This window comes from Acinetobacter sp. LipI_23 (assembly GCF_058243045.1).
Genome location: NZ_JBZAYJ010000001.1, coordinates 3,111,266 through 3,168,936, shown reverse-complemented (window position 1 = coordinate 3,168,936; position 57,671 = coordinate 3,111,266). Strand labels below are relative to the sequence as shown.

Below are 57,671 nucleotides of genomic sequence, written 5' to 3'. Positions count from 1 at the left end.
TCATTGGTTTGATTTTGATGGTTTTTATGCAGAAGTGCGGCGGACTTTACGACCTGATGGCATTTTGGCGGTCATTGGCTATGGTTTAATTCAGCTGCAGCAACCTGAGTTACAGGGCTGTATTGAACGACTTTATTTTAAGACTTTGAAAGGCTATTGGGATGCCGAACGTCGTTATATCGACGAGGCCTATCAAACCATTCCTTTTCCCTTTGAGGAAATAGCGACGTCTGAATTGTCGATGTCATTTCAATGGTCTGCTGCTCAATTGTTGGATTATTTAAATACATGGTCTGCACTGAAACATTATCGAGCGAAAAATTCAGATGACCCCTTATTTGAGTTCAAAGCATTCTTTGCGTTGGATGATCACGCGAACCAACTCTTTGAGCTTAAATTTCCAATTTTTTTAAGATTGGGTCGTCTACCTGTATCGGCGCATTGAGTGTCTGAGCTTAATCGGCAATCAGACGTTTACCAAAGCACACGACTTCGATTTCCTCATAGCCTAGCTGCTCATAGAAGCTTTGCACATCGATATTTTCTTTACTTACAAGCAGTTGTAGTTTGGGGCAACCTAAGGCAATCAGGCGCTTCTCGAGCTGCTGTATGAGTGCAGTTGCGACTCCATTGCGTTGAAAGTGTGGATGTACCGCCAAATAATTAATCCAGCCGCGATGGCCATCATAACCACCCATCAACGTGGCGATGAGTTGTTCATCTTTAACGGCCAATAAAAATAAACCATCTTTTTGTGCGGTTTTTCTAAAAATATCAATTTCAGGGTTGTTCCAAGGGCGAGTGAGGTCGCATACCTCCCAAAGTGCAATGACGTCTTCTAAATCTGTTTCGAGATAGGGGCGAATAATGAACATGAGCTTGGCATTTTTATTTTTTGGATGCCTTTAGATTAATTGAGTTTTTTTATTTTGATAAGTGTTTTCTTACACTTTTCATCAGCCATAAAAAAACGCCCAAGAGGGCGCTTTTTTTAAAACTTTAAATTAAGCAGATTTTGCTTCTGCTTGAACAGGAAGCATGTGGCCTGTTTCTTCAAAGTTAGAATGCCAAGACAACGCTTCACGTAGAAGGTGAGGTGTATGACCACCTTTTGCACATGAACGATCAAAGTAATCATTTAATGCATCACGGTACAGTGGGTGTGCACAGTTGTCGATAATCGCACGAGCACGCTCGCGTGGTGCTAAACCACGCAGGTCAGCCAAACCTTGTTCTGTTACCAGGATGTCAACATCATGTTCAGCATGGTCGATGTGCGACGCAAACGGTACGATAGAAGAGATGTCGCCACCTTTTGCAATTGATTTGGTTACGAAGATTGCCAAGTGCGCATTACGTGCGAAGTCACCTGAACCACCAATACCGTTCATCATTTTCGTACCGCAAACGTGAGTTGAGTTCACGTTACCGTAAATGTCAAATTCAAGTGCAGTGTTGATGCCGATAATACCTAAACGACGAACCAGTTCAGGGTGGTTCGAAATTTCTTGCGGACGTAAAACCAATTTATCTTTGTACGCTTCAAGGTTATTAAATACTTTTTCGCCGTATTTAGCTGAAAGGGTAATTGATGAACCTGAAGCAAACTTCATTTTACCTGCATCAATCAATTCAAAAGTACAGTCTTGCAACACTTCTGAGTACATGACGAGGTCTTCGAAGTTCGAATCTTTAAGGCCTGTAAGTACAGCATTGGCAATTGAGCCAATCCCTGCTTGTAATGGGCCTAAGTTTTTCGGTAGACGCTCTTCAGCCACTTCTTTTTCAAAGAATGCGATTAAGTGATCTGCAATGCCTTGAGTTTCATCATCTGGCGCAGTGACCGTTGATGGAGAGTCGTGCAAGTCGTTGTTGATGACGATACCGACGATTTTTGCAGGATCGATATTGATCGCGTGCGTACCAATACGCTCATCCACTTGAGTCAATGGAATCGGTTGACGTGTCGGACGGTAAGTTGGGATGTAAATATCGTGTAAGCCTTCAAATGCAGGGCTTAAGTTGGTGTTGATTTCAACAATCACTTTTTCTGCGAAAATTGCGAAGCTTGCTGAGTTGCCTACAGATGTTGTTGGAATGATGCCGCCATCTTCAGTAATCGCAACTGCTTCAATAATTGCTACATCGGGTTTTTTCAACTGAAGGTTACGCATTTGCTCAACAGTTTCAGACAAGTGTTGGTCAATGAACATCACTTCGCCATTGTTGATGGCTTTACGTAAAGTGTTGTCCACTTGGAACGGTAAACGACGTGCCAATACACCCGCTTCAGTCAATTGCTTGTCTAGGTCATTACCTAAAGAAGCACCAGTAATTAATGTGATTTTTAAAGGATTTGTGTGCGCACGTTTAACCAATGCCAAAGGTACAGCTTTCGCTTCGCCAGCACGAGTGAAGCCACTCATACCTACAGTCATGCCATCTTCAATAAAAGCAGACGCTTCTTCTGCACTGATGACTTTATCGTGAAGTGAAGCTAAACGGATACGATCTAAAGACATGGTTTACTCTCGTTAATATTCTGGATCTGGCACCGATTGTACCGATCAAGAACGACATTGTGCATACCTGTTAGGCTAAGGTCTAATTTTTTGAAAAAATGTGGGTATAAGGGATTCTGATGATTTGTAAGTGTTTGAAATATATTTGGTAAAATTAAATTGTTGAATAGTTGAACAAAATCGTTTGATCAACTATTGTACAAAGTTTAAAAATGCTCAACCAAGGTTTGCTTTAATTTTTCGAGTGGGTTGCTGCTGGAAATTTCAGCATCTTGATTGTGATGAAGAGGCAGCGAAATAATTGCTTCAAGACCGCCTTGTTCTCGATTATGAATAGTCAGTTGACCTTGGTGAATGTCGACAATGCGCTTCACAATAGCGAGACCTAAACCACTGCCTTGGACTGTTCTGGCTTCATTCCCACGCACAAAAGGTTGCATGAGTTCTTCAATTTGATCGTCAGGAATGCCTTCACCATGGTCTGCTACGCTAATTAAAATATGTTCATTTTCCACTGTTGCGGAAAGTTCAATCGGCTCAGCACCGTAGCGTTTTGAATTATTAATCAAGTTACCAATCAGGCGTTTAAGAGACAGACTACGTGCCTGAATAATCGGTAATTCAGCGGGTTCAAAACGAATATCCAGCGGTTTGAATTGCACCACCAATTCTTGTAACAGCATATTTAAATCGGTGTCTTGGATTTCCTCATCCGAACCATCACGCATATAGGAAATGAACTGATTTAAGATCGCATCCATATCTTCAACGTCATAAATCAGTCCTTCTTTTAAAAAATCATCATCGGGCATCATTTCTGCACTGAGTCGAATACGAGTCAGTGGGGTGCGTAAGTCATGTGAAATCCCTGCCAACATAATCCGGCGGTCACGTTCAGTCTGATCTAGGGTGTAAATCATGTGATTAAACGCTTGGTTGACCTCACGAATTTCTTGGGGGCCGTGATTGGTCTCTAAATACGGCGCTGTGCCTGTTTTACTATAACTGTTGGCAGCATTTTGCAGACGACGCAGCGGGCGATTGAGCTGACGAACCAAGGTTAAAATAATGGCTGCTGCAATAAGGGGTACGCCAAGCAGCCAACCGAAAATTAACTCAGGGCTGTAGTTGGCATAGGTTTTTAGTGGTTCCCGTACCCAGTTGCCGTTCATTTCAGGCGTTTGAATCCAAATGCGCGGGCTAGGTTTAAATTGGAAATATACTGTGGCATGTTCGACTTTTAATTCTTTGGCCAGCTTAGCTTCAATTTGGTTGGTAAAGAACTCGGCGATGACCTTATCTTTAACATTGGGATATTCTTTGGGATCGGTGACGTATTCAATCCCGACGCGGCTTCTTAGCCAGTCATCGACATCGACTTCAGTATTTTGATGATAAATCCGTAAATCGGGGTTGTTGAGAATTTCTATTTCAACAGCAAGATAGCGAGCATGTTGCTGGATTTCTGGAAGATATAGAGTTCGCCAAAAGAACCACAAAGACATAAATAAACTGAAAAATACAATGAAGAGTACCAGTACGGTGGTGCGCATGGCAGCAGAACGCGGCTTGATTTTATCTAAAAAGCGTTCCCAACGCGTGCGTTTCCGTTCTGAATACGCTTCGTAATCTGTAAATTTTTGAGGGTCGATGGGTTCGAGTTTCACGCCAGCTTCCTGTGGAATATTTTTTATCAATATTACTGAAATATACACGGCGGAGTCTTACCGCTTTTATCAGTAATAGAAGGAGCTCATTCTGTTACTTTTTAAAAAGTAACCAAAACTTTTGCCATTCGCTGAACTCGCAATAAAGTTGACGAGCCTTGAAAGTAAAATTGGCTCAAACAGCAGCGAATGGCTTTTAGGGACAATAAGTTCGGTGAACGTTTACATTATTAGAGCTTATTATTCCGCGCCGTCTGGAACGAACACATAACCTACACCCCAAACCGTTTGAATATAACGTGCACGAGCAGGGTTTTCTTCCACAAGGCGACGTAGGCGCGATACTTGAACATCAATCGAACGCTCCATTGCTCCCCATTCACGGCCACGCGCAAGGTTCATCAATTTGTCGCGAGTCAAAGGCTCACGTGGATGTTGTACCAAGGCTTTCAGGACCGCAAACTCACCTGTAGTTAGGGTTACGACTTGACCTTCACGCGTTAAGGTACGTGTTGATAAATCAAGTGACCATGGCCCAAAGCTGACCACTTCCATTTGTTGGCTTGGTGCGCCTGGAACTTCACGCACTTGGCGGCGCAGTACGGCGCGAATACGTGCTAACAACTCATTTGGATTAAATGGTTTTGGTAAGTAGTCATCTGCACCCGCTTCTAGACCTGCAATACGGTCTGAGTCACTGCCACGTGCGGTAAGCATAATAATAGGCGTATCAATATTGGATTGGCGTAGACGACGGCAGATACTTAAGCCATCTTCAACAGGGAGCATGAAGTCGAGCACAATCAGTGAAAACAGTTCGCGCTGTAAGAGACGATCCATTTGTGTTGCGTCATGCGCTGTTTTCACCACAAAGCCTTTGTCTTCTAAAAAGCGTTGGAGTAGCGTACGTAAACGCACATCGTCATCTACCACTAAAATGCGTTCAACGCGATCTGCGTCGCTATGTACGGCATCTGTTTTTTCAGCAGGTACAACTAAACTCATTGAAGTGCTCCTTTATTCTTTATTGTCATCGTAAACAAAAGTCGGGATAGTCTTGAGTATACGACTCATTTGTATGTCTTTACTATGCTCTAAAGCAACAAATATTGCAGGTAAAATCAAGACATAGATACCAAATGTATACATCTTAGCCCATAGAAAAAAATGGCAAAGAATACCTAAAAATAAGATTTAACACTGAAAATGAGATGGATTTATGAAATTTGCCTGAAATATGTCACATTTAAGCCATTAAATTAATAAAAACAGTTGTGGATTTTATAGTCTTGGTCTTTATAATCATGGCTTTTAGTACATATCCTTGTGGGATCACATACGATGACTGACTTAGTTCAGCAGTTGGCAAAAGAAATTGCCGTACGTCCAAATCAAATCGAGGCTGCCATCAAGTTGATTGATGAAGGTGCTAGCGTTCCATTTATTGCGCGTTACCGTAAAGAAGTCACGCAAGGCTTAGATGATGCGCAGTTACGTCAGCTCGATACACGTTTGGCTTATTTACGTGACTTATTTGAACGTCGCGACAAGGTAATCGAATCATTAAAAGAACAAGACAAATTGTCTGATGATTTATTGGCACGTGTAAATGCTGCTGAAACTAAAAATGCCTTAGAAGAAATTTACGCACCGTACCGTCCAAAACGGACCAGTAAATCATTTAAAGCCAAAGAAGCAGGCTTAGGCTCGATTGCAGAGAAAATCTTTGCAGAAGCGGTTGATCCAGCTGAAGCATTGGCAGGCTTTAGCCATGAAGATTACCCAGATCTAGAAAGTCAGTTGGATGCGATTCAACATATTCTAATTGATGACTGGGCGCAGAACATTGCACTGACCACTGAACTCAAGGCCATGTTTGCAAAAACAGCCACTTTAAAAAGTTTAGTGGCAAGTGATGAGAAAAAAGAAGTTGGCAAAAAATTCCGCGATTACTTCGACTTTTCTGAAAATTTAAATAAAGTCCCGTCACACCGCTTATTGGCTATGTTACGTGGTCGTCAAGAAAACGTTTTAGGTTTAAAAGTTGATGGCGAAGATGATGCACCATTGGCGCGTATTGAAACAGAATACAGCCTTGAAACTGCACAGCCGCAAGCACGTCAAGACTATTTAAAACAAACGGCTAAATTGTTCTGGTTAGGCAAGGTTCGTCCAAGTATCGAACATTCGTTGCTCACAGAAAAACGTCTTGCAGCTGAATCTGAAGCAATGGATGTTTTTGCTGAAAACTTACGTCATTTGCTGTTGTCTGCACCCGCGGGCGCACGTACAACGTTGGGTGTAGATCCTGGCATCCGTACAGGAGTGAAATTGGCTGTGGTGAATGCATCAGGTGATGTACTTGCACATAGCACGATTTATCCATTTGCACCCAAAGATGATAAAGCGGGTTCAATAGCAGAACTTGCCCGTTTATGCCGCGAGTTCAATGTTGACCTGATTGCCATTGGCAATGGTACAGCAAGCCGTGAAACAGAAAGTATTGTGGCTGAAATGATGGCTGCAAATAGCGATCTTAAATTGACGCGTGTTTCTGTATCAGAAGCCGGTGCATCGGTTTATTCAGCATCTGAATTGGCTTCTGCGGAGTTACCAGAGCTAGATGTGTCGATTCGTGGTGCAGTGTCGATTGCACGTCGTTTACAAGACCCATTGGCTGAACTGGTGAAAATCGATCCAAAATCGATAGGTGTAGGTCAGTACCAACATGATGTGAACCAAACTGGTTTAGCTAAAACCCTTGAAGCAGTCGTTGAAGACTGTGTGAACTCGGTAGGTGTGGATGTTAATACTGCATCATCTGCTATCTTGGGTTATATCGCAGGTTTGAATAAGTCGATTGCGCAGCAAATTGTCGATTTTCGTAAAGAAAATGGCCGTTTCGACAACCGCCAAGATTTGAAAAAAGTACCGCGGTTAGGCGAGCGTACTTTTGAACAAGCGGCAGGTTTCTTACGTATTCAAGATGGTTCAGAGCCACTGGATGCTTCTGCTGTTCACCCAGAGTCTTATGCGCTGGTCGGTAAAATTGTTGAAGCGAAAGCGACGACGGTGAAAGATATCATTGGTAACTCTGAAATCATTCGCCAAGTGAATGCTGAAGAATTTGCAGATGAGAAATTTGGTTTACCAACTATTCAAGATGTACTGTCTGAACTGGAAAAACCAGGTCGTGATCCGCGTCCAGAGTTCCGTACAGCAAAATTCCGTGAAGACATTACGGAAGTTGCGCAACTGACTGAAGGCATGCAGCTTGAAGGTGTCGTGACCAATGTGACGAACTTCGGTGCTTTTGTGGATGTGGGTGTACACCAAGATGGTTTAGTTCATATTTCAGAGTTGGCCAATGAATTCGTTGCAGATCCGCATAAAGTGGTGAAGCCGGGGCAAATTGTGCAAGTACGTGTACTCACTGTAGATGCTGAGCGTAATCGTGTGAATTTGTCGATGCGTCCGGAAGGTGCTGAAGCGGCTAAAGCTCCGCGTCAACCACGTCGTGAAAATACAGAGCGTAGTGAACGTAAACCACAAGGTAAACGTCCACAACAAACACGTCCTCAAGGCGAGCGTGCTCAAACAAATAAGAAGCCGCAAACGGCTAAACCTCAAGAAAATAAAATTGGTGGTTTAGGTGCATTGTTACTTCAAGCAGGGATTAAAGGTTCGAAATAATCTTTAAGATTTGAATAAAAAAACCTCCCAAGTGGGAGGTTTTTTTTATGGTTACTTTTATCCGTTGATGATGGGCACGATCCAACTGGTGATAATCAGCATAATGCCAAAGTGCCCAAGCTTTCGGCAAACTTTGACAAAAGTTGGAGCGGGTTGTTCCAGTCGAGTGGCATAATCTTTGAGGCTTATGGCTTGGGTGCTGCGGCTATGCCACAGGAAAACAGCAAGGTCGATACAGATTAGAATCGTCCCGACATTGGCCACGATATCCATCAATACATAATCTTGTAAATACAGGCTACTGCCTACTCGGTAGCAGAGATAAATCGCAAAAGCGATACACACATATTGCAGTACGAAAGTAAAAGCGCGCATAAATTCACAAAATAAAAAAAGACGGCTGTTTATAACACAAAAAGTAGAAGGGTCACGTCGTCTTTATTTTTTGTCCACAAAAAAAGGTATGAGTCTTAACTGATTAGGCTTTGTGCAATCAGGCTGGAAAAAATGGAGACTAAACCTATTTTTGAAAAAATATTGCAATACATGCTTGAGGGTTGTGAGGTTGGCTTGTTTTTTGTTTCTAGAGAGTATATTTCGCTCGTCAGTGGGGTAGGCTGTTGCGGTGCGCGTTGGCTCTTAAAGCCAAATTCGAGCAAGATCATCAGCAAACCGCCATGAATCAGCACTTGCCAGATTGAAATATGAGAGAGGGTAAGTTCTGTATATAGATTAAAAGCAGTGGTTGCAGCAAAGATGAAGCAAAAAAGCTTGAATAAATAAAATGTCTGCATTTCTTTTCCCCTTTTATAATTGCTTTTATGATGAGCTTTTTTTCTTAAGCGAATATTAAGAACTATAAAAGAGTTTCGAAAAATTTAGCTACCCAACCTTTGATCAAAGGTTGGGTAAATTGTAAGAAAACTTACCAGTGTTCACCTGGGAATAAGCGTGCATACGCTTTTTGTACCCAGTTGAGTTTTTGCTGTTCGCCTACAGACGCGGTAGAACTTGGGAATAAGTTATAACCAATCGACATGAGCTTATTGTTGATGTCTGGTGCAATTGAATAAGTAATCGATGCCAAACGACCTAAGTTAGTTGCGACCTTCTTCGGACGCTTCACAATCGCATAAGCAACCAAATCTGCTGCTTGTTCAGGCGAAAGAGTCGGGACGTATTTATAAATTTTTGTTGGCGCAATCATCGGGGTGCGTACCAAAGGCATATAAACCGAAGTAATCGCAATTTTATGTGAATGCACTTCGGCAGAAAGACAACGACTGAATGCATCTAGTGCGGCTTTAGACGCCACATAAGCCGAGAAACGAGTGGCATTTGCCAATACGCCAATCGAGCTAATGTTAATAATATGCCCATCACGACGAATCATCATTTGTGGCAGGATGTTCATGACTAAACGTACAGCACCAAAGTAGTTGAGCTGCATGGTACGTTCAAAGTCGTGGAAGCGTTCCGCTGACTCATGTACAGCACGGCGGATCGAACGACCTGCGTTATTAATTAAAATATCAATATGATCGACTGAAGCTAAAATCTGCTTAGAGACTTCATCAATCGAGTCTAAATCATTTAGGTCACATGGAAAAACAGAGGCTGAACCACCTTTGGCTTCGATTTCTGCTTTAACTTCTTCTAGTGTTTCTTTGGTGCGCGAAACTAAAAGGACGTGTGCTCCTGCGTCAGCCAGTTTGTGTGCAACGGTTAAACCAATACCACTTGAAGCGCCTGTAATTAAGACGGTTTTTCCATTTACACGTTCTTTAAAAAGTCTATCCATTCTTGAATTCACGTTATCATTCCTGATCTAAGTCAAATATTTGAGGGTTATGGCTGTTTTTATATTCGATTATTAAGGCTGCATTTTCGGAGAAATGTAGCTGCTTTCCTTCACGGTATAATACCTAAACTGCTTAAAATATCACTGCATAAGTTATTGAAATAATAAATAAATTTAGAGCAAAAGCTCTATTTTATTGGTTCTAATTACTTGTTTTTAACATGAATTCAAGCAAAGTGAAAGGGCTATAAATATAAAAGACAAGCGTATAAAAAACCTCAATCATGTGATTGAGGTTTTAAGTTTAGTGGTCTGTATTTTAGACTTGAGCCAAGGCCTGCTCTAAATCTGCAATCAAATCATCAATATGTTCAATGCCTACAGATAAACGCACCATATCAAGACTTACTCCAGCAGACTTTAATTCCGCTTCATTCAGTTGGCGATGTGTGGTGGTGGCAGGGTGGCAGGCCAAACTTTTGGCATCGCCAATATTGACCAGGCGAGTGAAGAGTTGCAGAGCATCAATAAAGCGAGTGCCACCTTCACGGCCATCTTGTACACCAAAGGATAAAATTGCCGAAGGTTTTCCTTTGACATATTTTTGTGCCAAGCCATGCTGAGGGTGATCTTTCAGGCTGGCATAGTTGACCCATTTCACTTTGGGGTGGGCTTGTAAATATTCTGCGACTTTCTGCGCATTTTCAGTATGACGTTCCATACGTAGGTTTAGCGTTTCTAAGCCTTGTAGAATCAAGAACACGCTTAAAGGGCTAATCGCAGCGCCGGTATTACGTAGTGGTACCACGCGGGCACGCGCGATATAAGCTGCTTCGCCTAGAGCTTCGACATAGTTCACGCCGTGATAGCTTGGGTCTGGCGTATTCAGCACTTTAAAACGTTCAGGATATTTGCCCCAAGGGAATTTACCGCTATCGACAATGGCACCGCCAATTGAGTTACCATGCCCGCCAATATATTTGGTCAGGGAATGCACCACAATATCCGCCCCATATTCAAAGGGTTTCAGCAGTACAGGAGTTGCAACGGTATTATCGACCACCACAGGCACACCATATTCATGTGCGATTTTGGCGATCGCTTCTAGGTCGATAATATTGCCAAGTGGATTGCCAATCGATTCAACAAAAACCAACTTGGTTTTTTCATCAATTAAACCACGGAGAGCTTCTGGATCTTGATAATCAAAGAAACGGACTTCAATGCCTTGTTTCGGTAGAGTATGGGCAAACAGGTTATAGGTGCCACCGTACAAGGTCGAAACAGAAGCAATGTTGTCGCCTGCTTCGGTAATGGTTTGAATGGCATAAGTAATGGCTGCCATGCCAGAGGCTAAGGCTAACGCACCAATGCCTCCTTCGAGTGCAGCCAAACGTTGTTCTAGCACCGCAGTGGTCGGGTTCATAATTCGGGTATAAATATTGCCTTGGACTTTAAGGTCAAATAAATCCGCACCATGTTGCGTATTATCAAAGGCATAAGACGTGGTTTGATAAATCGGTACGGCCACTGCTTTGGTGGTGGCTTCGGGGCTATAACCAGCATGGATAGCCAAAGTTTCATCTTTATAGGTCATGGGACTTCATCTGCGTGAGTTAAATATTGCACAGTCTACCATCAATGAATATGAGTGAAAGTGTGAAAATAATGAATATTTATCTAAAAAATTCATAAAGATGAGCTGCGATCAGCTACTTGGCTGCGGAAAAGTGAGATAAAGAGGGTGTTTAAAAAACAACCGCACTGAAAGTTGTAACATTGCATTGAAGATCGGTTTCATGCCTTATTTTTTCAACGTATTCATCGTATAATGCCCGCAAATATTTTTTCGCTTCTTGCGATTTTTTGGTTTTTCTATTGAGGAGTCCTACGTGGCCCAATATATTTATACGATGAACCGAGTGTCTAAGATGGTTCCGCCTAAGCGCGAAATCTTAAAAGACATCTCTTTGTCATTTTTCCCGGGTGCAAAAATTGGTGTACTTGGTTTAAACGGTGCAGGTAAATCGACCTTGCTTCGTATTATGGCGGGCGTAGACAAAGATTTCTCTGGTGAAGCACGTGCGCAACCGGGTATCAAAATCGGTTACTTAGAACAAGAGCCGCCACTTGATCCAAATAAAGATGTCCGTGGAAACGTAGAAGATGGTTTACGTGAACCATTGGATGCTTTGGCGCGTTTGGACGAAGTATTTGCTGAATATGCAGCAGAAGATGCAGACTTTGATGCATTGGCAAAAGAGCAAGAAAAACTTGAAGCAATTATCCATTCATGGGATGCGCATAATCTGAGCAACCAAATGGATCAAGCTGCTGCTGCCTTGAACCTACCTGCTTGGGATGCGGATGTCACACTACTTTCCGGTGGTGAGCGTCGTCGTGTTGCATTGTGTCGTTTGCTTTTATCTAAGCCAGACATGTTACTTCTAGACGAACCGACGAACCACTTAGATGCAGAATCTGTGTCTTGGTTAGAGCGTTTCTTGAAAGACTTTGCCGGCACCATCGTGGCGATTACGCACGACCGTTATTTCTTGGATAACGTAGCGGAATGGATTCTTGAGCTTGACCGCGGTATGGGTATTCCATATCAAGGCAACTATTCTTCTTGGTTAGAGCAAAAGAATGCGCGTCTAGAGCAAGAGAACAAGCAAGAAGAATCTTTTGCTAAAGCATTGAAGAAAGAACTTGAATGGGTTCGTTCAAATGCCAAAGGTCAGCAAAAGAAAAACAAGGCGCGTATGGAGCGTTTTGAAGAGCTTAACTCACGCGAATTCCAACAGCGTAACGAAACTTCTGAAATCTATATTCCACCTGGTCCACGCCTAGGCAATAAAGTCGTAGAAGTCGAAGGCATCAGCAAATCATTTGATGGTCGCGTACTGTACGAAAACCTAAGCTTTACCGTACCGCCTACAGCAATTGTGGGTATCGTGGGTCCAAACGGTGCGGGTAAAACCACACTGTTCCGTATGATGACTGGTGAACAACAGCCAGATACAGGTACGGTGACTTTGGGTGAGTCGGTTAAAGTAGCGTATGTGGGTCAGATTCGTGACACCTTAGATAACAACAAAACCGTTTGGGAAGAAGTTTCTGGCGGTTTGGATATCTTAAGAATTGGCGAATACGAAATTGCATCGCGTGCTTATATCGGTCGCTTTAACTTCAAAGGTCAAGACCAGCAGAAGCGTGTAGGTGAGTTGTCAGGTGGTGAGCGTAACCGTTTACAACTGGCGAAAATCCTGCAAATGGGCGCAAACGTCATCTTACTGGATGAGCCATCGAACGACTTGGATATCGAAACCTTACGTGCACTTGAGGATGCAATTCTTGTATTCCCAGGTACGGTAATGGTGGTGTCGCACGACCGTTGGTTCCTTGACCGTATTGCAACGCACATCTTGTCATTTGAGAACGAACAACCTGAATTCTACGAAGGTAACTATGCTGAGTATGAAGCCTATCGTTTAGCGCGTTTAGGTGATGCTGCGGTTCAGAAGCGTACCAAATACAAGAAAATTGGCGGATAATTTCCCCCGCATAAAAAAACCAGCCTAAGGGCTGGTTTTTTTATGCTTAGCAATAGCCTTTTAAGGCGTTTTAGGGGCATTCACTTGTAAGCTGATAATGGTGTAATACTGATTTTTAGGTTTTGCTTTGGCATCGACTTTTTCGCTCACTTCAATCAGGTATTGCCCAGCTTGTGCAAAAGTGAGTGTGGCATGGCCTTGTGCATCGACAGGCGTGTTTTTTGCTTGTTGCTCAAGCTCACCTTGAGCGCGAACCATGAGTTCTGCGTGTGCAAGCGCTTTGCCTGCTTGAGTAATTTGCAGTTGTACAGGCTGTTGCACCGTGATTTCATTTGGATGGGTTTTGAAGTTGACTTGAATTGGGGCTGGCGTTACAGCGACAGGTGTGGTGCTGTCTTTGCTCACATAGCTTTGAATGCTCCATTCGCGAACCGTAGAGACCTTACTTGGCACTTTGCCTTTAAAGTCACTTGGAATGACATAGTCACGCTCGCTTAGGGCAGGGACTTTATCTGCTGCGACATCAGCAAAGATTTTCCATTGACGATTATGTTTTACATATTCAATTGGATATGAGGTCTTGGCAAAAATGGTATAGGTGCCTTTTTCCGGTAGCTTAAGATCAAATGCAGTTGCAGATTCTAAGTGCTTCTGTGCTTGAATCGTCGTCTGTGTTTGGTTGGGTTGGAAAACGCTGAACGAAATATCTTTTAGGGCATATTCAGGATGAAAGGCTTGTTCCGCATAGGCGCTCAATACAGGGATTTGGGTATTTTCAGTGTGATACGCCAGTGGAGCGACATAGGGTTCATGCGCTTGAGCCACTGAACAGAACAAGAGTGTGCAGAGTAGAGCGTTTTTCATAGAGACTAGGCCTAAAAATATTTCGTAAGATGAGGTTTTTGATTGTATCGAGAAAAACTAACAGGTGATAATAATTATTATTTATTCTTTGAGCAGATAAAAGGGAGTGCATAGACTCCCTTTTTGGATGCAGGTTCTAAGTTAAAACTTAGATTTCCCACTCATGGTCGCATTCACGGCATTTCCATTTTTTCTGAGACTGCATGAAGCCTTGCATTGAAATCTTAAAATCAGGAAGGTCGCGGTAAAATAGGAAGCCTGCAATCACACACACGATGAAAACCACAACCGTTGCAATTTGTAATGTTGAGCCAGCGCCATCCCCAAATAGCCACATTGCGATGCTAATGAGCACCAAAAGTAATAATACAAAAATGGCTGGAACCAAAAAAACCAGACTTTTAGGCACGACAGGGCGTGTTGCTGGAGCTCCTGCTTGAGCAACAGGCATAATTTTTGGGCTTTGACATTGAGGACAACGATATTGCATTACAACTCCAAAATTCGAATCTATGCTGTATTCTAATCGGATTAGAGCAGAAAGCCAAAAAAGCGTGGTAATGAAGTGCTGATAAATTTGAGGCAATAAAAAACCCAAGTCATAATGCTTGGGTTTTTTACCAGATGTTGCCATCTTAAATATGGCGTCCCTACGGGGATTCGAACCCCGGTTACCGCCGTGAAAGGGCGATGTCCTAGGCCTCTAGACGATAGGGACTTATTGAGGCATCACGTTGAGTGGTTAACACCGTCTCTCTGTGTGAGCGCTATATTAGGGATATAACGCCCATGCGTCAACTAAAAAATCAATTAAGCTTCATCAACTGCGTCATTTTTCGGCAATTTTAGACTTTCATTGAGTTTTTCCCAAACTTTTGCTTCTTTTTTGCTTGGACCACCTACAATTTCAAGGGCATGACGTAAGCGCGCGAAGGTTAAGTCCGGGCCAATGGTGACCATGGTCTGCATCACTGGAGTCGAAGCGGTTGAACCGGCAATCGCAATAAAGAACGCTGGCATAAAGTCACGGAGCTTAATTTCCATTTGGCTGGCTAAGTCCATCAAGGTTTGACTTACGGTGTCATTGTTCCATGTGAACATGCTTTCCAAACGCCAAATCGCAAATTGAAGACTTTGACGAACTTGTTCTTCGCTCAGTTTCTTGCTTTCAAACTGTTCTTTGGTCAAGCTTGGGAACTGGTTAAAGTAATGCGCAGACCAGTTCACCGCTTCTGAAAGTAAGTTGATACGAGGTTGAATTGCTGCGGCGATGTCTTCGAGCATCTTACGATCTGCTTTCCATGCCAATAAGGTATCTAACAGTTCAGCAGGGCTTAAGCCTTTGATCCATTGACCATTGAGCCAATTCAGTTTTTCCACATCAAAAATTGGACCACCGAGGGATACACGTTGAATGTCAAAGTGTTCAATCATCTCGGCCAATGTGAATTTTTCGCGTTCATCTGGCATCGACCAGCCCATACGGCCTAAGTAATTCAACAAGGCTTCAGGCAAGACACCAATATTTTTGTAGTAGTTAATAGAGGTTGGGTTCTTACGTTTCGACAGTTTTGATTTGTCTGGGTTACGTAGTAATGGCATATGACCCAGTACAGGCATTTCCCAACCAAAGTATTGATACAGCAACTGATGTTTAGGTGCAGAAGGCAACCATTCTTCGCCACGGAAAACGTGGGTGATTTGCATCAAATGGTCATCGACCACATTGGCAAGGTGATATGTCGGTAAACCATCGGTTTTAAGCAAGACTTGCATGTCCACTTGTGCCCAAGGGATTTCTACTTCCCCGCGCAGTAAGTCATTGACTGTACAAATGCCTTCTTCGGGCACTTTCATACGAATCACGTGTGGCTCACCTGCAGCAAGGCGACTTTGAACTTCTTCAGCAGATAATTTTAAACCACGACCATCGTACTTTGGTGTTTCACCACGGGCCTGTTGTTCTGCACGCATTTGATCCAACTCTTCGCTCGTAGCAAAGCAGTAGAACGCATGACCTTTTTCAACCAAATCCAGTGCATATTGTTTATAAATATGCATGCGTTCAGACTGGCGATACGGTGCATATGGCCCGCCAATGTCCGGACCTTCAGACCAATTCAATCCTAACCAACGCAATGAATCTAAAATCATTTTTTCCGATTCAGGAGTCGAACGAAGTTGGTCGGTATCTTCGATACGCAGAATAAATTCACCACCATGTTGCTTGGCATAGCATAAGTTAAATAACGCAATATACGCTGTGCCCACATGCGGGAAGCCAGTTGGAGAGGGTGCAATACGAGTACGAACAGTCATAGCCAATTATGATTCAGAATGTAAATTGAGGTCTATTATAACGAAAAAGCCCGACCACTTAATGCTTAATTCAACATTCAGTGATCAGGCTTTAGTACGCAAATGTCATAACTTGAGAGTGGTTACGACACTGTGGCTTATTTTTAGTTTAGAGGAACAATGATTGCACAAAACGGCTAAAGCGCTGGTTTTGTGTAGCAAAGAAATTTTGTGTCGGTGCAACTTTGATTGAGGTCATGATTTTTAAATCATTATCCGTCATCGTGGTTCGGTCACTGCCTTTTTGTTGACTGATCGCTTTTTCAATCAACGATGTTTTCTCAGTGGGCATCGTCGCTTTATCATTGCTTTGAATGGCTGCACTATGTCCCAGTTGGCTAAAACAAGCCAAGCCGATACTCAACGTAACGGTATGTAAAAATGTTGCTTTCATGTCCTTTTCCCCCCTCTCAACATGGTATTGGAACAGATTTTTATTAAAGTCATTGGTAATCTAGTTTCAATTTAACCGATTTCACAAATAAAAAAGTAGAACTGTGTCACATAATTTACAAAATTATAAACAAATTTGGGCTAAATTGACATTTAAACATCAAATATAAATCATTTGGCTTTTTGTACCAAATAACTGTGGAGATAGCATGGAGATTTTGAGCTTGATCTGTGGAGGGTGGATATGGGTTATCCTTAAAAGTGCACAAAATAGTCCTTTTAGAGATATCTTTTTATCAGTATAGCCGTAAAACCTCGCCTTCAGGGTATAGGTATCTATGATCCTAGCCAAAATAATGGACAGCACGTCCCTCTAAAGATAACGTAACTTTAATCTTTGGAGATTCAAGAAATGGCTAAACGTTTTAGTCCTGAATTTAAACAGCAAGCGATTGATTATGCACTTTCAAACCCCCACGAACCTATAGCTGCAATCGCCCAGAAATTAGGTGTTGGTTATTCAACATTGGATAAATGGATTCGTGAAGCCAATCCAGTGGGTTCAAGCAAACGCCAACTTTCATCAGAACAACAGCGGATTTTAGAATTAGAGAAAGAAGTCAAACAGCTCAGGGACGCCAATGACATCTTAAAAAAAGCGCATGTGTACTTTCTGACAGATCATGCCAAGAAAAGTACACGGTAATTCAAGATCTGGATGTGAATGAAGTCACTGTATCTTCTGCCTGTAAATGCCTGGGTGTCAGCACTTCAGGCTATTATGCCTGGCGAAAATGCCAGGCCAATCTAGCGCAGAAATATAATGATTTAAAAGCCGTATATTGGCAGCATCATGCACGATTGGGTGCACCTTCATTGGTACATGACATGCATGATTTAGGTTACAGCATGAGCGAACGAACCGTTGGAAGAATGCTTAAAAAGCTTGGTTTACGTAGCAGGATTGCACGTAAATACAAGCATACGACTGATTCAAACCATCGTTTGCCTACAGCGCCTAACTTGTTGGATCGTCAATTTGGCGTTGGTCAATTGAAAGCTACTTCAAGCTTCTAAAACAAGCGGGTCATGATGTTGAATCGTGGCTCCAAACGACCCCTCAAGCAATTTTAAGAAAACTACTTGTTGCGAGTATGGCCTGCGTACTGACATGGCGAATACAACGCTGTAATGATGAACAAACTACTCGAGTAAGAGCCGTACTAACACGACTATCTGGGCGACAGCAAAAGCGAGGGAAAAGAGAAAGTGCACCATCAATACTTGCTGGACTTTCAATCTTATTAAACACCTTGAAGCTACTGGAAAGTTATTCGGTGGATGAGTTAAAGGAAATGGCTAAAATTGCGTTGGGGTATCCACACGAAGATGTGTAGATACCTATACCTTCAGGGCGGGGATGTAAGGCTGCAATCCGCTAGTCCCCTTGTGGGGATTAGCTAGGATTGCTAATGCGGAGTTTGCTGTTGCTGAATATATTGTTTGATAATCCCAATAGGTGTACCATCACATGATGCAGCGAAATAGCTAGGCGACCACAAAGCATTACCCCATAACTTGCTTCTAATTTCAGGGTGCTTGGTTCGTAAAATACGACTGGAAGCACCTTTTAAACTATTTACCAAGCTAGAAATAGCGACCTTTGGCGGATAATGCACAAGTAGATGGACATGATCATCTTCACCATCAAATTCTGCCAACTCGGCTTCAAAGGTAAGCGTGCGCTGAACCCCATAGCTATTTTTTAACTTGGGTTGGATTTCCAGCGGTGTGGCAGTAATTCTTCTATTTGGGTCACTTTATGGGTCGGTAACCTTTTCAGCACATCACTGAGATAGGCATACGGATCCAGCCCATTCAGTTTTGCTGACTGGATCAGGGTCATGATATTGGTCGCTCGTTGACCACTACGCAGCGAACCTGCAAATAGCCAGTTCTTACGTCCCAAGGCCCAGGGACGCATCTGATTTTCCAACCAATTATTATCAATGGGCAAATTGCCATTATCCAGATAGCGACTTAAGGCTGGCCAGCATTTTAGGCTGTAGTTGATCGCTCGGGCAGTTGGGGAACTCGATGGCACCGTCAGCTGATGTTGGTTGAGCCACTCATATAGTTGTTGCATCACCGGTTGACTATACTGTTGCCGGTATTCGCGGCGGTGTTCTGCTGTACCATCCGTCTTTTTCCTGAGTTCTGCTTCTATCGCATACAGTCTCTGAATCATCAGTAATGCCTGTTCAGCGATCTGACTTTTCCCGGTCACATGCAGTTCATGGAATTTACGACGTGCATGCGCCATGCAGCCCACCTCAATGACATCGCCTGATTTAAAGCGTGCTTTATAACCACTGTAATCATCACAGACCAGATGCCCCTGCCAGCCTTTCAGGAACTCTTCAGCATGCTGACCTGAACGGCTATCTTGAAAGTCATAGATCACCGCCTGAACTGGATTGTACTGTGTGGTGGCATAGGCCCAGATATAACCTTTCTTCGGTTTTTTCTCATCATCCCCCATCTGCATGATGATGACTGGTGTTTCATCTGCATGCAGCACCTGTTGTTGCAGCACAAGCTATTTTAAGGCATTGGTCAGAGGTTCAATTTCTACCCCACAGCGTCCAATCCAGTCAGATAATGTGGATCTGGAAAGATCAACACCTGCGCGTAGAAAGATTTGACGTTGACGATATAGCGGTAAATGATCAGCGTATTTGGAAACCAGCACATGGCTGAGCAATTCAGGTGTAGCGATTCCTTTATCAATAACATACGCAGCCATCGCTTGTTGAGTCAGGATGTCACACTGATCACAGACCCATTTACCACGGATATGTTGTTCCTTATAGAACTGTGCCGGCCTGAAATTTAGTTTTTCACTGATATCTTCGCCGATACGACGCAATGTGCAGCCACAGCTGCATTGCGTTGAGGCAGGTTCGTGCTCAATACGGAGGGTTGGTAGGTGATCTGGCAGTGGTCGACGTTTAGGTTTGTTGACTGTGGCTTTCTGTGTCGCTGCATCGGTTTTATCTGCATTCAGCCGCTCCAGTTCCAGATCAACTGCTGCGATATCTTCTTCGACCGCTTCATCCCACAGATGGATTTGTTTTGCGGTTAGATGTTCGTTTTTACTGCCGAATTTGTGCTGTTTAAATAGTGCGAGTTCATGCTCGTATTTTTGATTGAGAATAGAAAGATGTTGAACTTTAGAATCTAATTGCTGATTGGTGACTTCAAGATGTTGAACTCTGGCATCTAATTGCTGATTTGATTGTTCCAGTTGTTGTTTAGATTGTGCCAGAGACTGATGCTGCATCGCCAACTGTCTGGTAAATTCCAGCAGTTGTTCATGGGTCAGTTGGCTTAAGTCAGGCAGCGTATTCATGACCGCAGTATGCCTGATGTCATGATGCAGAGGAAATAGAACGTTTGGAGAATAGCAGAATGGACGAGCCTGGTTTAGAGCATAGTCACCACCTGCTGTCGTCCAATGCGCTGCCAGGGCAAACCCTGGATCAATGCCTGTAACTGTTCCGGACTGAGGGCTACGGTTTCACCCTGATGAAGCTGAACCCAGTGGAATTTTCCCTGTTCCAGCCGCCGGGCACACAGCCAGATACCCAATCCATCATGTACCAGCAGTTTCATGCGATGGCCACGTTTATTACAGAACAGGTAAGCGCAATGCGGTTTGATGTAGCCAAAGGCTCTCAGCACCTGAGTCATGACAGTATCCATACCTGCACGCATATCCATCGGCTGGGTAGCAAGCCAGATTTCATCAATACGGATCATTGAGTCAAACCCTGGATCAGCACCAGTAATTCAGTTACTGACTCCACCGGCCAGTCGATCTCGATCATCTGACCCCTTACGGAACCTGGTTCCTCATGTAGTGGAATCCTAATATGAGCGACAACTTTCTTCTCTGGTACAGGTGGCGGAGGTGCTTCTTGTCTGACTGGAGTCGGGTGAAGAATGACGGGAAGGAAGTCGGTCTGTGGAATAGATGGGGGTGTTAATGATGGAACCATTGATCTGGACTGACGAATCCATTTATGCAACAGATTCGCATTGACCTGATGTTGCATTGCCACCTTGGCCACTGATGTGTCTGGCTGCTGACATTGCTGAATAAGTTGATGTTTAAATTCAGCCGTGAAGGTTCGACGGGGCTTTTTTAGGGTTGGTGTGCTGTCTATAACTGTCTTTAAATCCATAAATAGGTGTCCACTTAAATTTTAGTGGACACTATCGCGGTATTAATGAGTTAGAAAAAGTGGGGTTCAGCGGACGCTTACCTTCAAAGTCTAAACAAACACGCTCAAACACTTCACGCATTGTTTCAAGCATTGCTTTGGTAAAAACATCTCTACGATATTTAGCGACAAAGACTAAATGAACGTGCATATTAAAAACACAATGACGACCTGTTCTAATCTCTTGACTATTGCTCATAGACCAAATATATTTTAGTAATGAAAACACTTAAATTACGAATAAAAGACAAACATTGCAAGATGCTAGACCAACTAGCAGTAGAGGTGAACTTTGTTTGGAATTATGTCAATGATTTGTGTTTCAAGCACCTACAACGTAAACAACAATTCTTTTCAGCATACGATATTGCTCAATACACGAAAGGCACATCAAAAGAATGTAACTTACATAGCCAAACCATACAGGCAATTGCAGAAGAATTAGTTACACGAAGAAAGCAGTTTAAAAAAGCCAAGCTAAAATGGCGTGTCAGTAACAACAAATCTGCAAGACGCTCATTAGGCTGGATACCTTTTAAGAAAGTAGCCATTAAATACGCCGATGGCTATGTGCAATATGGCAAGCACCAATTCAAACTATGGGACAGCTACGGACTAAGCAAATACAACGTCAAAACAGGCTCATTTGTAGAAGACAGTCGTGGACGTTGGTATGTTTGCCTTGTGGTTGATGATATTCAACAAGTTAAAGCTATAGCTAAAGGCTCAATTGGCATAGACTTGGGTTTGAAAGATTTAGCCACTTGTTCAGATGGTGTGAAACTCGAAGCTCCTAAAATCTATCGCCAATATGAGGAAAAACTTGGCATTGCTCAAAGAGCAAAAAATAAGAAACGTGTCAAAGCGATTCACGCCAAGATTAAAAATATACGCCAAAATATGTTGCATCAATTCAGCCATAAACTGGTGAATGCACATGCAGCAATCTTTGTTGGCAATGTGAATGCTAAAGCATTAGCACAAACTATATTAGCGAAGTCAGTGTTAGATGCCAGTTGGACAACACTAAGAACCATGCTCAAGTATAAATGCGAGAACGCAGGAGTATGGTATGGAGAAGTCAACGAAGCCTATACGACCCAAACATGTTCGTGCTGTGGCTCACGCTCTAGCAGTCCGAAAGGTAGAGCAGGTCTTGGAATAAGAGAATGGCAGTGTATGGAGTGCGGTACGCTCCATGATCGGGATATAAATTCCGCACTGAATATTCTTGCGCTCGGACATGAGCGTCTCGGAGGAGGAATCCCCGTTCTTTAGGTCTGGGAGGATGTCAACAAGAATATAACCAAGCCTTTGGACAGTATTGGAAAAGCAAAGCTGGGCAGGAGGTCAACTTTAAACAGTCTCATGGTGGATCGGGCAAGCAAGCACGTGCCGTTGCAACGGGTCTCCAAGCAGATGTGGTGGCCTTGGCCAATGATATTGATGAAATTGTGAATACTGGACAAATTGATAAAAACTGGCAAAAAGAATTTCTAAATAATTCTGCACCTTATACTTCAACCATTGTTTTTTTAGTGCGTAAAGGTAATCCAAACAAATTAAAGACTGGAATGATTTAACCAAGCCGGGGGTGAGATCATTACCTCAAATCCAAAAACAAGCGGTGCGCCGCGTTGGATCTATTTATCTGCTTGGGGGGTATGCATTAAAACAACCGGGAGGTAATGATGCTAAAGCCAAAGAATTGGTGAAAAAACTTTATCAAAATGTCAAAGTGCTTGATTCAGGTGCACGAGGTTCATTGACCACGTTTGCTGAACGAGGCATAGGTGATGTGTTGTTGTCTTGAGAAAATGAAGCTTTACTGGCAACCCAAGGCCTAGGTAAAGACAAATACGATATTGTTTATCCGTCTATTTCGATTTTAGCGGAACCGTCAGTTGCGATTGTAGACAAAACGGTGGACAAAAATGGCAATCGAAATTTGGCCAAGGGCTATTTAAACTATCTGTATTCGCCAAAAGGGCAGGAGTTGGCGGCGAAGCATTTCTTCCGTCCACGAAATAAACAAGTGGCGAACAAATACCTTGCGCAATTTCCAAAGCAAAAAACCTTTAATATTAATGATGTCTTTGGAGGGTGGGCCAAAGCGCAGGAAACTCACTTTGTAAATGGTGCGATCTTTGATCAAATTTATACTGAAAAATAAACGTGCTGTGGTTTGACGCGATCACGTTCCGACATAAAAGTGGATATAGGCATATCCACTTTTATTATATTTTAAGCATAAAAATGTATATAATAAGAATAAGTAAAGTGTTTGCTATTATTTTAAATAAAAACAATTCACTAAGTCTTAGTGATGTAAAAATAACGGGTATTTAAAAAACAAAAGCGAATTGCGATTTATGATTTTGTTTCATATATTTAGCATAATTCTTGATATTTAATTTAATACGCCATGAAAACGCATTTGAAATCTCTTTGGGCTGCTGCCGTAGTGGCAACAGGTCTGACATTCAGTATGACATCAGCTCAAGCGGCTGACCGTACTATGCTCAATGTATCCTATGATGCAACACGTGAATTTTACGATGAGTTCAATAAATCCTTTGGTGCCTATTGGCAAAGCCGTACAGGACAAACGGTTGACTTTAAACAGTCACACGGGGGTTCAGGTAAACAAGCCCGTTCGGTCGTGGATGGTCTAAAAGGGGATGTGGTGACCTTGGCCTTAGCCAATGATATTGAAGAAATTGTTAAATCAGGTCAAATTCAGCCGGGTTGGCAAAAAGAGTTCCCAAATAACTCTGCGCCTTATACATCGACCATTGTGTTCATGGTACGCAAAGGCAACCCGAAAAAAATTAAGGACTGGTCTGATTTAACCAAACCAGGTGTACAAATTATTACGCCTAATCCTAAAACAGGCGGTCTACCACGTTGGGTGTATCTGTCTGCTTGGGGTTATGCACTGAAACAACCTGGTGGCAATGAGGTCAAAGCCAAAGAGTTCGTGGGTAAAATGTACCATAACGTGAAAGTGATGGACTCTGCGGCACGGGCGTCTATGACCACCTTTGCAGAACGTCGCATTGGTGATGTGTTATTGACTTGGGAAAATGAAGCCTTAGTGACACAAAAAACTTTAGGTAAAAATCAGTTCGATATTGTTTATCCATCGATCTCGATTTTAACCGAGCCTTCGGTGGCAATCGTGGATAAGACCGTGGCGAAAAATGGCAACAAGTGGTTAGCACAGGGTTATATCAACTATTTATATTCACCACTGGGTCAGGAAATGGCGGCGAAACACTTCTATCGTCCGCGTAATGCTGCGGTTTTAGAAAAATATAAAGCGCAATTTCCACCGTTAAAAACCTTCACCATTGATGAAATGTTTGGTGGTTGGGCCAATGCTCAAAAGACCCACTTTATGAATGGGGCGACCTTCGACCAAATCTATAATAGCCGTAAATAATCCAGTTCATTATTTCAGCTACTGCTTAAAAAGCCTCCCTTGGGAGGCTTTTTTGATAATGAATGCCGTTTAAAAACGGTTTTGTCTATGAAAAGTAATATTTCCCTACAAAAAGTCGTTTGGAGCTTTGTTAAAACAAGGTAATAATGTGCAGTTACATTTTTCCTTCCGATCATATTGAGTCTTTATGTCGCATATTTCTGTATTACTTCACGAAACTGTTGATGCTTTGGTAGCAGATCGCAATACAGGGATTTTCATTGACGGGACGTTTGGTCGTGGCGGACATACACGCTTGCTGTTGTCTAAGCTGGATGAAAATGCACGTGTCTATGGTTTTGATAAAGACCCGCAAGCACTGGAAACAGCCGCGATTTTAGAACAAGAAGATCCACGGTTTAAAATTATCCATGCCAGCTTTGCTGACCTTAAGCATGAGTTAGAAGTACGCGGCATTGGCTTGGTCGATGGTGTTATGGCCGATTTGGGCGTGTCTTCACCGCAGCTTGATCAGGCGGAGCGTGGCTTTAGTTTTATGAAAGATGGACCACTGGATATGCGTATGGACAATTCAAAAGGTCCAACTGCAGCGCAGTGGTTGGTCAATATTGAGGAAGAGGCGTTAGCCAATATTATTTTCCAATATGGTGAAGAGCGTTATAGCCGTCGTATTGCCAAAGCTATTAAAGCAGCTGGGTTGATTGAAACCACCGCGCAGTTGGCTGAAATTGTGAAAGTGGCGCACCCGAAATGGGAAAAAAATAAACATGCCGCAACACGAACTTTCCAAGCAATTCGTATTGCCATTAATAAAGAATTAGAAGATATTGAAGTTTTCCTACCGCAAGCGGTAGACGTATTAAAACCGAATGGTCGCTTGGCTGTGATTAGCTTCCATTCCTTAGAAGATCGATTAATTAAACAATTTATTCAAAAAGAGTCGACACTTGAGGAAGACATGGGTTGGGGTATGCCACAACAACGACCCGATACACGTCGTTTAAAGAAAGTATCACGTGTGAAAGCAAGTGATACCGAGGTTAAAGTCAATCCACGTTCACGTAGTGCATGGCTTAGAGTTGCAGAGCGCTTAGCACTTAAAGGCGAATAATGAAAACTGAAGTCGTTGAAAAAATTCCAACAAAGTTAAAGTTTAAGAAGCTGATTGCCTATGCCATTTTATTGGTGCTGGTATTTATTAGTGCCATGATGGTGGTGTTTCAAGTGTTTGAATACCGTCATGACTATCGTGAAATGAGCTCTTTTATGCGCGAGCGTGATGACTTAAATGCAGAGTGGGGCCGTTTGCTGATTGAACAGCAAACTTTTGGCGCAACTGCACAAATTGGAACGTGCGCGGTGACGCAACTGCGCATGTATTCACCACCTGCGGCGCAAACCGTAGTGATTTCTTTACCCACGACTTCAGAAGACAAAAAATAAGGCCGCTGTAACATGGTAGAAAAGCGTAAACCCACTCGTAAAAAACAGCAAGCGGTGACTGAAAAATCGGCTCTACAGGTTGAAATGTGGCGCTTTTATCTCATGTGGGCGGTGGTTTTAGCTTGCTTTATTGCTTTGGTTGGACGTGCTTTTTACGTACAGGTCATCAATACTGAGTTTTTGCAAAACAAAGCCAATGCCAATATTTTAAGAACTGAAAAAATTAAAGCCATGCGCGGTGTGATTTATGACCGTCATGGTGTGCCTTTGGCGATCAGTACGCCGATCATGAAAGTGGTGATTGATCCACGTGATTATTTTGATAATAAAAAGCTGTTTGATGAAATTACCGCTGAATTAGCCAAAGACCCGCACAATCGTAAATTGAAGCGTCAATTACCAGACAAAAACCTAAATCTGGATGAACTGGCTGATGCCGTGGGCATGGATCGTGCGGAACTGAAGCGGAAACTGAATGAACGTCCGCGTTCGCGCTACTTGGTCTTGAAAAAAGAAGTGCCACCTCAGCAAGCCGAACTGATTGCAAAACGTGAGTTCCAAGGAGTGTATACCGAAAAGAACTACAAGCGTTACTATCCGCAACCACAACCGAATGCGCAAATTATTGGTTTGACCAATAGTGAAGGTTCAGGCATTGAAGGTTTAGAAATGCAGCTGAATCAACGCCTGTCGGGTATTGATGGTGAGCAGCAAATTGTTCGAGATAAAAAGGGCAATCGTTTTAAAGATGCCGAGGTGGTTAAAGAAGTTGAGCCGGGCGAAAATATTACGCTCAGTATTGATTCGCGCCTTCAGTACATTATGTACCGTGAACTGACCGCTGCGGGTGTAGCCAATAATGCTCGTTCTGCAACAGCAATTGCGGTCGATGTGAAAACGGGTGAAATTTTAGCGATGGCGTCGTGGCCGTCGTATAACCCGAACGATAAAAACAGTTTGTCCAATAAAGACGCCATGCGTAACCGTGGTGCGGTTGACTCTTTCGAGCCGGGTTCAACCATGAAGCCTTTGACCATTTCAATGGCTTTGGAAAGTGGCAAATATATGCCGAATACGGTGGTCAATACCACTCCGGGTTCGATGCGGGTCGGTAACCATACTATTCGAGATACGCATAACTACGGTCCACTAACTTTAGGTGGAATTATTCAAAAATCGTCTAACGTGGGTGTGGCTAAAATTGCCTTGTCTCTCCCTTATGCAACTTTACCGACTTTTTATAAACGTCTCGGTTTTGGTCAGCGTTCTGCGGTTAAATTCCCGGGTGAAAGTGGTGGTTTAATTCTTCCGCCAAGTAAATGGAATGTATCGGAAGTCGCGACCATGGCATATGGCTACGGCTTAAATGCGACTGTGCTGCAAATGGTGGATGCTTATGCCATGTTGGCCAACAAAGGTGTGAAAATGCCTTTGAGTTTATATAAGTTAGATGCACCGCCCCGTGGTGAACAGATGATTGATCCAAAAATTGCGGATCAAGTTTTGTTGATGATGGAAACAGCAACCTTACCAGGTGGTACCGCGACTCGTGCGACTATTCCGGGTTATCGTGTGGGGGGTAAAACAGGAACCGCACATAAGTTACGTGCGGACCGTAAAGGCTACTCAACCAATGAATATCGTGCACTTTTTGCTGGTGTAGCACCAGTCAGCGACCCGCGTTTAGCGATGGTGGTTGTGGTCGAAAATCCGCAAGGGACCTACTATGGTGGTACGGTGTCTGCGCCTGTATTTGCCCGTGTTATGCAAGAATCCTTACGTTTAATGAACGTGCCTTTAGATAAACCTTTAGATGCTCCTGTAATCAAGAGATAGGTGATGAATGTCCATTACATTTCAACAACTCTACACCGCTAACTTAAGCGCTGAATGGATGGCACAGCCATTTCAAGGTTTTGTTCTTGATAGTCGTAAAGTACAGGCAGGGCAAATTTTTATTGCGCTGACATCGCTTTCACAACCTGAAAAAACCGTGCAGTTTGCACAAATAGCCTTGGACAAAGGGGCTTTAGCAGTGGTGAGTGAAACTGAGCTTGGGCTTGAAAACAGTATTGTGGTGCCGAATGTGCGTCACTTGATGGGAGGCTGGCAAAAGCAATTTTTGTTGGCCACTAGCCAAGTACAGCCTGCTCGCATTTTAGCGGTGACAGGAACCAATGGTAAAACCACCATTTCTCGTTTGGTTGCTGAGCTGTTAATGTTGCAAGGTCAGTCTTGTGCTGTGATGGGCACGACAGGTAATGGCATTTTACCCAATTTAGAAGCATCGTCGCATACCACCTTGGATGCGCTGCATCTACAAAATGCATTACATAGCTATGCCAAGCAAGGTGCTGAATTTGCATCGATTGAAGCCTCTTCACATGGTTTGGAACAAGGCCGTTTAGCGGGCAGTGAAATTGAAATTGCTGCGTATAGCAACTTAAGTCGCGACCATTTGGACTACCATGGCACGCTTGAGGCCTATGCCGAAGCTAAATCTCGCTTGTTTCAATTTCCATCATTGAAAGTTGCAGTCATCAATCTGGATGATGAGCATGCTGGAGTCATGATTCAAGCGGCAGAAAATAATCCCGCCCAACCGAAAATTTTAACCTATTCAACCACGCAGCCTGCAGACTATCAGGTGAAGAATATTCAATATAGCCTGACGGGTGCGAACTTTAGCCTGTGTACGGCACAGGCCGAATATCAGGTACAGAACCCATTATTGGGTCATTTTAATATTGAAAATTTGGTCGCAAGTTTAATTATGGTTGAACAAGCGGGTTTTGATTTAGCCGATGTGGTTACTACGACAGAACAACTCAAAGGTGCACCAGGTCGTATGCAAGTGATTCGTGATGATGCGCGTTTATTTGTGGTTGATTATGCGCATACGCCTGATGCTCTGGTGCAAGTCTTAAGCACGTTGAAGCGCCATGTAGAACAGCAGCTCTGGGCGGTATTTGGATGTGGTGGAGACCGCGACCGTGGCAAACGCCCACTTATGACCCAAGCAGCTTTAAATGGAGCGGATGTGGTGTTGTTGACTTCAGATAACCCACGTACCGAAAATCCTGAGCAAATTTTTGCCGATATGAAAGCGGGTGTTGATTTCTCAACTCGTGTGGTTCATGAAATCCATGATCGTCGTGAAGCGATTAAATTTGCCGTTCAACAAGCTCAAGCGGGTGATATTGTCATGATTGCAGGCAAAGGTCATGAAAACTATCAAGAAATAGAGGGTGTTCGGCATTGGTTTGACGATATCGTTGAAGTGCAATCGGCGATTGATGCACAGCACCACACTACTGATTCTGCTTATCCTGCACGCTAAGGAAGTCGTATGCATACCTCAACAACCAGCACAGTGCCTTTAGTGTCATGGACCGCCGCACAGTTACTCGAAGCAACCCAAGGTTATTGGCTAAATGATCAAGCGCCAAATACTGAAATTAAGCGTATTTTGACGGATTCACGTGATGCAGAAGCAGGAGATGCTTTCTTGGCACTCAAAGGCGAACGTTTTGATGCACATGCTTTTATTCAGAAAGTTGCTGAACAAGGTTGCCAAGTGGCCATTGTGAGTCAGCCTATAGATGCGGAGATTTGTCAGTTGGTGGTGCCCGATACACGTTTGGCATTGGGACAACTGGGGGCTTATCGTCGTGCACAAAACCCACAGCTAAAAGTGATTGCGCTGACGGGTAGTAGTGGTAAAACCACCACCAAAGAAATGTTAGGCAGTATTTTGTCACGTATAGCACCAACGTTGGTGACCCGTGGCAATCTGAATAACGACCTGGGTGTGCCAGTCATGTTATTGGAATTACGTCCTGAGCATCAATATGCAGTGATGGAGTTGGGTGCAAGCCATCAAGGTGAAATTGACTATACTTCGAATTTGGTCCAGCCTTTGGTTGCAGGCATTATCAATATTGGTACAGCACACTTGGGTGAGTTTGGTGGACGCGATGGCATCTGCCGTGCCAAGTCTGAGATTTATGCGCATATTACTGCAAATGGTACAGCGATTGTTCCTGCGGCCGATGATTTTGCCGATAGCATTCGTCAAGCAGTGCAAACTGAACAGGTGCTCAGCTTTGGTGCGGGTGGAGAAGTCTTTGCGACTGAGATTGAACTACAGGCGCAATCTGCAACGTTTAAGTTGAATATCCCGCAAGGCGTGCGTCAGGTGAATTTACCATTTGCTGGGGAGCATAATGTTCAAAATGCAACCGCTGCGGCAGCTTTTGCTTTAGCGATTGGTATTAGCTTGGATGATATCGTGCTTGGCCTTGAGCAAGCGGTCGGTGCAAAAGGGCGTTTGAACTTTATTCAACAAGGCCGTCATTTGTTGATTGATGATACCTATAATGCCAACCCAACTTCTATGCGTGCCGCTGCTGAAGTGCTTGCACAGCAAGAGGGGGTTCGGGTGATGGTGATGGGTGATATCGGTGAGCTAGGTAGCTCTGCTGCACAGCAGCACTATATGCTGGGGCGTGATTTGGTCTCAGTGAAAGGGCTGAACTTCGTAGTGGCTGTCGGTGAATTTGCACCTGCGGCACAAGAAGGTGCACGCAGCACCCAATATGGCAAAAAAATGCAGGCTTTTTTGAATCAAGAGCAGGCTTTGCCGTTCTTACTCAGTTTAATTGAAACACATCAACCCCAGTCTATGAGTTTCCTGTTTAAAGGTTCTCGTTATACCCATATGGAAACGTTGATGGCTGATTTGATGGAGAAACTCTAAATGTTGTTATGGTTATTTGAACAACTGGCGGGCTACCATAGCTCGTTTCAGGTGGTTCGTTATTTAACATTGCGTTCCTTGCTCAGTGTTTTAACCGCACTGACCATTGGTCTAGTGCTCGGTCCTGTGATGATTCACAAGTTGCAAGCACTCAAATATGGCCAAGCCGTGAGTTCATATGCTCCTGAAAATCATGCAAAAAAAATGGGTACGCCAACCATGGGTGGGGTGTTGATCTTACTCTCAATTGGTATCTCCACACTGTTGTGGGCAGACTTATCCAACCCTTATGTATGGATTGTCTTGGCAGTGATGGTAATTTTTGGTGCAGTGGGTTGGGCCGATGACTGGATCAAGATTCGCTATAAAGACAATGCAGGCTTACCTGCCCGTAAAAAGTTCTTTTGGACCTCGCTTGCGTCACTGGGTGCTGGTATTGCACTATATGTAATTGCACAGCAACAGACCAATCCTGTACATACCGCAAATATGCTGGATCTGCTGATTCCGTTTTTTAAAGATTTAAGTATTCCTTTGTCGGTGATTCCGCTGGGTATTGGTTTTATCATTTTCACCTATTTGGTGATTAATGGTGCATCAAATGCCGTGAACCTGACCGATGGTTTGGACGGTTTAGCGATTATGCCTGTGGTACTGGTTGCTGCAGGTCTAGGTGTATTTGCATATCTGGCTGGTGATGTCCGTTTTGCCAATTATTTACATATTCCTTATGTACGATTTTCCTCTGAATTGGTGGTGATTTGTGCAGCTATGATTGGCGCAGGTTTGGCCTTCCTTTGGTTTAATGCACACCCTGCACAGGTCTTCATGGGCGATGTGGGTGCATTATCATTGGGCGCAATGCTCGGTACAATTGCGGTCATGGTTCGTCAGGAAATTGTCTTTGCCATTATGGCTGGTGTGTTTTTGGTCGAAGCGATTTCAGTCTTCTTGCAAATTGGCTCCCTCAGAATGCGCAATAAACGCGTGTTCTTGATGGCGCCATTACATCATCATTATGAGAAAAAAGGCTGGCGTGAAACCCAAGTGGTGATTCGTTTTTGGATTATCACAATTATGCTGGTAGTTTTAGGGCTAATGACCTTAAAATTGCGCTAAGCAAAAGTATGAAAAGAGTCGGCATTTGCCGGCTTTTTTTATGCCTGAGGTAATGTCTTGGAGAAAATAATGAATCTGCTCATGTGTCCTGTGTGTCGTGAGGCTTTAACTTTAAACGAAAGAACATGGCGCTGTGCGAATTCACATAGTTATGATGTGGCGAAACAAGGCTATGTCAATCTGCATGTCGTTCAACACAAGCACAGCAAAAATCCGGGGGATACGCCTGAGTCGGTACAAGCCCGCCGTGCCTTCTTAAGTGCAGGTCATTACGCGCCTTTACAGCAAGCAGTGATCAATAAGGTACGTGATTTACGTATTGAAAATTTACTTGATATCGGCTGTGGTGAAGGCTATTACACCGATGCGATGCAGGCTGAAGTGCTGCAATGTGTCGGTGTAGATATTGCAAAAAATGCGGTTCAAGTGGCTGCGAAAATCAATAAAAATATCACGTGGGTGGTAGGTACAGGAGCAACTTTACCCGTGTTGGATCAATCGATTGATCTATGTAGTAGTTTGTTTAGCCCGATTCCAAAACAAGAGATTTTACGGGTACTCAAACCGCAAGGATATTTGTTGGTGGTGACGCCTGCGCCTCAGCATTTATATGCAATGCGTGAGGCTTTGTTTGAAGAAGTTAAACCGCATGAACCAAGCAAATTTGTAGAACAGTTGAGTGATGCGTTTGATTTGGTGAGTGATGATGTTGTTGATGCTGAACTTAAGCTTAATCAGCAGGACTTACAAAATCTGATTGCCATGACCCCTTATGCCTATAAAGCAAAACAAGAGCGCCGTGAAGCTTTAGAGGCTCAAACAGCTTTTGAACTACACGCCCAGTATCAAATTTTACTGTTTCAGAAAAAAGCATAAGTATAAAAAAGCCCGCAGATGCGGGCTTTTCTTATTGGACTTGATCAATTAAATGATCGAGCGCATCCGATTTAGGTTTTGGTTGTTCTTTGGGTACTTGCATGGTGGGTGGGGTGCTGTTCTTTGGAACCAACGTTTCCTCTTCACCTGGCAAATCATCAAAGTCACGCTCAGGAGCACGTGGAACCACCACCGGTGCAGGGCGATACAACGGTTGCGCCAAAGGTGGGGTTGGGCCTAAGTTGCTCTGAGGAGCTTCTTTCTGATGGCGTTGAATCGGCGCTTTGGCTTTGGCATCGAGTTGAACCCAAGCCGAAGGCGTGCCTTGTAAGGCTTTGGCCATGAAATCTGTCCATATTGGGAGCGCAGCCACACCGCCGTATTCGCGGCGTCCTAAGGTCGTTGGTTGGTCGAAACCGACCCACGCTACGGTCACCAATTTGCCATTAAAGCCAGCAAACCAAGCATCTTTTGCATCATTGGTGGTTCCTGTTTTTCCGCCCAAGTCATCTCGTCCAATACGTAGCGCAGCACGGCCTGTACCATGTTGAATCACGTCTTTTAAAATATTCGCCATATCATAAGCAGAGCTGGATTTTAAAATACGTTGCGCTTGACGATAGTCACTGTTGATCTCAACAGGATTTGCCGATTTTTCAGCAGGGTTCAGCTCTTGGTTGGTGACTTCAATTACTTCATCATCAGGCGTGATGGTGTCAGCAGACTGAGGATTTGATTCTTGTTGAGAGATACAACTGATACATGCATATTCAGGGTTGTTCTGATAAATGACCTTGCCATAGGCATCTTCAATCCGATTGATGAAGTGTGGTTGAATACGATAACCGCCATTGGCAAAAGTTGAGTATCCAGTAGCCATTTGAATCGGTAAAACCTGAGGTGTTCCGAGTGCAATGGTGTAGTTACGCGGAATCTGTTCATCGGTTAAGCCGAAGTCCATGAACAATTGACGTGTACGTTCAATGCCCACGGTTTGCAGGAGTCGAACTGACACGGTGTTACGCGATAAATAGAGTGCACGACGCAGGGGAATCATGCCCAAATAGCGACCATCGGCATTACGCGGTGACCATTTTCCAATGGTGATCGGGCTGTCATTGACCATGCTATACGGTGTCATACCGCGCTCTAAAGCGAGTGCATAGACAAAAGGTTTAATAATCGAACCTGGTTGGCGCCAGCCTTGTGTGGTTCGGTTAAATTTAGATTGATAAAAATTATAACCACCAACCAATGCTTCTACAGCGCCATTGTTTGGGTTAAGTGCAATCAGCTGGCCTTGAACTTTAGGCAGTTGCACCAAAGCCCATGAGGTTTTGTTGTCATTGGGGCGCAGACGTACAATGTCTTTTACTTTAACAATTTGAGATGCTCTTGATGGTGCACCGCCTACCGCATTCGCATTGCGATAAGGGCGTGTCCAAGACATGCCAGACCATGGCACGGTTACCGTTGAGCCATCTTGCATTAAGGCGTCAAAACTATTTTGATTCACACGGATAACTTCAGCAGGGAAGGTGTTGGCAAATGCACTAAAGCTACTTAAGGGTTTGTCATGAGCTTCCGCACCACGCCAACCATGACGACGGTCATAGGCTTCTAAACCATCTTGTACCGCTTGTTCGGCATAGGCTTGGCGTTCACTGTTGATGGTGGTGTAGACCTTATAACCGGAGTCAATGGCATGCTCACCGAACTTTTCAATCAGTTCGCTACGGACCATTTCACCGATGTAGGGAAATCGGTTGCTTACCCCGCGGTCAGGCATATCGAGGTTAATTGGTTCAGCAATACCTTTTTCATATTGGCTTTGGTTAATGTAGCCTAGCTGGAGCATACGACCCAAAATCCAGTTACGACGTTCTAAAGCACGTTCTGGGTTGACCACTGGATTGTATTTAGACGGCGCTTTAGGTAGACCTGCAATCATCGCCATTTGTGCAATGCTGAGTTGATCTAAGCTTTTGTTGTAGTAAATTTTAGCTGCCGCTGCGATACCGTAGGCATTTTTACCCAAGAAAATCTTATTAACGTAGAGGGTTAAGATTTCCTCTTTCGTCAAATTTTGTTCAATTTTTCGTGCTAGAAAAACTTCAGTCAACTTACGTTTTAACGTACGCTCAGGACTGAGATAATAGTTTTTTGCCACTTGCATGGTGATGGTCGAGCCACCCGTTTGGACGTTTGAGCCAGTAATACTTTCACTGACTGCACGTCCTAAACCTTTAAAACTGATACCACTATGCTCAAAAAAAGAAGAATCTTCCGCCGCTAAAAAGGCATGAATAAAACTTCGAGGGATCTGATCGTAATCTACGGGTACAGATAGCTTGCCACCGTATTCCGAAATGAGTTGGTTATCCGCACTATAAACTTGTAAAGGTTTTAGTAATGGCGCCTTTTTTAGAGTTGTCATTTGCGGCAAAGATGGGGCAATATAGAGATACATGCCATAAAAACCCATTGGAATTGAGACCAACATTATAATAATGATCAAAAAAAATGGATGAACACGGCCCGAACAAGATAGCTTTTTCATAACAAGTAAGTTTTAATAAGAGCTAATGGCAAACTAATTAGCGGTCAGTATATCCTGTACACATACGGAATGTTAGATGAGTTATTGTATCCGTATAAAATTATAGACGCGGACTAATTAGTGGGTTACTTTTTTTGGGGATAAAAAAATAATAGGAATGATACTGTGCTCAGGTTATATCGTAAGCCAAGTAAGGGGTTAATAGGAGTAGATATTAGTTCGACTTCTGTTAAGGTATTGGACTTTCTGTTAAAAACAATCGGTAGTGGGTGGAGAGCTATGCACTTGTCCCTTTACCAGAAGGAAGTGTGGTCGAAAAAAATATATTGAATCCAGAAGCAGTTGGTGATGCCCTTGAGCGTGCGGTAAATTTGGCCAATGTTCAATCGACAGACGTAGCACTGGCAGTTCCAACCTCCATGGTGATTACTAAAATCATTGAAATGGATGCCGATATGAACGATGACGAACGTGAAATTCAGATTCGTGATGATGCTGAGCAATATATTCCATTCCCATTAGATGAAGCGAGTTTGGACTTTGAAGTCCTTCCAGATCGTTTAGCCAATCCCAATCGTGTCAATGTACTCCTCGTTGCAACCCGCATTGAAAATGTAGAGGCGCGATCCGAAGCATTGGAGTTAGGTGGTTTAACGCCTAAGATTGCCGATGTTGAAAGTTTCGCCATTGAAAATGCATTCAAAGTCTTTTCAGATACGCTTCCAATGGGCGTAAATACTGTTGGGATTCTGGACATCGGTCATACCATGACCACCTTATCTGTCATGCAGAATAATAAAGTCATTTATACCCGTGAGCAGGTGTTCGGTGGTAAACAACTGACTCAAGAAATTCAAAACCGTTATGGTTTGTCTTTTGAAGAAGCTGGACGCGCCAAAAAAAGCCGTACTTTGCCTGACGACTATGATATTGAAGTACTTGAACCTTTTCTTGAAGCTGTGGTGCAACAAGCAGCACGTTCTTTGCAGTTCTTCTTTTCGTCCTCTCAATTCAATGAGATCGACCATATTTTATTGGCAGGGGGGAATGCCAATATTCCAGGACTGGCGAAGTTATTACAACAAAAATTAGGTTATCGGGTCACTATTGCCAACCCATTTTTACAGATGGGCTTTTCTCCACAAATCGACATTAAAAAAATTGAAAATGATACTTCATCACTCATGGTGGCATGTGGGTTGGCATTGAGGAGTTTTGATTAATGGCAAAAATAAACCTACTCCCTTGGCGTGATGCGTTAAGAGAGAAACGAAAAAAAGAATTTATTGCCTATTGTGTTGGGGCTGCATTAGTTGGGGTTTTAGCTGTTGCTTTGGCTTGGTTCTTTTACAGTCAAAAACTGGAAGATCAAGAACAAGCCAATCAGTTGGTGGTGAGTACCAATCAAAACTTAAATGTCCAATTAAAGTCATTGGAAGGTCTGCAAGAGCAGCGCAATGCGATTGTTGAACGGATGAAGTTGATCCAAGGTTTGCAAGGTCAACGTCCTGTGGCTGTTCGTTTGGTCGATGAAATGGTACGTGTTACACCAAGTAATATGTACATTACTAAGTTTGTGCGTACGGGTGATAAATTTACCATTGAAGGGAAAGCGGAAAGCCCGAATACAGTTGCGGAATTCTTACGTAACCTAGAAGCATCGGCGTGGTATCGCAATGCCTTTATGAATTCATTCTTGGTTGCTGAAGAGAAAAAAGATAAAGCACCAAGTTCCATCGTGCCACGTGTTGAAGAAACCTATGGCACCTTTGTGGTCACCGCAGATTTAGATGAGATTGCTCAGCCAGTATCGCCTGATGCGACGACACCTGAAGCCGCAAGTACAGTTAATAATTCAACAGCGGGGGCAGCACAATGAGTCGCGATGAATTTGAAGAGTTAACATCAGAAAACCATGCTGTAACCAAGAAGAAAATGACGGTTGATAAGTTTTTTCAACAGTTCAATACTTTAGATCCAAACAATTACGGTAGTTGGCCCTTTTCAGTCAAATTGACTTGTTGGATTTTTATCATTTTAGTAATTGGGGCATTGGGCTATTTTGTCGTGATTAAGCCGAAGCTTGATGCGATTTCAAATGCACATGCACAAGAACAAAATTTACTGAATGAGTTTCGTGAAAAAGATTCAAAATTACGTAATTTGCAGCAATATCAAGTGCAATTGCAAGAAATGGAAGCCAATTTTAATCAGCAGTTAGAACAGCTGCCGAAAGAAACTGAAATTCCTGGCTTGGTTGAAGATATCAACGTGAGCGGCGTAAATTCTGGATTAAAGTTTAAAAATATTCGTTTAGAACCAGAAATTCGCCAAGAGTTCTTTATCGAACAGCCGATTTCCATTGAAGCGACGGGTGATTATCATTCTTTTGGTTCATTTGTCAGTGGAATTGCAGCTTTACCGCGTATTGTTACCTTGCATGACTTCGATATCTCAGCATCAAGTAACAATGATAAAAAGACGGATATTCCGCAAATTTCATATAGTGTAAAAGCGAAAACCTACCGTTATGTCGGGGCAACGGCTACAACGGATGTTGATGTAAAAGATACAAAAAATGATAAGAAAGCCGATGCGGGAGGTGCCAAGTAATGAAACATCAAAACCTCTTACTTAGTCTCTGCGTAGGACTATTCCTTGTCGGTTGTGATTCACGTATTGATGCGGTCAATATGCAAATGGCTGAAATTCGCAATCAGCCACCATTGCCGATTGAGCCAGCGCCAGATTTCCCACCTGTACCGACCTTTAACTATGCTGCGCACCAATTAAAGAGCCCGTTTATGCCAAGCTCTTTAGCGGCTGAACTGAAGATTATGGCTGGAAAGCGTGTCTATCCAAACCTATCGCGCCAATTACAACCCTTGGAAAGTTATGCGATTGAATCGCTTAACATGAAAGGAAGCATGCGCGGACAAAATGGACAAATTTTGGCGTTGATTCAAACACCGGATGGTGAAATTGAACGCGTGCAGCGTGGTAGTTATTTGGGGATGAATCATGGTCGTGTGATTAATATCACCGCTACACAAATTGATTTGATTGAAATTATTCCGGATGGGCGTGAGGGCTATGTCGAGCGCCCGAGAAGCCTAGTATTAATTGGGCCGGCGCCTTAAAAAAGGAAAAGGAATAAAAATGAAAAATAGTGCTAAAGATTTTATATTTGGGGATGGCAATACGATGAACCATATGTTCCGTCAGTTTTCAATGGGTGCAATTGCAATGGCGGTGATGCAGGCTGCAAGTGCGCAAGTCAGTATTACGAATATTGTGCCGATGCAAATTCCGGGACAGGGAACAGAAATTCGTGTCATGTTCAACGGTTTGCCACCACAGCCGCAAGCCTATCAGTTGGAACAGCCATCACGTTTGGTTTTGGATTTTGATAAAGCGCAGCAGAGCTTAAAACAAGGCAGTATTGCGGTGGCAACGGCTGAAGCAAGTACAGTAGATGTAACTTCAGCTGCGCAGCGTTCACGTTTAACTGTAAATTTGGCTGATGCTGGTGCATTTACTACACGTGTTGAAGGTAATACTTTTATTCTGAAAATTAACTCAGCGAACCCAGCGCTAGCAACACCTGTTGCTGCAGCGCGTTCAGAGCAAGGTATTTCAAATATTGGATTCCAACGTGGTTCAGACGGCGAAGGCCAAGTTGTCATTGATTTAAAAGGTAGCAATACCCCTGTCGATGTGAAACAACAAGGCAGTAAAATTGTGGTGCGCGTTTTGGGGAATAAAATTCCTGCCCACTTATCGCGCCGTCTCAATGTGAATGATTTCGCAACGCCTGTATCGACCACTGATGCACAAAATGATGGCAGTAACGGCCTGATCACGATCCAATCGAATGGCAGTTTTGAATATATGGCTTATCAGGCAGAAGATAAGCTCACCATTAGTTTAAAGCGTCCTGAAGATAAAAATCCAATGAAGCCTAGGTGTTTAGTCCCGGCATTTGATGGATCGGATCAATTTTAAAAAGTTCAGGTTCATCCTCTCGACCTGTCCATTGGTCCATGGATGCTTAACCTTGGTAAGACGATGTTCAATGCCACATTCAGTACAAACCCGATCAAAGATGTGCTCAGAGGCGTAGCGATCACAGGTGCGGTTCGTGAACTGGATGCCGTTATCTGTTAGCACCGTATGGATTCTATAGGGCACAGCCTTAACCAGATTGCGCATGAACTCCGCGGCTGCCATCTTACTGGCTTTAGTATGCAATTCAGTGAACGCAAACTTGGAAGTGCGATCAATGGCAACGAAGAGATAAAGCTTACCCTGTGCTGTTTGCATCTCAGCGATGTCGATATGAAAGTAACCAATGGGGTAGCTCTTGAAGCGCTTCCTGACAGGGCGATCACCTTGTACCTCAGGCAGTCGTGAAATACCATGCCGCTGTAAGCAGCGGTGTAACGACGAGCGTGTCAGATAAGGAATACTCGGCTGCAATGCATAAAGGCAATCGTCTAGCGGCAACAAAGTGCGTTTTCGAAAAGCAACAATTGCCGCCTCATCTTCAGGCGATAACACGCTTGAGCGAGGATTCTTTGGGCCGGTTGTAAGATCATCTACTGAAGTACGTTTCTTCCATTTTGCGACGGTCTTTTGATTGATGCCGTAACGCTTGGCTAGCGTTCTTAAGCTCTCTTGACTATTTTGTATTGCTCGACGCACTGCCTGTGTCGTTGTGGCGCTGCTGTGTAGAACTTGTCCCATAGTGCTTCCTTCCATTTATCTGAGAATATTGCACCATTAAAATCTGGGACTAAACACCTAAAGCACCAAGTGCTTATACGGGCAAAAAGATTTCTTTAGATTTCCAAGATATTGAAGTACGCCGTGTATTACAGCTCTTAGCTGATTTTACAGGCATTAACATGGTGGCCTCGGATACGGTACAAGGTAATATTACCTTGCGCCTTAAAGATGTACCTTGGGATCAGGCACTTGATATCATAATGAAAACCAAGAATTTGGATAAGCGACGCAATGGTAATGTGATTTGGATTGCACCTGTAGCTGAGCTGATTAAATCTGAGGAAGAAGAGGCGAAAGCCATCGCGCAAAGTATTAAGCTTTCACCTATTCAAACCGATTATATTCAATTGAGTTATGCTAAATCGGCGGATGTACTGAAGTTATTGGAGGACTCTCGTGATAGTAAAGGAGGTGAGTCGAACCGAACAGCGGGTTCAGACTCCTTAGCTTTGGAAAGTTTATTGAGTGCTCGTGGTAGTGCGGTTTCTGATTCGCGTACCAATACTTTAATTATTAATGATACGCAGCAAAATATTGACAAGATTCGTCGCATGATTGACTTGCTGGATGTCGCAGTTAAACAGGTGATGGTCGAAGCCCGTATTGTAACGGCGTCAACAGATTTTTCTCGCGAATTGGGGATTAAGTGGAGCGCGAAGAAGCTGGGCAATAGCCCAGTATGGGGCGGAGATTTCCAGCCAAGTTTTGATTTGGGGGTGGATTTAGCAACAAACACGGCTGGTACGTTTAACTTTGGTTTACTGAAGATCTCAGATTATATGTTAAACCTTGAGTTAAGCGCACTTCAAGCGGATGGTCATGGTGAAGTGTTATCAGCACCTAAAGTACTGACTGGTGATAAACAGAAAGCCTATATCTTGCGTGGTACAGAGATTCCTTATCAAACATGGAGTGCGACGGAAGGCTTAAAAACCGAATTCCGTGCGGCTAACTTAAAGTTAGAGGTGACTCCAAGTATCACCCCTGATGGTAAAGTTCAAATGGCGCTAAAAATTGAAAAAGATACAGTTGGTACACTAACATCAGTAGGGTATTTAATTAATACAAATGAACTTGAAACTAATGTTTTGGTTGATGATGGTGAAACAGTCGTACTTGGCGGTATTTTTGATGACATTAAGCAAAATCAATATGAGAAAGTTCCATTTTTTGGGGATTTGCCTGTAGTGGGTGCTTTATTTAAAAATAACACCAGATCTAGTGCGCAAACTGAGTTATTGATTTTTGTGACACCACGAATTGTTAATGACAGTGTTTCAAGAAATCATTAATATATTTTTAATTTGAACAAATCTAAAAGGTGACTCCTTGCCAAGCAAAGAGTTTGAAACCCTACCAAATATTTATTTGGTAGGGCCTATGGGGGCTGGAAAAACAACGGTAGGACGACATTTAGCTGAACTGTTAGGACGAGAGTTTCTTGATAGCGATCATGAGATTGAGCGTAAAACAGGGGCAACGATTCCATGGATCTTTGAAAAAGAGGGCGAGCTTGGATTTCGTAGTCGTGAAACGGTTGTAATCGATGAGTTAACCTCTCGACCCAACTTGGTCTTGGCCACAGGTGGTGGGGCGGTGACTCAGGCTCCAAATCGCGCATTTCTCAAACAACGTGGTATTGTTGTTTATCTTTATACTCCTGTAGAGATTCAACTACAGCGAACCTATCGTGATAAAAATCGTCCACTGCTTCAAGTGGAGAATCCTGAACAAAAGTTAACTGACTTGCTCAGCGTTCGAGATCCTTTATATCGTGAAGTTGCCCATTATATTATTGAGACCAATCAAGGGGCTGCACGTGATCTTGCGCAGCGTATCTTAAACTTGATTCTTTTAAAGTAGTTTTGATTCAGTTTTGAAGTGATTTGATCCATGCAAACCTTATATGTTGAACTTGGCGAACGCCGTTACCCGATCTTTATTGGTAGTGATTTAGATCCAAACGCTTTACTTGAGCCGTATATTCATGGTCGCCAAGTGATGATTGTGAGTAATGAAACGGTCGCGCCTTTGTATTTAGCGCGTTACGTGGCAGCAATTGAAGCGTTGGGAAAAACAGTTGCAACCTGTATTTTGCCTGATGGAGAAAAATATAAGAATATTGAGCACCTCAACCTGATTTTTGATGCATTGCTAGCGTCAGGCTTCAACCGTGATTGTACAGTTTTAGCTTTAGGTGGTGGTGTGATTGGAGATATGGCGGGCTTTGCTTCAGCATGCTTCCAGCGTGGGGTCTATTTTATTCAGGTGCCAACGACACTTCTTTCACAGGTTGATTCGAGTGTTGGTGGTAAAACAGGGATTAATCATCCGCTGGGTAAAAACATGATCGGGGCATTTCAACAACCGCAAGTGGTCTTGGCGGATATGTCTCAACTTAAAACGCTGCCAGCACGTGAGTTATCCGCAGGTTTGGCAGAAGTGATTAAGTACGCACTCTTGGGGGATACTGACTTTCTCACTTGGTTGGAACAACATATAGATGATTTGGTGCAGGGTGATGAAGCTGCACTGGCTGAAGCTGTGTATCGTTCTTGTGCCCATAAAGCGCGTATTGTTGCCAATGATGAAAAAGAGCAAGGTGAGCGTGCCTTATTGAATCTTGGGCATACCTTTGGACATGCGATTGAATCTTATCTAGGCTATGGTGAATGGCTCCATGGTGAAGCTGTGGCAACAGGTATGGTGATGGCAGCAGATTTATCGCAGCGTATGGGATGGATCAGTGCAGAAGATTTGGCGCGTACAAAAAATATCATTCAACGCGCGAATTTACCGATAGTATGTCCGCAGATTCCCCTCGATGACTTTTTGGCGTATATGGCTCATGATAAAAAAGTCTTGAACGGGCAACTGCGTTTGGTTTTGATGCAAGCGGTAGGACAGGCCATCATTACCAAAACATTTGATGTAGAATTGATGAAACAGGCGATTTTAGCCAACCAAGAGCAGGCATAACTTTATTATGGCAACAACCCTTCGAACCCAGTGGCAGACAAAGCAAAATTATATTTGGCTTGCATTCGGAGGGGTATGCTTGTTTGGCGCCTTAGTCTTTTGGGCCATTACAGATCAAGAGACTGTGGTTGAAGTTGAAAAAAAAGCTGAATCTGAAGTTGAGTTACAAATTCAGCCAGAAAAAGTCGCAACAACCGCACATTTAGGTTCATTCCTCGATGAAGTAAAACCTTTGGATATGACGACACGTGTTGTAGCAATCGCGCAGCATGAAGCTGAATTCCGTGGGACCAAATTTATTCAGGAAAATAAAAAGAACAGTGCAGTTGAGTTGTTTAGAGTTTCAGAAGAGGCGATTATTAAGCGCTTTTTGCAAAGACAATCTGATCGTCAAGCGTTTAGTTACTTAAGACTGACGGGTGAAAACCAAATTGAGCAATATGTGCTGATCTATGGTGTGTATAAAAATGCCAATGAGGCGCAAAAGGCATTGGCGGATTTAAAACTGACGTTGCCGAAGTCGGTGCAACCCAAAGTTGAAAAAATTGAAAGCTATGCTGAATATGTCAATGATCTCGGTTCTGATGAACTTGGACTTAGCAATAAGCTCTATGCCGTGCAGTTGAAACCAGCCGCTGTGCCTGTGATTGATGAAGCTACGCTTGCTGCGCGTCAACAAGCGGCACGTGCAGCAGTTGAACAAAATAAACAATCGACCACATCGACAACGGTTACTCGTCGTGATGCGGATGGAAATGTGGTTGATGTGCAAAAGTCACAAACGACCGTAGAGAATGCGCCACAAAATAAAACAAATGAACCTGAAGTGACCGACCCATTTAATTAAAATTGGATCATTATGGCGCATCAAAAAATGTAAATTCCATATGTGCACAGATATGGTGCAATAAATGGATTATCCTCGAACTAGTTTTTTACGTAAAAAACACAAACCTAATAAAACTAAAGCGCTTAACACACAAAATAAATAATTGGCATAAAACTTGCTTTAATGGTGCATGAATTGAGTTGATGTCACTGTTTTGGCGCAAAAAAGATTCGATTTATGAGCGAAATAGTAGCGGCCAAGTGCCTTATAAAAGTGCGTGACTGCTGCATACATTTTTTCAATTAAGACATGCATAAAGACGAAAATCAGTCTATCTTGGGTGTGAAGAAAAAATGCTGTACTTCAATCAGAATCTGAATATGAGTCAATTGAACGAATCGGCAAGAAGTAATTAGATTGTTAGACGCCCGACAGGGCCTGTAGAAAGAAGGGTACGCTATGCACATGCCATCGCCTAATACTGTAGCTCCCGCTCAAGGTTTATACCAACCGGATGAGTTTAAAGATAACTGTGGTTTTGGTTTAATCGCCCATATGCAGGGTGATGCAAGCCATGATCTTGTCAAGACTGCTATGCACAGTCTGAGCTGTATGACCCACCGCGGTGGTATTGCTGCAGATGGTAAGACAGGGGATGGTTGCGGTTTACTCTTAGCAATGCCAAAACAGTTTTTCCGTGAAGAAGCGAAAAAACTCAGTGATATTACACTCAGTGAAGTTTTTGCTGTCGGCACGGTGTTTTTAAGCCTCGATCCAGCAATTGCAGCACATGCAAAACAAATTCTAACTAAAGAAATTGAATCTGAAGGCTGTCGACTATTGGCGTGGCGTGTGATTCCGACCAATAACGATGCTTTAGGTTCGATTGCGATGCAGTCACTTCCTGCATTTGAGCAAATTATTGTGAACTGCCCAATGGGTGTGTCTGAAGTTGAGTTTAACCGTAAACTCTTCTTGGCACGCCGCCGTGCAGAACAGCAGCTTACTAATGACCCTTCATTTTATGTAACCACATTATGTTCAACAGTGATTAGCTATAAAGGCTTGATGATGCCTGAAGCGATTGCTGACTTCTACACAGACTTGGCAGACCCACGTCTTGAGTCACATATTGTGGTGTTCCACCAACGTTTCTCGACCAATACATTGCCGCGTTGGCCTTTGGCTCAGCCATTCCGTTATCTTGCACACAATGGTGAAATTAATACCATTACTGCGAACCGTAACTGGGCGATGGCGCGTACGCCAAAGTTTGAAAACCCATTATTGCCTGGTTTAACTGAGCTCAATCCAATCGTGAACCGTACTGGCTCGGATTCTTCAAGCTTAGATAACATGCTTGAAATTCTTGTGGGCGGCGGTATGGACTTGTTCCGTGCACTGCGTATGTTGGTTCCTCCAGCATGGCAGAACGTGGAAACTTTAGATGCTGATTTACGTGCATTCTATGAGTTTAACTCGAAGCATATGGAAGCGTGGGATGGTCCTGCTGGTCTCGTGATTCAAGATGGTCGTCATGCGATTTGTATGTTGGACCGTAACGGTTTACGTCCAGCACGTTGGGTGATTACCAAAAATGGTTACATCACACTGGCGTCTGAAATTGGTGTATGGGGCTACGAGCCTGAAGATGTAATTTCTAAAGGTCGTGTCGGTCCAGGTCAAATCCTAGTGATTGATACCTTCACAGGTAAAATGCTCGACACTAAAGATGTCAGCACGCATTTGAAAAAAATGCGTCCTTACCGTGAATGGTTACGTGAAAACTCAGTTCGTGTACAAGGTAGTCCAGAGCTTGAAGAATATTTATGTGATCAAGGCTTAAAAGGCGACGACCTTAAAGCATCACAAAAAATGTTTATGGTGACCTTTGAAGAACGTGATCAATTGCTTCGTCCAATCGCTGAAAGTGGTCAGGAAGCAGTGGGTTCAATGGGTGATGATACGCCAATGGCAGTTTTGTCTCGCCAAGTACGTCATGTGTCGGATTACTTCCGTCAACAGTTTGCTCAGGTCACCAACCCACCAATCGACCCATTACGTGAATCGATTGTGATGTCATTGGAAACGTGTTTAGGTCGTGAGCAAAACGTTTTTGAACAAAGCCCTGAGCATGCGGATCGTTTGATCATTTCAAGCCCAGTGTTGTCAAATTCGAAAATGCATCAAATCCGTACGCTGGGTCGTAAGGGTTATGAGATTGCAGATATCGATTTAAATTATGCGGAAGATGAAGGTCTAGAAGCTGCAATTGCGCGTATCTGTGAAGAAGCAGCGCAAGCGATTCGTGACGGCAAAACCTTATTGGTGTTGTCTGATAAGAAAATTCGTCAAGGTTTCTTGCCTGCCAATGCATTGATGGCAACTGGTGCTGTGCACCATTATCTAATTAATGTCGGTTTACGTACCGATGCCAACATTATTGTTGAAACAGCACTGGCACGTGACCCGCACCAATTTGCGGTTATTCTCGGTTTTGGTGCGACAGCAATTTATCCTTACCTTGCTTATGATGTGATCAATGACTTGGTTGCAAAAGGCGAGCTATTAGGTGACCCAATTCAAGCACAAGTGAATTTCCGTAAAGGCATTGAAAAAGGCTTGTTAAAAGTCCTTTCAAAAATGGGGATTTCTACGGTTGCCTCTTACCGTGGTGGTCAGTTGTTTGAAGCGGTGGGTCTGTCTGAAGAAGTGGTTTCAAAATGCTTCACGGGTGTACCGAGCCGTATCAAAGGTGCAACCTTTATTGACCTTGAAAATGACCAAAAGAAATTGGCCGATACCGCATGGAAAACACGTAAACCAATCGATCAAGGTGGTTTGCTGAAATTTGTCTTTGATAAGGAATACCATGCGTTCAACCCAGACGTAATCAATGCTTTGCATAAATCAGTGCGTTCTGGTCAATATGCAGACTTTAAAGAATATGCTGAGCTGGTGAATAACCGTCCAGTGGCAACAATTCGCGACTTATTAAAGTTAAAAACAGATAACTCGATTGCTCTAGATCAAGTGGAGTCTGTAGAAGCGATTTTACCGCGCTTTGACTCTGCAGGCATGTCTTTAGGAGCATTGTCTCCTGAAGCGCATGAGGCGATTGCGATTGCGATGAACACCATTGGTGGTCGTTCAAACTCGGGTGAGGGCGGTGAAGATCCAGCGCGTTATGGCACCATTCGTAACTCGAAAATCAAACAGATTGCATCAGGTCGTTTTGGTGTAACACCTGCGTATTTAACCTCTGCTGAAGTCTTGCAGATTAAAGTGGCGCAAGGGGCTAAACCGGGTGAAGGTGGTCAATTACCAGGTGGTAAAGTGAATGGCTTAATTGCACGTTTACGTTATTCTGTGCCGGGAGTGACCCTCATTTCTCCACCACCGCACCATGACATTTACTCGATTGAAGATTTATCACAATTGATCTTTGACTTAAAACAAGTCAATCCTCAAGCGATGGTTTCAGTAAAACTGGTGTCTGAGCCGGGTGTAGGTACCATTGCAGCAGGTGTGGCAAAAGCCTATGCTGACTTCATTACTATTTCAGGTTATGACGGTGGTACAGCAGCCTCTCCATTGTCTTCAATTCACCATGCAGGTTCGCCTTGGGAGTTGGGTCTTTCTGAAGCGCATCAAGCACTTCGTGTTAATGACTTACGTGGTAAAGTTCGTGTTCAAACCGACGGCGGTTTGAAAACAGGTCTAGATGTGGTGAAAGCAGCCATTTTAGGTGCAGAAAGCTTTGGCTTTGGTTCTACACCAATGATTGCTTTAGGTTGTAAATACCTGCGTATTTGTCACCTGAATAACTGTGCAACGGGTGTTGCGACTCAACAAGATCATTTACGCCAAGAACATTATATTGGCGAGCCACAAATGCTCATCAACTTCTTCACCTTCATTGCTGAAGAAACACGTGAGTGGCTGGCAGCGTTGGGTGTTTCAAGCCTCAAAGACTTGATTGGTCGTACAGATTTGCTTGAAATGCTTCCAGGTGAAACGGAGAAACATGCGCACCTTGATTTGAGCGCATTACTGGAGTCACATCCTTCTGCGCAAGGTAAGGCGCAGTACTGTGAAGTTGAAGGTAACGCACCGTTTGATAAAGGCTTGCTTGCTGAGAAAATGGTTGCTGAAATGCTACCAGCAATTGAAGCTGGGACCACAGGTGAATATCACTTCACCATTGGTAACTGTGACCGTTCAATTGGTGCACGTATTTCAGGTGAGATTGCGCGTCGTTATGGCAACCTCAGCATGGAAGCGCACCCAGTGAAGATGAACTTGGTGGGTACTGCGGGTCAATCCCTCGGTGTTTGGAATGCGGGTGGTTTGCACATTCGATTAGAAGGTGATGCGAACGACTACGTGGGTAAAGGCATGGCAGGTGGTCGTGTGTCGATCTTCCCACCAAAAGGTTCACCTTTCCAAACCCAAGAAACGGCAATCATTGGTAACACCTGTTTATATGGTGCAACGGGTGGTAAATTGTTCGCAGCAGGTACAGCAGGTGAGCGTTTTGCAGTACGTAACTCGGGTGCTTTCGCTGTAATTGAAGGTGCAGGCGATCACTGTTGTGAATATATGACAGGTGGTATCGTGACTGTACTTGGTAAAGTGGGGCACAACTTCGGTGCAGGGATGACAGGTGGTTTTGCTTACGTTCTTGACCTTGATAATGACTTCGTTGATCATTACAACCACGAACTGATTGAGCTGAATCGTATTTCGACTGAATCGATGGAAGAACATAAAGAGTTCTTAAGCCGTATCTTAGATGAACACATTGCTGAGACTGGTAGTGCTTGGGCGTACAAGATCCGTAACGAGTTTGATTTCTACAGTCGTAAATTCTGGTTGGTGAAACCGAAAGCTGCCAACTTACAGACTTTGTTGAAAACCACTCAAGCTGATCCACAATAATTCCACTACTGCTGATACATAGGCAGGTGCAGACGATAGATAAACGGGCTGCACCTACCCACGGAGAGAGACATGGCAGAGCGCCTAAACAATGACTTTCAATTTCTGGATGTAGCACGCCAAGATCCAGAGAAAAAAGAGATTCAGGTCCGCAAAGCAGAGTTTGTGGAAATTTATAAACCTTTTACAGCGGAAGTGGCAGCAAATCAGACCCACCGTTGTTTAGGGTGTGGTAACCCATATTGTGAATGGAAATGTCCAGTACATAACTATATTCCAAACTGGTTAAAGTTGATTGCTGAAGGCCGTATTTTCCAAGCAGCAGAACTGTGTCACCAAACCAACACGCTACCAGAAGTGTGTGGTCGTGTTTGTCCGCAAGACCGTTTATGTGAAGGGGCTTGTACCTTAAACGATGGTTTTGGTGCAGTGACGATTGGTAACGCTGAAAAATATATCAATGACACTGCGTTTGCACTGGGCTGGCGTCCAGATATGTCTTCAGTAAAGTGGACAGATAAAAAAGTCGCGATCATTGGTGCAGGCCCTGCGGGTCTAGGCTGTGCTGATATTTTGGTGCGTAGTGGGGTTAAACCTGTAGTATTCGACAAACGCCCTGAAATTGGTGGTCTACTGACTTTTGGTATTCCAGAATTTAAAATGGAAAAAGATGTGATGAAGCGTCGCCGTGAAATCTTCACGGGCATGGGCGTGGAATTCCGTTTAAATACTGAAATTGGTACAGATGTCACCATCGATCAATTGCTTACTGAATACGATGCGGTGTTCATGGGTATGGGTACTTATACCTACATGAAAGGTGGCTTCGCAGGTGAAGATCTAAATGGTGTCTATGATGCCTTGGATTTCTTGATTGCCAATGTCAACCGTACTCAAGGTTGGGAAAAAGACCCAAGCGAGTACATCAGTGTTGAAGGTAAAAAGGTGATTGTCCTAGGTGGTGGTGACACTGCAATGGACTGTAACCGTACTTCGATTCGTCAGGGTGCAGAAGTGGTGAGCTGTGCATACCGTCGTGATGAAGAAAATATGCCAGGTTCACGTCGTGAAGTGCAAAATGCCAAAGAAGAAGGAGTGAACTTCTTGTTTAATCGCCAACCAATTGAAATTGTAGGTGAAAATGGTAAAGTCACAGGCGTAAAAGTGGTTACGACTCAACTTGGCGAGCCTGATAGCCGTGGTCGTCGCAGCCCAGAACCAATTCCGGGTTCAGAAGAAATTTTACCTGCAGATGCAGTTTTATTGGCATTTGGTTTCCGTACCAGCCCTGCGGATTGGTTTACAAATGTGAATATTAACCTTGATGGTTCAGGTCGTGTAGTTGCGGCTGAACAGCAAACCTATAAATTCCAAACCTCAAATCCGAAAATCTTTGCGGGTGGTGATATGGTTCGTGGTTCAGACCTTGTTGTCACAGCGATTTGGGAAGGCCGTCAAGCAGCTGAAGGTATTTTGGATTATTTAGACATTTAATCTAAATCGTTCAACACAAAAACCCGCTTCGGCGGGTTTTTTATGATCACTGTTTGCTTGAGATGATATGAAAGAGGTGGATCGGGATAAACCGAAAAAGATCTGGTGGAGAGTCCGATAAAAATGGACGAATTTGCAAACGTACTAAGCACTTTTGCCATATGTGAACGGTAAGCGTCCGCTGAACCCCATGTCTATTTTTTAATTTGAGTTGGATTTCCAGCGGTGTGGTAGCAATTCTTCTATTTGGGTCACTTTATGGGTCGGCAATCTTTTCAGCACATCACTTAAATAGGCATACGGATCCAGCCCATTCAGCTTTGCTGACTGGATTAAAGTCATGATGTTTGCCGCTCGCTGACCACTACGCAGCGAACCTGCAAATAACCAGTTCTTACGTCCCAACGCCCAAGGCCGCACCTGGTTTTCCACCCAATTATTGCAAATCGGTAGATTGCCATCATCCAGATAGCGGCTTAAAGCTGGCCAACGCTTCAGAGTGTAATTGATGGCCTTGGCGGTTGGAGAACTCGATGGCACCGTCAGTTGATGCTGGTTGAGCCATTCATACAGTTGTTGCATCACCGGTTGACTATGCTGTTGTCGGTATTCGCGGCGCTGTTCTGCTGTACCATCGGTCTTTCTCCTGAGTTCTGCTTCTATGGCATACAGTTTCTGAATCAGCACTAAGGCCTGTTCAGCGACCTGACTTTTCTTGGTCACATGCAGTTCATGGAATTTACGACGAGCATGCGCCATGCAGCCCACCTCAATGACTTGGCCTGATTTAAAGCGTGCTTTATAACCACTGTAATCATCACAGACCAGATGGCCCTGCCAGTCTTTCAGGAACGCTTCAGCATGCTGGCCTGCACGACTATCCTGAAAGTCATAGATCACGGCTTGAATTGGATTATATTGGGTTGTTGCATAGGCCCAGACATAACCTTTCTTCGGTTTTTTCTCATCATCACCCATCCGCATGATGGTGACTGGTGTTTCATCTGCATGCAGCACCCGCTGTTGCAGCACCACCTCTTTTAAAGCATTGGCCAGAGGCTCCAGTTCTACACCGCAGCGACCTATCCAGTCAGATAAAGTTGATCTAGAAAGCTCGATTCCCGCCCGCTGATAGATCAGACGTTGACGGTACAGCGGTAAATGATCTGCGTATTTCGAGACCAACACATGGCTCAGTAGTTCAGGACTGGCAATACCTTTATCAATCACATAGGCGGGCATCGCTTGCTGAGTCAGGGTGTCACACTGATCACAGACCCATTTGCCACGCACATGCTGTTCCTTATAGAACTGTGCCGGTCTGAAATGTAGTTTTTCACTGATATCTTCGCCGATACGACGCAAGGTGCAGCCACAAGCACATTGGGTTGATGTTGGTTCATGCTCGATACGGATGGTGTGTAGATGATCGGGCAGCAGTCGACGTTTAGGTTTGTTGACTGTGGCTTTGTGTGTCGCTGCATCAGTTTTATCTGCATTCAGCCGTTCCAGTTCCAGATCAACAGCGGCAATATCTTCTTCGACCGCTTCATCCCACAGATGGATTTGTTTTGCGGTGAGATGTTCGTTTTTACTGCCAAATTTGTGCTGTTTAAATAGTGCGAGCTCATGCTCGTATTTTTGCGTGAGAATGGAAAGATGTTGAACTTGAGCATCTAATTGCAGATTGGATACTTCAAGATGCTGAACTTTGGCATCTAATTGCTGGTTTGATTGTGCCAGAGACTGATGTTGCATTGCCAACTGTCTAGTAAATTCCAGCAGTTGTTCATGGGTCAGTTGGCTTAAATCAGGCAGTGTATTCATGACCGCAGTATGCCTGAGGTCATGAGAAGAATGAAATAGAACGTTTGGAGAATAGCAGAATGGACCAAGCTAGTTTAGAGCATTGTGACCAATTGCTGTCGTCCAATGCGCTGCCAAGGCAAACCCTGGATCAGTGCCTGTAACTGTTCTGGACTGAGTGCCAGGGTTTCACCCTGATGAACTTTAGCCCAGTGAAATTTGCCCTGTTCCAACCGCCGAGCACACAGCCAGATCCCCAGTCCATCATGTACCAGCACTTTCATGCGATGGCCACGTTTATTACAGAACAGGTAAGCACAATGCGGTTTAATGTAGCCAAAGGCTCTCACCACCTGAGCCATGGCCGTATCCATACCTGCACGCATGTCCATGGGCTGGGTAGACAACCAGATTTCATCGATACGGATCATGTTGTAAGTGCCTTGAGTAATTCTGCTAAAGCAGATATTTCTGATACTTGCCATTTCAAGCCAATTTCTGCTTTTGAGTGGGGTAAAGTAATTTGAACCGTTAACATGCCAGTAGAAATAGGATCTAATGGTGCAGAGCAAGATAAGGCAATAAATGCAGGTTTATTCGGTAGTAGTGAGCGATCATTCCCTGGCTTAGCATCAATTAAGCGAATCCATTTGGATACAAGATTTGTATTCAATCCATGTTGCAAAGCGACCGAAGCAATTGAAACCTCCGATGCTTTACACGCCTGAACGATCTGCTGTTTAAATTCAGCACTATATGTTCTTCGTTTTATCGTAAGAGATGCGATGGATGTCTGGTTATTTGTAGTCATAAATTTAAGTTCCCACTTGTTTTTAAGTGAGGACTAAATTAAGGCTTATAGGACGAATTCATAAGGTGTGTTTAGCGGACGCTTACTGTGAACGGTCTCTAAATTCAGATACTGAAGATCGCTCGGTTAAATGTTAGGAAATAGACATGACTCAAGTGACGACAGAAAAACTATATCAACATCGTCCAAAAGCTCAGGGTATTACGATTCGACGTTTGCAATTCAACCCCAAAGCCATTCGCAGGCATTATTTTGCCAATTCACCGGTCATGTCACATTTGCTGACGGCATTGTCTTCGACTTTTCCCATAGGTGAGCAGTTCTTTGTGCATAGCGTGCGTAATGTACGTGACCAAGTGAAGGATGAAAATCTGCAAGTGCAGATTGCGGCATTTATTGGTCAAGAGGCGATGCATTCTCAAGCACACACGGCATTTAATGCTGCATGGCGCCGTGATGATTATAATCTCGACCGTTTTCAGGCATGGTTGGCGCGTAAAGATGATGATGTGAAAAACCTGCATCCTAAAATTCAGCTCGCAATCACCTGTGCTTTTGAGCATTTTACGGCACTGCTAGGCGGCTATATCTTAAGGCATCCTGAGGTATTGAGCACCTTGGATGATGATGCGGTTAAACTCTGGGTGTGGCATGCCATTGAAGAAATTGAGCATCGTGCGGTTGCCTTCGATGTTTATCAAGATGTGTATGGTGATGACAAGATTCGCCGTTTAATTATGCGCAGTGTAACGACAGGTTTCGCCAGTTTAACTTTTTACTCAGCCAGTCGATTATTTTTACAAGACCACAAAAAGAGTATACCGAAATTGGGTGGGAATCTCTTTGGGTTGTATTTACTGGCGAAGATGTTTGTGCAATTGCTGCCTGAATATCTGTCTTATTACAAAAGCAACTTTCATCCCTCAGATATTGATTACACCCAACTGTTGAAATACTGGAAAACCCGTTTGGCAGACAACTATCAACTCGAAGGTTTTCAGCAGGAATTGCACGCGGCTATTTAGTTTAAGTATAAAAATAAATAATCAAAACCGAGTGAATATCGCTCGGTTCTTTCATTTTTAGCTACTTTAACTAAAAGCAACAAAAGGATAATCAAATGTGTTTACAATCAGGTTATTGCAATAAATACAAAAGAAAGAGGATAGCTGAATGAATTTTATGAAAAAAACTGCTGTCGTTGTTGCCCTTGTGAGCACGTTAACGCTATCGGGCTGTGGTTATAATACCTTACAGGTCAAAGATGAGGCAGTTACAGCTGCTTGGTCGGAAGTACAAAACCAATATCAGCGCCGTGCAGATTTGGTGCCGAACTTGGTGAATGTAGTGAAGGGGTATGCTAAGCATGAAGAGCAAGTCCTAACTGAGGTCACACAGGCTCGTGCCAATGTGGCAGGTTTAAAAGTCGATAAAGAAGTATTAGAAGACCCTGCATTATTCCAAAAATATCAAGAAGCTCAGGCGCAAATGACAGGTGCATTGTCGCGTTTAATTGCGGTCTCAGAAAACTATCCAGACTTAAAAGCCAATGAGCAATTCCGTGATTTACAGGTTCAACTCGAAGGTACCGAAAACCGTATTGCGGTAGCGCGTAATCGCTACATTAGTACAGTACAAGACTTTAACTCCTATGCACGTCAGTTCCCACAAGTCATGACTGCGAAGGTGATTGGGATGGACACCAAACCGAACTTTAGTGCGGAGCAAAGTGCGCAAAAAGCACCAACGGTATCATTTAACTAGTTGAAACCTCAGTGATCTCACGCAATCGTAGCTATAGGGTGAATGAATGATAGGACGGCAGCAGTTCTTACGGTTTTCCTATAAATGGATGCTTGCATTCATTTTATCAGGACTGCTGTGTCTAAGTTCTTTAACATGGGCGGAAGTTGCTACAGCAACAGATGGTGCTGCGGAAACAATCGTTGCTGGAAAGATGATTCAAGGTCAGCAAGCAGCGAGTTCTAATAAGGTAAGCTCTACCAATACTGATGCCGTGCCACAACCACCCATTGCCAATGATATGGCAGAAGGTGAATTGATATGGGCGTTACCGACCTTAAATGAACCCGTGATCGATCAAGCACATATTTTAAGTGCTGAAGATAAGGAAGCTATTGGCCAAAAAATTCGTGCCTTGCATGACACAGGAAAAGCCCAAATAGGCGTAGTGATTGTCCCGACCACAGGTCAAGAGGATATTTTTGGTTTTGCAATGCGTATTGCAGACCAATGGCAGCTCGGTTCAGCAAAGCAGGACAACGGTTTGCTGATTGCAATTGCCGTTAATGACCGACGTATGCAAATTCTTACGGGTTATGGTTTGGAAGGCGTCATTCCTGACATTATTGCGAATCGCATTATTAATCAACAAATCACACCGTATTTTAAACAAGCTCAGTATGCTCAAGGGATCAATGCAGGGCTTACTGAAATTGAACGTATTTTAAATCTTGACCCTGAAGTTGCAGCCCAAGCAGCGCAGGAATTACAAGAACGCCAAGACCAAGCCATTCGAGAGCAGGAAGCCAAAAGTAAAACCTTTAGTACTGCTTTATTTATCTTAATTGCTGGCGCAATTGGCTCATTTGTGGTGGGGAAGCGTTTAAGTGCCTCGACGGCTGCAGTTGCAGGCATCGTGGCAGGCTTGGTCAATGGAGCTGGTTTAGTCACCAGTTTGCTAATTGGTGGTGGGATTTTCTTTTTACTCATCACGGCCTTAGCCCAAACGATATTTCAGCTCTTTCTCTCTTCTGGCGGTGGAGGTGGGCGCGGAGGTCGTGGCGGCGGCGGTTTTGGTGGAGGTGGATATAGTGGCGGGGGCGGCGGCTTCGGCGGTGGAGGAGCATCAGGGTCATGGTAACAACAACTGAAACGACGGACATCGTTACTAAACCAAAGCTAGATGAAGTTGTACAACCGAGTTTTAAGCGTTGGTTAAAGCATTTATTACATATGCCAGCTAGTAAACGCTTTTTTAATCAGCAAGATCAACATGCGATTGCGCAAGCGGTATCTGCTGCTGAACATGGGCACATTGGTGAAATCCAAGTGGTGATCGAAGGGCACATGCCTGCTCGAGAAGCCTATTATTTAGATACTCGTGGACGTGCGAAACAACTGTTTGCTGAGCTCGGTGTGTGGGATACCGAGTTGAATAGCGGGATTTTACTGTACTTAAACTTGTGTGAGCGTAAAGTCGAGATTGTCATTGACCGTGGAATACAGTTAGCTACTACACAGCAGGTGTGGGACGAGGTCTGCCAAAGTATTATTGCAAAAATGGCACAGCAACAGTATCGGCAGGCTTTAGTCGATGCCGTTACTGAAGTTGGGACTATTTTGGATCATTTCTATGCCAATAAAATAGAGGATAAAGCTGATGAATTGAGCAATTCGCCAATTATGTTGAACTAGAAAGAGGGAAACTGACAATATTTGTCAGTTTTTTACATAAAAACACAATGCTCAAAAATAAATTTTTAAATAGTGAAATAAAGTGCTGTTTTTTATTTAAAAATAAATATAATAAAAGTTGGCATAATACATGCTAATTACAAAGTAGCTTAAAAAGCTTATAAAAAATTAACAAAACATTTGTGGAGAATGTTATGAACGCTCAAAAGGGTTTCACTCTTATTGATACTCCATAAGTGTCCATATAAAATGAACAATCCATAAGTAAGTCAATATGGACATAAAAATAATAAATTTGATATGAAGAATCACTATTATCTTTTTCTACTTTTTTCAATCTCCGGTTTTACTCATGCTCAAGAACTAGACTTCATTCAATATTCAGATATTTCATCAATTCCTCAAATTGTTTTGAATCCAAAAATCCAAACAGAACTTCAAACATTGTTAAAGCATGATTATCTAAAATTTCAGGTGGTGTTTCAAAAAGTATGCTAGTTAATTCTGTCAATAGAGAAATTGAAAATAAGTAAATTAAATTCACTATATTAGGACTTACGCACTATTATTTATAGATTCTCTGTGGTAGCAGATGATTTTTATCGAGAATAAAGTCATCAATGAAGTTTTTGATAACTGGTCTAAATAATTTCTTCTGCCAACGATATACATTTTCAAAGATCCGCTCAAACTGGTTCTTTTGTATCTCGACGTAGGCCATCAAGGCTGAAAAAATATGATTCAAAATCAGTTTAGATCGTCTTACTTGAAACTTTTCAATATGACAAACCTGTTTAATCACCCGGTGATATTGCTCTATTTTCCAATGACTTGAATGTAATTCATGAAAACCCTCAAAGGACAATAAATCATCTTCATCTTGATGCACAATATAAAACCTCTGCTGTTCTTTTAACTGAGTCTTAAATAATTGTACAAAGCCAAAATCTTTGAGCCAGACCACTTGACCCTGATGGAAATTTGGCAATAAACGCAGTTGAAACCATTGTCCTTTTTCTGGGGAAACCTTACGGTTACAGTCGATACCAAACATAAATCGAATACCATATTTTCTTATGGTTTTTAGATTTCCAGTCGATGAATACCAACTATCACCTGTAATAAATTGAATCTTTGCACCCCAACTGAGTACTTCACTTAACATATCCATAAAGTAATCATTCTTGGTTTTACTTTCAGATTTGTCATAAATTCGGAAATTAATTGGAATATTTTGACCATTCT

General features: G+C 43.3%; 44 protein-coding genes, 1 tRNA gene and 10 pseudogenes (2 of these 55 running past the window's edge). 31 read left to right on the top strand and 24 right to left on the bottom strand.

The window, feature by feature from the left end:
- Positions 1 to 445, top strand: the 3' portion of a protein-coding gene (locus tag AC4CVD_RS15670; protein WP_490753408.1) for a class I SAM-dependent methyltransferase. 308 nt of this gene lie to the left of the window's left edge; 445 of the gene's 753 nt are visible here — the last part of the coding sequence; its start codon lies beyond the left edge, outside the window; its stop codon occupies positions 443 to 445.
- 10 nt (positions 446 to 455) lie between these two features.
- On the opposite strand, the gene AC4CVD_RS15665 is transcribed toward AC4CVD_RS15670, so the two are convergent.
- From AC4CVD_RS15665 to ompR, 4 genes are all read right to left on the bottom strand, one after another.
- Positions 456 to 875, bottom strand: coding sequence for a GNAT family acetyltransferase (locus AC4CVD_RS15665; RefSeq protein WP_490753407.1), 420 nt, complete (start codon positions 873 to 875; stop codon positions 456 to 458).
- A 129-nt stretch (positions 876 to 1,004) separates the two neighbouring features.
- Entirely contained in the window at positions 1,005 to 2,522 is a 1,518-nt protein-coding gene (gene scpC / locus AC4CVD_RS15660; RefSeq protein ID WP_004978127.1) for a succinyl-CoA:acetate CoA-transferase ScpC, read from the bottom strand.
- A gap of 206 nt (positions 2,523 to 2,728) precedes the next feature.
- Positions 2,729 to 4,189 carry an ATP-binding protein gene (locus AC4CVD_RS15655; protein ID WP_490753406.1) on the bottom strand — a complete coding sequence of 487 codons (1,461 nt, stop codon included), beginning with the start codon at positions 4,187 to 4,189 and terminating at the stop codon, positions 2,729 to 2,731.
- Between the two features lie 240 nt (positions 4,190 to 4,429).
- Complete coding sequence (gene ompR, locus AC4CVD_RS15650; RefSeq protein WP_004691545.1) at positions 4,430 to 5,194, bottom strand: osmolarity response regulator transcription factor OmpR; 765 nt, start codon at positions 5,192 to 5,194, stop codon at positions 4,430 to 4,432.
- A gap of 336 nt (positions 5,195 to 5,530) precedes the next feature.
- Between ompR and AC4CVD_RS15645 the strand changes: the two genes are divergently transcribed.
- Positions 5,531 to 7,882: a Tex family protein gene (locus AC4CVD_RS15645; protein WP_490753405.1), complete on the top strand. Its 2,352-nt coding sequence runs from the start codon at positions 5,531 to 5,533 to the stop codon at positions 7,880 to 7,882.
- A 57-nt stretch (positions 7,883 to 7,939) separates the two neighbouring features.
- Here AC4CVD_RS15645 and AC4CVD_RS15640 read toward each other — a convergent pair whose 3' ends face one another.
- From AC4CVD_RS15640 to AC4CVD_RS15625, 4 genes are all read right to left on the bottom strand, one after another.
- Entirely contained in the window at positions 7,940 to 8,257 is a 318-nt protein-coding gene (locus tag AC4CVD_RS15640) for a hypothetical protein (protein ID WP_029575131.1), read from the bottom strand.
- A 95-nt stretch (positions 8,258 to 8,352) separates the two neighbouring features.
- On the bottom strand, positions 8,353 to 8,676 hold the full coding sequence (locus AC4CVD_RS15635) for a hypothetical protein (RefSeq protein ID WP_010327664.1): 324 nt from the start codon (positions 8,674 to 8,676) through the stop codon (positions 8,353 to 8,355).
- Between the two features lie 131 nt (positions 8,677 to 8,807).
- Positions 8,808 to 9,683 carry an SDR family NAD(P)-dependent oxidoreductase gene (locus tag AC4CVD_RS15630; RefSeq protein ID WP_238893368.1) on the bottom strand — a complete coding sequence of 292 codons (876 nt, stop codon included), beginning with the start codon at positions 9,681 to 9,683 and terminating at the stop codon, positions 8,808 to 8,810.
- 319 nt (positions 9,684 to 10,002) lie between these two features.
- Positions 10,003 to 11,280 carry an O-acetylhomoserine aminocarboxypropyltransferase/cysteine synthase family protein gene (locus tag AC4CVD_RS15625; RefSeq protein WP_490753404.1) on the bottom strand — a complete coding sequence of 426 codons (1,278 nt, stop codon included), beginning with the start codon at positions 11,278 to 11,280 and terminating at the stop codon, positions 10,003 to 10,005.
- A 295-nt stretch (positions 11,281 to 11,575) separates the two neighbouring features.
- On the opposite strand from AC4CVD_RS15625, the gene ettA reads away from it, so the two are divergent.
- Positions 11,576 to 13,237, top strand: a complete 1,662-nt coding sequence (gene ettA, locus AC4CVD_RS15620; protein ID WP_490753403.1) for an energy-dependent translational throttle protein EttA — start codon at positions 11,576 to 11,578, stop codon at positions 13,235 to 13,237.
- Between the two features lie 60 nt (positions 13,238 to 13,297).
- Here the strand turns inward: ettA and AC4CVD_RS15615 are convergent, their stop codons facing one another.
- From AC4CVD_RS15615 to AC4CVD_RS15595, 5 genes are all read right to left on the bottom strand, one after another.
- Positions 13,298 to 14,101 (bottom strand): DUF4198 domain-containing protein, encoded by an 804-nt coding sequence (locus tag AC4CVD_RS15615; RefSeq protein WP_287166178.1) that lies wholly within the window; start codon positions 14,099 to 14,101, stop codon positions 13,298 to 13,300.
- Positions 14,102 to 14,249: 148 nt separating this feature from the next.
- The gene (locus AC4CVD_RS15610) at positions 14,250 to 14,591 is read right to left on the bottom strand and encodes a membrane protein (RefSeq protein WP_010327661.1); all 342 of its coding nucleotides are present in this window, start codon (positions 14,589 to 14,591) and stop codon (positions 14,250 to 14,252) included.
- A 152-nt stretch (positions 14,592 to 14,743) separates the two neighbouring features.
- Positions 14,744 to 14,819: transfer RNA gene (locus AC4CVD_RS15605), tRNA-Glu, on the bottom strand.
- A gap of 92 nt (positions 14,820 to 14,911) precedes the next feature.
- On the bottom strand, positions 14,912 to 16,420 hold the full coding sequence (gene gltX, locus AC4CVD_RS15600; protein ID WP_010327660.1) for a glutamate--tRNA ligase: 1,509 nt from the start codon (positions 16,418 to 16,420) through the stop codon (positions 14,912 to 14,914).
- 148 nt (positions 16,421 to 16,568) lie between these two features.
- Positions 16,569 to 16,853: a hypothetical protein gene (locus AC4CVD_RS15595; RefSeq protein WP_176538368.1), complete on the bottom strand. Its 285-nt coding sequence runs from the start codon at positions 16,851 to 16,853 to the stop codon at positions 16,569 to 16,571.
- Positions 16,854 to 17,264: 411 nt separating this feature from the next.
- On the opposite strand from AC4CVD_RS15595, the pseudogene AC4CVD_RS15590 reads away from it, so the two are divergent.
- Both AC4CVD_RS15590 and AC4CVD_RS15585 read left to right on the top strand, forming a co-directional pair.
- Positions 17,265 to 17,905 (top strand): annotated as a pseudogene (locus AC4CVD_RS15590) (transposase); the annotation flags it as partial.
- Positions 17,906 to 18,006: 101 nt separating this feature from the next.
- A complete protein-coding gene (locus tag AC4CVD_RS15585) occupies positions 18,007 to 18,249 on the top strand; it encodes a hypothetical protein (RefSeq protein WP_026056400.1) in 243 nt (80 codons plus the stop codon).
- 72 nt (positions 18,250 to 18,321) lie between these two features.
- Here the strand turns inward: AC4CVD_RS15585 and tnpA (AC4CVD_RS15580) are convergent.
- The 5 genes and pseudogenes from tnpA (AC4CVD_RS15580) to AC4CVD_RS15560 form a co-directional block, all read right to left on the bottom strand.
- Positions 18,322 to 18,585 (bottom strand): annotated as a pseudogene (tnpA, locus tag AC4CVD_RS15580) (IS200/IS605 family transposase); the annotation flags it as partial.
- Between the two features lie 32 nt (positions 18,586 to 18,617).
- Positions 18,618 to 20,264: pseudogene (tnpC, locus tag AC4CVD_RS15575) on the bottom strand (IS66 family transposase).
- A gap of 74 nt (positions 20,265 to 20,338) precedes the next feature.
- Positions 20,339 to 20,674 (bottom strand): IS66 family insertion sequence element accessory protein TnpB, encoded by a 336-nt coding sequence (tnpB, locus tag AC4CVD_RS15570; RefSeq protein WP_004691523.1) that lies wholly within the window; start codon positions 20,672 to 20,674, stop codon positions 20,339 to 20,341.
- Positions 20,671 to 21,099, bottom strand: coding sequence for an IS66-like element accessory protein TnpA (tnpA, locus tag AC4CVD_RS15565; RefSeq protein ID WP_005401365.1), 429 nt, complete (start codon positions 21,097 to 21,099; stop codon positions 20,671 to 20,673). Before tnpA (AC4CVD_RS15565) ends, tnpB (AC4CVD_RS15570) begins: the two co-directional genes overlap by 4 nt.
- Positions 21,100 to 21,175: 76 nt before the next feature.
- A pseudogene (locus AC4CVD_RS15560) lies at positions 21,176 to 21,337 on the bottom strand (transposase); the annotation flags it as partial.
- 20 nt (positions 21,338 to 21,357) lie between these two features.
- On the opposite strand from AC4CVD_RS15560, the gene AC4CVD_RS15555 reads away from it, so the two are divergent.
- The 10 genes and pseudogenes from AC4CVD_RS15555 to AC4CVD_RS15510 all read left to right on the top strand — a co-directional run bounded on the left by AC4CVD_RS15555 (position 21,358) and on the right by AC4CVD_RS15510 (position 32,780).
- Positions 21,358 to 22,416: an RNA-guided endonuclease InsQ/TnpB family protein gene (locus AC4CVD_RS15555; protein ID WP_419381162.1), complete on the top strand. Its 1,059-nt coding sequence runs from the start codon at positions 21,358 to 21,360 to the stop codon at positions 22,414 to 22,416.
- 17 nt (positions 22,417 to 22,433) lie between these two features.
- Positions 22,434 to 23,311: pseudogene (locus AC4CVD_RS15550) on the top strand (sulfate ABC transporter substrate-binding protein); the annotation flags it as partial.
- Positions 23,312 to 23,563: 252 nt separating this feature from the next.
- Positions 23,564 to 24,583, top strand: a complete 1,020-nt coding sequence (locus AC4CVD_RS15545; RefSeq protein ID WP_490753402.1) for a sulfate ABC transporter substrate-binding protein — start codon at positions 23,564 to 23,566, stop codon at positions 24,581 to 24,583.
- Positions 24,584 to 24,770: 187 nt separating this feature from the next.
- Positions 24,771 to 25,694 carry a 16S rRNA (cytosine(1402)-N(4))-methyltransferase RsmH gene (gene rsmH / locus AC4CVD_RS15540; RefSeq protein ID WP_490753401.1) on the top strand — a complete coding sequence of 308 codons (924 nt, stop codon included), beginning with the start codon at positions 24,771 to 24,773 and terminating at the stop codon, positions 25,692 to 25,694.
- Positions 25,694 to 26,026, top strand: a complete 333-nt coding sequence (gene ftsL / locus AC4CVD_RS15535; RefSeq protein WP_490753400.1) for a cell division protein FtsL — start codon at positions 25,694 to 25,696, stop codon at positions 26,024 to 26,026. Before rsmH ends, ftsL begins: the two co-directional genes overlap by 1 nt.
- A 12-nt stretch (positions 26,027 to 26,038) precedes the next feature.
- Positions 26,039 to 27,862, top strand: a complete 1,824-nt coding sequence (gene ftsI / locus AC4CVD_RS15530; RefSeq protein ID WP_010327652.1) for a penicillin-binding protein PBP3 — start codon at positions 26,039 to 26,041, stop codon at positions 27,860 to 27,862.
- Between the two features lie 7 nt (positions 27,863 to 27,869).
- Positions 27,870 to 29,366 carry a UDP-N-acetylmuramoyl-L-alanyl-D-glutamate--2,6-diaminopimelate ligase gene (locus tag AC4CVD_RS15525; protein WP_114836333.1) on the top strand — a complete coding sequence of 499 codons (1,497 nt, stop codon included), beginning with the start codon at positions 27,870 to 27,872 and terminating at the stop codon, positions 29,364 to 29,366.
- Positions 29,367 to 29,375: 9 nt separating this feature from the next.
- Positions 29,376 to 30,785 (top strand): UDP-N-acetylmuramoyl-tripeptide--D-alanyl-D-alanine ligase, encoded by a 1,410-nt coding sequence (locus tag AC4CVD_RS15520; protein WP_490753399.1) that lies wholly within the window; start codon positions 29,376 to 29,378, stop codon positions 30,783 to 30,785.
- Entirely contained in the window at positions 30,786 to 31,904 is a 1,119-nt protein-coding gene (gene mraY, locus AC4CVD_RS15515) for a phospho-N-acetylmuramoyl-pentapeptide-transferase (protein ID WP_114836331.1), read from the top strand.
- A 69-nt stretch (positions 31,905 to 31,973) separates the two neighbouring features.
- Positions 31,974 to 32,780 (top strand): putative RNA methyltransferase, encoded by an 807-nt coding sequence (locus AC4CVD_RS15510; RefSeq protein WP_114836330.1) that lies wholly within the window; start codon positions 31,974 to 31,976, stop codon positions 32,778 to 32,780.
- Positions 32,781 to 32,811: 31 nt separating this feature from the next.
- Here AC4CVD_RS15510 and ponA read toward each other — a convergent pair whose 3' ends face one another.
- Positions 32,812 to 35,340 (bottom strand): penicillin-binding protein PBP1a, encoded by a 2,529-nt coding sequence (gene ponA / locus AC4CVD_RS15505; RefSeq protein ID WP_114836329.1) that lies wholly within the window; start codon positions 35,338 to 35,340, stop codon positions 32,812 to 32,814.
- A 165-nt stretch (positions 35,341 to 35,505) separates the two neighbouring features.
- Here ponA and AC4CVD_RS15500 point away from each other — a divergent pair.
- From AC4CVD_RS15500 to AC4CVD_RS15480, 5 genes and pseudogenes are all read left to right on the top strand, one after another.
- Positions 35,506 to 36,563, top strand: a pseudogene (locus AC4CVD_RS15500) (pilus assembly protein PilM).
- Positions 36,563 to 37,219: a PilN domain-containing protein gene (locus tag AC4CVD_RS15495; RefSeq protein ID WP_490753398.1), complete on the top strand. Its 657-nt coding sequence runs from the start codon at positions 36,563 to 36,565 to the stop codon at positions 37,217 to 37,219. The pseudogene AC4CVD_RS15500 and the gene AC4CVD_RS15495 overlap by 1 nt, the downstream one beginning before the upstream one ends.
- Positions 37,216 to 37,953 carry a type IV pilus inner membrane component PilO gene (locus tag AC4CVD_RS15490; RefSeq protein WP_004978082.1) on the top strand — a complete coding sequence of 246 codons (738 nt, stop codon included), beginning with the start codon at positions 37,216 to 37,218 and terminating at the stop codon, positions 37,951 to 37,953. The genes AC4CVD_RS15495 and AC4CVD_RS15490 overlap by 4 nt, the downstream gene beginning before the upstream one ends.
- Positions 37,953 to 38,480: a pilus assembly protein PilP gene (locus AC4CVD_RS15485; RefSeq protein ID WP_004978081.1), complete on the top strand. Its 528-nt coding sequence runs from the start codon at positions 37,953 to 37,955 to the stop codon at positions 38,478 to 38,480. The genes AC4CVD_RS15490 and AC4CVD_RS15485 overlap by 1 nt, the downstream gene beginning before the upstream one ends.
- A 64-nt stretch (positions 38,481 to 38,544) precedes the next feature.
- A pseudogene (locus AC4CVD_RS15480) lies at positions 38,545 to 39,291 on the top strand (AMIN domain-containing protein); the annotation flags it as partial.
- A gap of 63 nt (positions 39,292 to 39,354) precedes the next feature.
- Here AC4CVD_RS15480 and AC4CVD_RS15475 read toward each other — a convergent pair.
- Positions 39,355 to 40,086, bottom strand: a pseudogene (locus AC4CVD_RS15475) (IS481 family transposase); the annotation flags it as partial.
- Positions 40,087 to 40,142: 56 nt separating this feature from the next.
- Between AC4CVD_RS15475 and AC4CVD_RS15470 the strand changes: the two are divergent.
- The 6 genes and pseudogenes from AC4CVD_RS15470 to AC4CVD_RS15445 all read left to right on the top strand — a co-directional run.
- A pseudogene (locus AC4CVD_RS15470) lies at positions 40,143 to 41,420 on the top strand (type IV pilus secretin PilQ); the annotation flags it as partial.
- 37 nt (positions 41,421 to 41,457) lie between these two features.
- Positions 41,458 to 41,991, top strand: coding sequence for a shikimate kinase AroK (gene aroK / locus AC4CVD_RS15465; protein WP_005401350.1), 534 nt, complete (start codon positions 41,458 to 41,460; stop codon positions 41,989 to 41,991).
- A gap of 30 nt (positions 41,992 to 42,021) precedes the next feature.
- On the top strand, positions 42,022 to 43,107 hold the full coding sequence (gene aroB / locus AC4CVD_RS15460; RefSeq protein ID WP_005401349.1) for a 3-dehydroquinate synthase: 1,086 nt from the start codon (positions 42,022 to 42,024) through the stop codon (positions 43,105 to 43,107).
- Positions 43,108 to 43,114: 7 nt separating this feature from the next.
- Entirely contained in the window at positions 43,115 to 43,954 is an 840-nt protein-coding gene (locus tag AC4CVD_RS15455; protein WP_005401348.1) for a hypothetical protein, read from the top strand.
- Positions 43,955 to 44,401: 447 nt separating this feature from the next.
- A complete protein-coding gene (gene gltB / locus AC4CVD_RS15450) occupies positions 44,402 to 48,877 on the top strand; it encodes a glutamate synthase large subunit (RefSeq protein ID WP_490753397.1) in 4,476 nt (1,491 codons plus the stop codon).
- Positions 48,878 to 48,949: 72 nt separating this feature from the next.
- On the top strand, positions 48,950 to 50,371 hold the full coding sequence (locus tag AC4CVD_RS15445; protein ID WP_005401346.1) for an FAD-dependent oxidoreductase: 1,422 nt from the start codon (positions 48,950 to 48,952) through the stop codon (positions 50,369 to 50,371).
- 201 nt (positions 50,372 to 50,572) lie between these two features.
- Here the strand turns inward: AC4CVD_RS15445 and tnpC (AC4CVD_RS15440) are convergent, their stop codons facing one another.
- The 3 genes from tnpC (AC4CVD_RS15440) to tnpA (AC4CVD_RS15430) form a co-directional block, all read right to left on the bottom strand.
- Complete coding sequence (tnpC, locus tag AC4CVD_RS15440; protein WP_490752646.1) at positions 50,573 to 52,198, bottom strand: IS66 family transposase; 1,626 nt, start codon at positions 52,196 to 52,198, stop codon at positions 50,573 to 50,575.
- 74 nt (positions 52,199 to 52,272) lie between these two features.
- Entirely contained in the window at positions 52,273 to 52,608 is a 336-nt protein-coding gene (tnpB, locus tag AC4CVD_RS15435; RefSeq protein ID WP_275284931.1) for an IS66 family insertion sequence element accessory protein TnpB, read from the bottom strand.
- Complete coding sequence (tnpA, locus tag AC4CVD_RS15430) at positions 52,605 to 52,988, bottom strand: IS66-like element accessory protein TnpA (protein ID WP_490752644.1); 384 nt, start codon at positions 52,986 to 52,988, stop codon at positions 52,605 to 52,607. Before tnpA (AC4CVD_RS15430) ends, tnpB (AC4CVD_RS15435) begins: the two co-directional genes overlap by 4 nt.
- A gap of 146 nt (positions 52,989 to 53,134) precedes the next feature.
- On the opposite strand from tnpA (AC4CVD_RS15430), the gene AC4CVD_RS15425 reads away from it, so the two are divergent.
- From AC4CVD_RS15425 to AC4CVD_RS15405, 5 genes and pseudogenes are all read left to right on the top strand, one after another.
- Positions 53,135 to 54,013, top strand: coding sequence for a metal-dependent hydrolase (locus tag AC4CVD_RS15425; protein WP_005401345.1), 879 nt, complete (start codon positions 53,135 to 53,137; stop codon positions 54,011 to 54,013).
- A 148-nt stretch (positions 54,014 to 54,161) separates the two neighbouring features.
- The gene (locus tag AC4CVD_RS15420; RefSeq protein ID WP_005401344.1) at positions 54,162 to 54,752 is read left to right on the top strand and encodes a LemA family protein; all 591 of its coding nucleotides are present in this window, start codon (positions 54,162 to 54,164) and stop codon (positions 54,750 to 54,752) included.
- Positions 54,753 to 54,798: 46 nt separating this feature from the next.
- Positions 54,799 to 55,872: a TPM domain-containing protein gene (locus AC4CVD_RS15415; RefSeq protein WP_005401343.1), complete on the top strand. Its 1,074-nt coding sequence runs from the start codon at positions 54,799 to 54,801 to the stop codon at positions 55,870 to 55,872.
- Positions 55,866 to 56,426, top strand: a complete 561-nt coding sequence (locus AC4CVD_RS15410) for a TPM domain-containing protein (RefSeq protein ID WP_005401342.1) — start codon at positions 55,866 to 55,868, stop codon at positions 56,424 to 56,426. Before AC4CVD_RS15415 ends, AC4CVD_RS15410 begins: the two co-directional genes overlap by 7 nt.
- Positions 56,427 to 56,726: 300 nt before the next feature.
- Positions 56,727 to 56,909: pseudogene (locus tag AC4CVD_RS15405) on the top strand (hypothetical protein); the annotation flags it as partial.
- 82 nt (positions 56,910 to 56,991) lie between these two features.
- On the opposite strand, the gene AC4CVD_RS15400 reads toward AC4CVD_RS15405, so the two are convergent.
- Positions 56,992 to 57,671, bottom strand: the 3' portion of a protein-coding gene (locus AC4CVD_RS15400) for an IS701 family transposase (RefSeq protein ID WP_007116247.1). Its footprint extends 349 nt past the window's final position; only the last 680 of its 1,029 coding nucleotides appear in the window; its start codon lies beyond the right edge, outside the window — the gene reads right to left on this strand; its stop codon occupies positions 56,992 to 56,994.

Coding starts and splice junctions, on each gene's coding strand:
- AC4CVD_RS15490 (WP_004978082.1), top strand. CDS start 37,216: ATGAGTCGCGATGAATTTGAAGAGTTAACATCAGAAAACCATGCTGTA.
- AC4CVD_RS15640 (WP_029575131.1), bottom strand. CDS start 8,257: ATGCGCGCTTTTACTTTCGTACTGCAATATGTGTGTATCGCTTTTGCG.
- AC4CVD_RS15545 (WP_490753402.1), top strand. CDS start 23,564: ATGAAAACGCATTTGAAATCTCTTTGGGCTGCTGCCGTAGTGGCAACA.
- AC4CVD_RS15410 (WP_005401342.1), top strand. CDS start 55,866: ATGGTAACAACAACTGAAACGACGGACATCGTTACTAAACCAAAGCTA.
- ftsL (WP_490753400.1), top strand. CDS start 25,694: ATGAAAACTGAAGTCGTTGAAAAAATTCCAACAAAGTTAAAGTTTAAG.
- AC4CVD_RS15520 (WP_490753399.1), top strand. CDS start 29,376: ATGCATACCTCAACAACCAGCACAGTGCCTTTAGTGTCATGGACCGCC.
- AC4CVD_RS15635 (WP_010327664.1), bottom strand. CDS start 8,676: ATGCAGACATTTTATTTATTCAAGCTTTTTTGCTTCATCTTTGCTGCA.
- mraY (WP_114836331.1), top strand. CDS start 30,786: ATGTTGTTATGGTTATTTGAACAACTGGCGGGCTACCATAGCTCGTTT.
- AC4CVD_RS15665 (WP_490753407.1), bottom strand. CDS start 875: ATGTTCATTATTCGCCCCTATCTCGAAACAGATTTAGAAGACGTCATT.
- gltB (WP_490753397.1), top strand. CDS start 44,402: ATGCCATCGCCTAATACTGTAGCTCCCGCTCAAGGTTTATACCAACCG.
- AC4CVD_RS15645 (WP_490753405.1), top strand. CDS start 5,531: ATGACTGACTTAGTTCAGCAGTTGGCAAAAGAAATTGCCGTACGTCCA.
- AC4CVD_RS15595 (WP_176538368.1), bottom strand. CDS start 16,853: ATGAAAGCAACATTTTTACATACCGTTACGTTGAGTATCGGCTTGGCT.
- AC4CVD_RS15615 (WP_287166178.1), bottom strand. CDS start 14,101: ATGAAAAACGCTCTACTCTGCACACTCTTGTTCTGTTCAGTGGCTCAA.
- AC4CVD_RS15420 (WP_005401344.1), top strand. CDS start 54,162: ATGAATTTTATGAAAAAAACTGCTGTCGTTGTTGCCCTTGTGAGCACG.
- AC4CVD_RS15525 (WP_114836333.1), top strand. CDS start 27,870: ATGTCCATTACATTTCAACAACTCTACACCGCTAACTTAAGCGCTGAA.
- AC4CVD_RS15585 (WP_026056400.1), top strand. CDS start 18,007: ATGGCCTGCGTACTGACATGGCGAATACAACGCTGTAATGATGAACAA.
- ftsI (WP_010327652.1), top strand. CDS start 26,039: ATGGTAGAAAAGCGTAAACCCACTCGTAAAAAACAGCAAGCGGTGACT.
- AC4CVD_RS15495 (WP_490753398.1), top strand. CDS start 36,563: ATGGCAAAAATAAACCTACTCCCTTGGCGTGATGCGTTAAGAGAGAAA.
- AC4CVD_RS15630 (WP_238893368.1), bottom strand. CDS start 9,683: ATGGATAGACTTTTTAAAGAACGTGTAAATGGAAAAACCGTCTTAATT.
- AC4CVD_RS15415 (WP_005401343.1), top strand. CDS start 54,799: ATGATAGGACGGCAGCAGTTCTTACGGTTTTCCTATAAATGGATGCTT.
- AC4CVD_RS15445 (WP_005401346.1), top strand. CDS start 48,950: ATGGCAGAGCGCCTAAACAATGACTTTCAATTTCTGGATGTAGCACGC.
- tnpB (WP_275284931.1), bottom strand. CDS start 52,608: ATGATCCGTATCGATGAAATCTGGTTGTCTACCCAGCCCATGGACATG.
- AC4CVD_RS15610 (WP_010327661.1), bottom strand. CDS start 14,591: ATGCAATATCGTTGTCCTCAATGTCAAAGCCCAAAAATTATGCCTGTT.
- AC4CVD_RS15555 (WP_419381162.1), top strand. CDS start 21,358: ATGAAAACACTTAAATTACGAATAAAAGACAAACATTGCAAGATGCTA.
- gltX (WP_010327660.1), bottom strand. CDS start 16,420: ATGACTGTTCGTACTCGTATTGCACCCTCTCCAACTGGCTTCCCGCAT.
- AC4CVD_RS15625 (WP_490753404.1), bottom strand. CDS start 11,280: ATGACCTATAAAGATGAAACTTTGGCTATCCATGCTGGTTATAGCCCC.
- ponA (WP_114836329.1), bottom strand. CDS start 35,340: ATGAAAAAGCTATCTTGTTCGGGCCGTGTTCATCCATTTTTTTTGATC.
- tnpA (WP_490752644.1), bottom strand. CDS start 52,988: ATGACTACAAATAACCAGACATCCATCGCATCTCTTACGATAAAACGA.
- aroB (WP_005401349.1), top strand. CDS start 42,022: ATGCAAACCTTATATGTTGAACTTGGCGAACGCCGTTACCCGATCTTT.
- AC4CVD_RS15510 (WP_114836330.1), top strand. CDS start 31,974: ATGAATCTGCTCATGTGTCCTGTGTGTCGTGAGGCTTTAACTTTAAAC.
- ompR (WP_004691545.1), bottom strand. CDS start 5,194: ATGAGTTTAGTTGTACCTGCTGAAAAAACAGATGCCGTACATAGCGAC.
- scpC (WP_004978127.1), bottom strand. CDS start 2,522: ATGTCTTTAGATCGTATCCGTTTAGCTTCACTTCACGATAAAGTCATC.
- rsmH (WP_490753401.1), top strand. CDS start 24,771: ATGTCGCATATTTCTGTATTACTTCACGAAACTGTTGATGCTTTGGTA.
- AC4CVD_RS15425 (WP_005401345.1), top strand. CDS start 53,135: ATGACTCAAGTGACGACAGAAAAACTATATCAACATCGTCCAAAAGCT.
- tnpC (WP_490752646.1), bottom strand. CDS start 52,198: ATGAATACACTGCCTGATTTAAGCCAACTGACCCATGAACAACTGCTG.
- AC4CVD_RS15485 (WP_004978081.1), top strand. CDS start 37,953: ATGAAACATCAAAACCTCTTACTTAGTCTCTGCGTAGGACTATTCCTT.
- AC4CVD_RS15455 (WP_005401348.1), top strand. CDS start 43,115: ATGGCAACAACCCTTCGAACCCAGTGGCAGACAAAGCAAAATTATATT.
- tnpA (WP_005401365.1), bottom strand. CDS start 21,099: ATGGATTTAAAGACAGTTATAGACAGCACACCAACCCTAAAAAAGCCC.
- tnpB (WP_004691523.1), bottom strand. CDS start 20,674: ATGATCCGTATTGATGAAATCTGGCTTGCTACCCAGCCGATGGATATG.